General features: G+C 53.8%; 56 protein-coding genes (2 of these 56 cut by a window edge). 26 read left to right on the plus strand and 30 right to left on the minus strand.

Annotation, left to right across the window (positions count from 1 at the left end; translation table 11 throughout):
• The 8 genes from BM485_11975 to BM485_12010 all read left to right on the plus strand — a co-directional run.
• On the plus strand, positions 1–364 hold the 3' portion of the coding sequence (locus tag BM485_11975) for a polyribonucleotide nucleotidyltransferase (GenBank protein OKY74563.1). Its footprint begins 1730 nt before the window's first position; 364 of the gene's 2094 nt are visible here — the last part of the coding sequence; its start codon lies off the left edge, out of view; the stop codon is at positions 362–364.
• A 16-nt stretch (positions 365–380) separates the two neighbouring features.
• Complete coding sequence (locus tag BM485_11980) at positions 381–1661, plus strand: hypothetical protein (GenBank protein ID OKY74564.1); 1281 nt, start codon at positions 381–383, stop codon at positions 1659–1661.
• A 50-nt stretch (positions 1662–1711) separates the two neighbouring features.
• Positions 1712–2173 carry a deoxyuridine 5'-triphosphate nucleotidohydrolase gene (locus tag BM485_11985; protein ID OKY74565.1) on the plus strand — a complete coding sequence of 154 codons (462 nt, stop codon included), beginning with the start codon at positions 1712–1714 and terminating at the stop codon, positions 2171–2173.
• Between the two features lie 10 nt (positions 2174–2183).
• Entirely contained in the window at positions 2184–2984 is an 801-nt protein-coding gene (locus tag BM485_11990) for an MBL fold metallo-hydrolase (protein ID OKY74566.1), read from the plus strand.
• Positions 2971–3774, plus strand: a complete 804-nt coding sequence (locus BM485_11995; protein OKY74567.1) for a hypothetical protein — start codon at positions 2971–2973, stop codon at positions 3772–3774. Before BM485_11990 ends, BM485_11995 begins: the two co-directional genes overlap by 14 nt.
• Positions 3775–3811: 37 nt before the next feature.
• Positions 3812–4591 (plus strand): cobalamin 5'-phosphate synthase, encoded by a 780-nt coding sequence (locus tag BM485_12000; protein ID OKY74568.1) that lies wholly within the window; start codon positions 3812–3814, stop codon positions 4589–4591.
• 165 nt (positions 4592–4756) lie between these two features.
• On the plus strand, positions 4757–6433 hold the full coding sequence (locus BM485_12005) for a hypothetical protein (GenBank protein ID OKY74569.1): 1677 nt from the start codon (positions 4757–4759) through the stop codon (positions 6431–6433).
• A 170-nt stretch (positions 6434–6603) separates the two neighbouring features.
• Positions 6604–7236: a hypothetical protein gene (locus BM485_12010; GenBank protein ID OKY74570.1), complete on the plus strand. Its 633-nt coding sequence runs from the start codon at positions 6604–6606 to the stop codon at positions 7234–7236.
• 14 nt (positions 7237–7250) lie between these two features.
• Here the strand turns inward: BM485_12010 and BM485_12015 are convergent, their stop codons facing one another.
• Both BM485_12015 and BM485_12020 read right to left on the minus strand, forming a co-directional pair.
• Positions 7251–9287 carry a hypothetical protein gene (locus tag BM485_12015; protein OKY74571.1) on the minus strand — a complete coding sequence of 679 codons (2037 nt, stop codon included), beginning with the start codon at positions 9285–9287 and terminating at the stop codon, positions 7251–7253.
• A 191-nt stretch (positions 9288–9478) separates the two neighbouring features.
• Entirely contained in the window at positions 9479–10093 is a 615-nt protein-coding gene (locus BM485_12020; GenBank protein ID OKY74572.1) for a hypothetical protein, read from the minus strand.
• A gap of 369 nt (positions 10094–10462) precedes the next feature.
• Here BM485_12020 and BM485_12025 point away from each other — a divergent pair, with 369 nt between their 5' ends.
• Positions 10463–10762 carry a hypothetical protein gene (locus tag BM485_12025; GenBank protein ID OKY74573.1) on the plus strand — a complete coding sequence of 100 codons (300 nt, stop codon included), beginning with the start codon at positions 10463–10465 and terminating at the stop codon, positions 10760–10762.
• Here the strand turns inward: BM485_12025 and BM485_12030 are convergent.
• A complete protein-coding gene (locus tag BM485_12030; GenBank protein ID OKY74574.1) occupies positions 10747–10935 on the minus strand; it encodes a hypothetical protein in 189 nt (62 codons plus the stop codon). The two genes, BM485_12025 and BM485_12030, sit on opposite strands and share 16 nt — an antisense overlap.
• A 41-nt stretch (positions 10936–10976) precedes the next feature.
• Between BM485_12030 and BM485_12035 the strand changes: the two genes are divergently transcribed.
• The 3 genes from BM485_12035 to BM485_12045 all read left to right on the plus strand — a co-directional run bounded on the left by BM485_12035 (position 10977) and on the right by BM485_12045 (position 15361).
• A complete protein-coding gene (locus tag BM485_12035) occupies positions 10977–13544 on the plus strand; it encodes a hypothetical protein (protein OKY74575.1) in 2568 nt (855 codons plus the stop codon).
• Between the two features lie 44 nt (positions 13545–13588).
• The gene (locus BM485_12040) at positions 13589–14758 is read left to right on the plus strand and encodes an MFS transporter (protein OKY74576.1); all 1170 of its coding nucleotides are present in this window, start codon (positions 13589–13591) and stop codon (positions 14756–14758) included.
• A gap of 135 nt (positions 14759–14893) precedes the next feature.
• A complete protein-coding gene (locus BM485_12045) occupies positions 14894–15361 on the plus strand; it encodes a hypothetical protein (protein ID OKY74577.1) in 468 nt (155 codons plus the stop codon).
• Here BM485_12045 and BM485_12050 read toward each other — a convergent pair.
• The 19 genes from BM485_12050 to BM485_12140 form a co-directional block, all read right to left on the minus strand.
• On the minus strand, positions 15356–16195 hold the full coding sequence (locus tag BM485_12050; protein ID OKY74578.1) for an exonuclease: 840 nt from the start codon (positions 16193–16195) through the stop codon (positions 15356–15358). The two genes, BM485_12045 and BM485_12050, sit on opposite strands and share 6 nt — an antisense overlap.
• A 92-nt stretch (positions 16196–16287) precedes the next feature.
• On the minus strand, positions 16288–18426 hold the full coding sequence (locus BM485_12055; GenBank protein OKY74579.1) for a glutamine synthetase type III: 2139 nt from the start codon (positions 18424–18426) through the stop codon (positions 16288–16290).
• A gap of 180 nt (positions 18427–18606) precedes the next feature.
• On the minus strand, positions 18607–21135 hold the full coding sequence (locus tag BM485_12060; GenBank protein OKY74580.1) for a [protein-PII] uridylyltransferase: 2529 nt from the start codon (positions 21133–21135) through the stop codon (positions 18607–18609).
• Entirely contained in the window at positions 21136–21474 is a 339-nt protein-coding gene (locus tag BM485_12065) for a transcriptional regulator (GenBank protein ID OKY74581.1), read from the minus strand.
• Positions 21475–21574: 100 nt separating this feature from the next.
• Positions 21575–22801, minus strand: coding sequence for an ammonia channel protein (locus tag BM485_12070; protein OKY74582.1), 1227 nt, complete (start codon positions 22799–22801; stop codon positions 21575–21577).
• A 211-nt stretch (positions 22802–23012) separates the two neighbouring features.
• A complete protein-coding gene (locus BM485_12075) occupies positions 23013–23924 on the minus strand; it encodes a hypothetical protein (GenBank protein OKY74583.1) in 912 nt (303 codons plus the stop codon).
• Between the two features lie 170 nt (positions 23925–24094).
• Positions 24095–24475 carry a response regulator gene (locus BM485_12080; GenBank protein OKY74584.1) on the minus strand — a complete coding sequence of 127 codons (381 nt, stop codon included), beginning with the start codon at positions 24473–24475 and terminating at the stop codon, positions 24095–24097.
• Between the two features lie 128 nt (positions 24476–24603).
• Positions 24604–25386 (minus strand): RNA polymerase subunit sigma, encoded by a 783-nt coding sequence (locus BM485_12085; GenBank protein OKY74585.1) that lies wholly within the window; start codon positions 25384–25386, stop codon positions 24604–24606.
• Positions 25387–25461: 75 nt separating this feature from the next.
• Positions 25462–26316, minus strand: coding sequence for a flagellar synthesis regulator FleN (locus tag BM485_12090; GenBank protein ID OKY74786.1), 855 nt, complete (start codon positions 26314–26316; stop codon positions 25462–25464).
• Between the two features lie 45 nt (positions 26317–26361).
• The gene (locus tag BM485_12095) at positions 26362–27510 is read right to left on the minus strand and encodes a flagellar biosynthesis protein FlhF (protein ID OKY74586.1); all 1149 of its coding nucleotides are present in this window, start codon (positions 27508–27510) and stop codon (positions 26362–26364) included.
• Positions 27511–27528: 18 nt separating this feature from the next.
• Complete coding sequence (locus tag BM485_12100; GenBank protein OKY74587.1) at positions 27529–29637, minus strand: flagellar biosynthesis protein FlhA; 2109 nt, start codon at positions 29635–29637, stop codon at positions 27529–27531.
• A 100-nt stretch (positions 29638–29737) separates the two neighbouring features.
• Complete coding sequence (locus tag BM485_12105; protein ID OKY74588.1) at positions 29738–30808, minus strand: flagellar biosynthesis protein FlhB; 1071 nt, start codon at positions 30806–30808, stop codon at positions 29738–29740.
• Positions 30809–30811: 3 nt separating this feature from the next.
• Complete coding sequence (locus BM485_12110) at positions 30812–31603, minus strand: flagellar biosynthetic protein FliR (protein OKY74589.1); 792 nt, start codon at positions 31601–31603, stop codon at positions 30812–30814.
• 14 nt (positions 31604–31617) lie between these two features.
• On the minus strand, positions 31618–31887 hold the full coding sequence (locus BM485_12115; protein ID OKY74590.1) for an EscS/YscS/HrcS family type III secretion system export apparatus protein: 270 nt from the start codon (positions 31885–31887) through the stop codon (positions 31618–31620).
• Between the two features lie 2 nt (positions 31888–31889).
• Complete coding sequence (locus tag BM485_12120) at positions 31890–32636, minus strand: flagellar biosynthetic protein FliP (protein ID OKY74591.1); 747 nt, start codon at positions 32634–32636, stop codon at positions 31890–31892.
• Positions 32633–33148, minus strand: coding sequence for a hypothetical protein (locus BM485_12125; protein OKY74592.1), 516 nt, complete (start codon positions 33146–33148; stop codon positions 32633–32635). Before BM485_12125 ends, BM485_12120 begins: the two co-directional genes overlap by 4 nt.
• A gap of 46 nt (positions 33149–33194) precedes the next feature.
• Positions 33195–33647: a flagellar motor switch protein FliN gene (locus BM485_12130; protein ID OKY74593.1), complete on the minus strand. Its 453-nt coding sequence runs from the start codon at positions 33645–33647 to the stop codon at positions 33195–33197.
• A gap of 56 nt (positions 33648–33703) precedes the next feature.
• Complete coding sequence (locus tag BM485_12135) at positions 33704–34693, minus strand: flagellar motor switch protein FliM (protein OKY74594.1); 990 nt, start codon at positions 34691–34693, stop codon at positions 33704–33706.
• A gap of 53 nt (positions 34694–34746) precedes the next feature.
• A complete protein-coding gene (locus tag BM485_12140) occupies positions 34747–35247 on the minus strand; it encodes a flagellar basal body protein FliL (GenBank protein OKY74595.1) in 501 nt (166 codons plus the stop codon).
• Positions 35248–35601: 354 nt separating this feature from the next.
• On the opposite strand from BM485_12140, the gene BM485_12145 reads away from it, so the two are divergent.
• The 6 genes from BM485_12145 to BM485_12170 all read left to right on the plus strand — a co-directional run bounded on the left by BM485_12145 (position 35602) and on the right by BM485_12170 (position 42240).
• Complete coding sequence (locus tag BM485_12145) at positions 35602–37521, plus strand: aconitate hydratase (protein ID OKY74596.1); 1920 nt, start codon at positions 35602–35604, stop codon at positions 37519–37521.
• 419 nt (positions 37522–37940) lie between these two features.
• On the plus strand, positions 37941–38870 hold the full coding sequence (locus BM485_12150; protein OKY74597.1) for a hypothetical protein: 930 nt from the start codon (positions 37941–37943) through the stop codon (positions 38868–38870).
• 245 nt (positions 38871–39115) lie between these two features.
• Positions 39116–39967 (plus strand): protease HtpX, encoded by an 852-nt coding sequence (locus BM485_12155; GenBank protein ID OKY74598.1) that lies wholly within the window; start codon positions 39116–39118, stop codon positions 39965–39967.
• Between the two features lie 178 nt (positions 39968–40145).
• A complete protein-coding gene (locus BM485_12160; GenBank protein ID OKY74599.1) occupies positions 40146–40898 on the plus strand; it encodes an enoyl-[acyl-carrier-protein] reductase in 753 nt (250 codons plus the stop codon).
• A gap of 25 nt (positions 40899–40923) precedes the next feature.
• Entirely contained in the window at positions 40924–41532 is a 609-nt protein-coding gene (locus BM485_12165; GenBank protein ID OKY74600.1) for a septum formation protein Maf, read from the plus strand.
• Between the two features lie 24 nt (positions 41533–41556).
• Positions 41557–42240 carry a hypothetical protein gene (locus tag BM485_12170; protein OKY74601.1) on the plus strand — a complete coding sequence of 228 codons (684 nt, stop codon included), beginning with the start codon at positions 41557–41559 and terminating at the stop codon, positions 42238–42240.
• 618 nt (positions 42241–42858) lie between these two features.
• Here the strand turns inward: BM485_12170 and BM485_12175 are convergent.
• From BM485_12175 to BM485_12205, 7 genes are all read right to left on the minus strand, one after another.
• A complete protein-coding gene (locus BM485_12175; protein ID OKY74602.1) occupies positions 42859–44400 on the minus strand; it encodes a peptidase M48 in 1542 nt (513 codons plus the stop codon).
• 95 nt (positions 44401–44495) lie between these two features.
• Positions 44496–45164 (minus strand): hypothetical protein, encoded by a 669-nt coding sequence (locus tag BM485_12180; GenBank protein ID OKY74603.1) that lies wholly within the window; start codon positions 45162–45164, stop codon positions 44496–44498.
• Complete coding sequence (locus tag BM485_12185) at positions 45161–45583, minus strand: F420-nonreducing hydrogenase (GenBank protein ID OKY74604.1); 423 nt, start codon at positions 45581–45583, stop codon at positions 45161–45163. The genes BM485_12180 and BM485_12185 overlap by 4 nt, the downstream gene beginning before the upstream one ends.
• A gap of 18 nt (positions 45584–45601) precedes the next feature.
• Positions 45602–46162 carry a 4Fe-4S ferredoxin gene (locus tag BM485_12190; GenBank protein ID OKY74605.1) on the minus strand — a complete coding sequence of 187 codons (561 nt, stop codon included), beginning with the start codon at positions 46160–46162 and terminating at the stop codon, positions 45602–45604.
• A 192-nt stretch (positions 46163–46354) separates the two neighbouring features.
• Complete coding sequence (locus BM485_12195) at positions 46355–47332, minus strand: arabinose-5-phosphate isomerase (GenBank protein ID OKY74606.1); 978 nt, start codon at positions 47330–47332, stop codon at positions 46355–46357.
• A gap of 8 nt (positions 47333–47340) precedes the next feature.
• The gene (locus BM485_12200; GenBank protein ID OKY74607.1) at positions 47341–48762 is read right to left on the minus strand and encodes an amidophosphoribosyltransferase; all 1422 of its coding nucleotides are present in this window, start codon (positions 48760–48762) and stop codon (positions 47341–47343) included.
• A 282-nt stretch (positions 48763–49044) separates the two neighbouring features.
• Entirely contained in the window at positions 49045–50430 is a 1386-nt protein-coding gene (locus BM485_12205) for a sigma-54-dependent Fis family transcriptional regulator (GenBank protein OKY74608.1), read from the minus strand.
• A 329-nt stretch (positions 50431–50759) separates the two neighbouring features.
• On the opposite strand from BM485_12205, the gene BM485_12210 reads away from it, so the two are divergent.
• The 7 genes from BM485_12210 to BM485_12240 all read left to right on the plus strand — a co-directional run bounded on the left by BM485_12210 (position 50760) and on the right by BM485_12240 (position 56823).
• Positions 50760–52196, plus strand: a complete 1437-nt coding sequence (locus BM485_12210; protein ID OKY74609.1) for a cytochrome C — start codon at positions 50760–50762, stop codon at positions 52194–52196.
• A 110-nt stretch (positions 52197–52306) separates the two neighbouring features.
• On the plus strand, positions 52307–52588 hold the full coding sequence (locus BM485_12215; protein ID OKY74610.1) for a hypothetical protein: 282 nt from the start codon (positions 52307–52309) through the stop codon (positions 52586–52588).
• 223 nt (positions 52589–52811) lie between these two features.
• Positions 52812–53021, plus strand: coding sequence for a hypothetical protein (locus BM485_12220; protein ID OKY74611.1), 210 nt, complete (start codon positions 52812–52814; stop codon positions 53019–53021).
• Positions 53022–53245: 224 nt separating this feature from the next.
• Entirely contained in the window at positions 53246–53452 is a 207-nt protein-coding gene (locus BM485_12225; protein OKY74787.1) for a hypothetical protein, read from the plus strand.
• Positions 53453–53627: 175 nt separating this feature from the next.
• Positions 53628–54467 carry a hypothetical protein gene (locus BM485_12230; GenBank protein ID OKY74612.1) on the plus strand — a complete coding sequence of 280 codons (840 nt, stop codon included), beginning with the start codon at positions 53628–53630 and terminating at the stop codon, positions 54465–54467.
• On the plus strand, positions 54467–56275 hold the full coding sequence (locus BM485_12235; GenBank protein ID OKY74613.1) for a hypothetical protein: 1809 nt from the start codon (positions 54467–54469) through the stop codon (positions 56273–56275). The genes BM485_12230 and BM485_12235 overlap by 1 nt, the downstream gene beginning before the upstream one ends.
• Positions 56272–56823, plus strand: a complete 552-nt coding sequence (locus BM485_12240; protein ID OKY74614.1) for a cob(I)yrinic acid a,c-diamide adenosyltransferase — start codon at positions 56272–56274, stop codon at positions 56821–56823. The genes BM485_12235 and BM485_12240 overlap by 4 nt, the downstream gene beginning before the upstream one ends.
• Positions 56824–56835: 12 nt before the next feature.
• Here BM485_12240 and BM485_12245 read toward each other — a convergent pair whose 3' ends face one another.
• Positions 56836–57546, minus strand: a complete 711-nt coding sequence (locus tag BM485_12245; GenBank protein OKY74615.1) for a hypothetical protein — start codon at positions 57544–57546, stop codon at positions 56836–56838.
• 38 nt (positions 57547–57584) lie between these two features.
• Between BM485_12245 and BM485_12250 the strand changes: the two genes are divergently transcribed.
• Positions 57585–57671, plus strand: the 5' end (the start) of a protein-coding gene (locus tag BM485_12250) for a protoporphyrinogen oxidase (protein OKY74788.1). 1290 nt of this gene lie beyond the right edge of the window; only the first 87 of its 1377 coding nucleotides appear in the window; it begins with the start codon at positions 57585–57587; its stop codon lies off the right edge, out of view.

The following is a 57671-nucleotide window of genomic DNA, read 5'->3' on the forward strand; positions in this document are numbered from 1 at the left end:
AATCACCGCCGAGTACGGGGTGAAAATCGATGTGGAGGACTCCGGCAAGGTCATGATTTTCGCGCCGGACGGAATTGTCGGGCAAAAGGTATATGACCGGGTCAGCGAAATAACCGCCGAGGTTGAAGTCGGCAGGATTTATACCGGCAAGGTTCAGAAAATCGTTGATTTCGGGGCCTTTGTCGAAATTCTGCCGGGAACCGACGGGCTCATTCATATCTCTGAGCTGGATAACAAGCGGGTTGAAAAGGTCACCGATATCCTGCAGGAAGGGGATGAGGTTACGGTGAAAGTGCTGAATGTCGATCAGCGCGGCAAGATCCGCTTGAGCCGTAAGGCAGCCATTGCCGAGATGGAAGGATAAGCGGCGCAACGTGTCCATGCTGCGTAAAACGGTTTTAGACAATGGGATCCGTGTCGTCACCGAACACATATCCCACGCCCGCACAGTGAGCGTCGGCATCTGGGTAGATGTCGGCGCCCGGGATGAGCATGATCTGACCAATGGGTGTTCCCATTTTGTCGAGCACATGCTTTTTAAGGGCACGCCGACGCGCAGCGCCGGGCAGATCGCCATGGAGCTCGATGTGCTGGGCGGCACGGCGAACGCCTTTACCGGCAAGGATGCCACCTGCTACTATGCCACCGTGCTTGACACGCAACTTCCGCGTCTGCTTGATTTGTTTGCTGATTTTTTTCTCAACTCTTTTTTTGATCCGGAAGAGGTTGAACGGGAAAAACAGGTCATTCAGCAGGAAATCAGCATGGTGGAGGATACGCCGGAAGAACAGATCCATGATCTGTTCGAAGGGCTGCTCTGGGGGCATCATCCACTGGGCAATACCATTCTCGGTTCGCTTGAAGTGGTGTCCCGCATGGACAGGCAGAAGCTGCTTGACCATATGCGCAACTTTTATACCCCGGGGCAGGTCGTTTTTGCCGCGGCCGGCAATCTGGATCATGAAAATTTTTGCGGTCGGCTTAACGCTCTCTTTTCCTCGCTGCACAAGTCAGAGGCCCTTTTTCGCGGCGAGCGGAAAATGCCCCAGGAACTTCCCGTGGTGCAGAAGGTGTTTTCCAAGCCGCTTGAGCAGGCTCATGTGGCGCTGGGAACCTATGGACTTGATGTCAGTTCGCCGGACCGCTACAAGTTGATGATCCTCAATATAATTCTGGGCGGGAACATGAGTTCGCGCCTTTTTCAGGAAATCCGGGAAAAAAGAGGGCTTGCCTATTCTGTTCATTCCTATCTGGATTCCTACCAGGACAGCGGCTACCTCGGCGTTTATCTTGGCGTCAATCCCGCCAACGTCAATCATTCTCTTCAGGTGATCCGGGCTGAGCTCTGCAAGCTCTGCCATGAACCCGTTAGCGCAATCGAGCTGTCCAATGCCCGCGATTATGCCCGGGCCGGACTGTTTCTTGCGGCTGAAAACATGGAAATGCGGATGACGCGACTGGCCAGGAACGAACTTTATTTCGGCCGCGATGTCTCCTACGACGAAGTGCTGCGGGAGTTCGACCTGGTGACGGCGGAGGACGTCTGCCGCCTGGCCGGGCGGCTTTTCTCCAAGGGCATGACTACAGCCGTTCTCGCTCCCTTATCAGCGGCGGACGTCGATCTGCACTTTCCGGCAGGATTCACTTTGCAGGCGGTCTGAAGGCGGAGATCCTGTACTTTTTTTAGAACGTTCAAGTCCGGTGAATTCTCATGTCCCCCGATCCTGTTTTGCTGTCCCTGCGTTGGCTGGATCCTGAAAAAAGTAAGGACCTGGCTTTGCCCGCCTATCATTCAGATCTTGCCGCCGGCATGGATGTCGCGGCGGCAATTACTTCTCCTCTTGCCCTGGAACCCGGGGAAATCATTCTGGTCCCCACCGGTTTTGCCGTTGCCGTCCCCGCCGGTTATGAGCTGCAGGTGCGTCCGCGCAGCGGGCTTGCCGTGAAGCATGGAGTCACCGTGATTAACAGTCCGGGAACCGTTGATGCCGATTACCGCGGAGAGGTGAAAGTCGGCCTTGTCAACCTGAGCCGCGCAACGTTCACCGTCAATCGGGGCGACCGAATCGCGCAGCTGGTGCTGGCCCCGGTATGTCGGGCAAGGATTCATGTCGTCGAGGTTCTCGATGTCACGGAAAGAGGGGAAGGCGGTTTCGGCCATTCCGGCCGTTGAAGGAGGACGAATGCGGTTTTGCGTGCTTGGCAGCGGCAGCAAGGGCAATGCCACTTATGTCTCGGCCCGGGGCCGGGGGCTTCTTATCGACAGCGGCTTTTCCGGGGTGGAGATGGAGCGGCGGCTTGCCGTGATCGGGGTGGAAACGGCCTCATTATCCGCTATCCTGCTTACGCATGAGCATCATGACCATATTAAAGGCGCCGCCGTCCTGGCCCGGAAATATGGTTTTCCACTTTATGCCAATGCCCGGACCATCACCGCTGCCGCCAAAACATTGGGTGCGGTTCCCACGGTCCGGGAGTTTACCACCGGCACCGTTTTTTTTCTGCACGAACTTTCGATTCATCCCTTTGCCGTCTCCCATGACACTGCTGATCCGGTTGGTTTTGTCGTCCAAAGCGGCGGCTGTTCGCTTGGGTACTGTACCGATACCGGCATGGTTTCCCGTCTGATCAGGCATCGGCTTTCCGCTTGCAACGGCCTGATTATTGAGTGCAATCACGATCCGGAGATGCTGAAAAATGGGCCGTATCCTCTGCGGCTCAAACAGCGGGTTCGTTCTCAGCAGGGACATCTCGCCAACGAGGAGGCGGCCGGTTTTATCGCGGAACTTCTCCATGATGGCCTGCAGCATGTGGTTCTGGCCCATATCAGCGAAACAAATAATGATCCTGTCCTTGCCCTGGCAACGGTCGAGGCTGCGGTCAAATCCGACGCCGCGGTATCTCCCGTGATTTCTCTGGCATGGCAGGACAGAACGGGTGAAGTCGTTGAGCTTACGGAATGCCGGGCTGATGCGGATATTTAAAAAACGCTTTCCCTGGGAAATCGGCGCAACCTCTTTTGTCCTGCCGGCCGGCATGGTTGACAATGTGCGATTTCTCGCCGACAAGGTGGATGACATTCAGCTCCTTTTTTTTGAATCACCGGCAAATGAGGGGCTTGAAAATGGCGTCGACAAGGAGATGCTGAAAAAACTTGCCGGGGAAAATGAAACAGGTTTTACCGTGCATCTTCCGACCGATATCAGGCCGGGCAACTGCTGCCCTGAACAAAGAAAACACGAGGTCGAGGTAATTGCCGGACTGATGGCGGATCTTGATTTCCTTGAACCCCGCTGTTATGATCTGCATTTGCCCCGGCAGCATGATGTTTCCCATGCGCAGTGGTGCGATAATGTAGACACGTTTCTGTCCATGTTGAAAAAGGAAATAGGCCGACAGAGCAGGCTGGTGGCCATTGAAAATATCGATTATCCTTTCGCGCGGATCCGCTCTTTGGTTGAAAGTCATGACTTGGGCGTGTGCCTTGATGTCGGGCACGCCCTCTTTTTCGGGGATGATCTTCCCGGTTTCTTGGCCGATCTTTCCCGCACCCGTCATATTCACTACCACGGCATCAGCAACAACAAAGATCACCAGGGGCTCGGCCCTGGGGACAAATCCATTACCGAACAGTTGGGGACAGCGCTGCAGGCCGGCGGCTTTGAAGGGGTTGTCACCATTGAGGTGTATAACACATGCGACCTGCATGACTCTTTGGCGCATCTTGAAACGGTCTGGTCCGGTTACGACAGGCAACGGGGCATGCGGTCGTGAAAAAAATGCGCCGAACGAGGCGGGGAAGGAGCGGAATATGCTGCGTTCACTGATATTTGCCCTTTCTTTTTTGACCATCCTGCCATTGCGGGCAGGGGAAATTCATCCGGAACAATTGCCGCAGAGCGGGGCCTTTTTCCCGGTGGCCGGCTGGTTCATCGGTTTCTGCCTGGTCGCGGCGGGCTGGGGCATGCTCGCGCTCGGCATGTCTGCTTTTCTTGTCGCGGTGTTGCTCGTTACCTGTGAGGCCTGGCTGACCAGAGGGCTGCATCTCGACGGGGTGGCCGACCTGCTGGACGGGCTGGGAGGCAGCTTTGACCGGGAAAAAAGGCTGGCCATCATGAAGGATTCCGCCATCGGCACTTTCGGGGTGGTGGGACTTGTTCTTGTTCTGCTGCTGAAAACTTCCGCCCTCACCTCCTTGCTTTCTTCGATGCTGCAAGGAGCGGCATTTTCATTTTCTCTTCCGCTGTGTCTGGCCTTTGTGCCTGCCGCCGCTCGATTCGCCATTACCTTCCTTGCGTATAGAAGCCGTTATCCAAGGGCAAGCGGAACCGGCCATGCCTTTGTCGGTAAGACACGAGGGTGGCATGTGGCCTTGGGTTTTTTCTTTCTGACTCCGGTTTTGTTCGGCGCCGACATGAATGCATCCGGGTTGATGCCGGTTGTCTGTTGTTTTGCGGCATCCATCCTTCCCTCACTGTTGCTGCGCTTGCATGGACACAAACTGCTGGGAGGCATAACCGGTGACGTGCTCGGTGCCGGTTGTGAGTTCGGGGAGGTTGTTGGCTGGCTGACTCTTGCCCTTTTCGTCTGATGGGAATTTTCCGTTAGTTTGTGTGGCACGCAAAAAAAATACGTGAGTTCGGAATGTTAAAGCACGTCAGGGTTGTTGTTTGATCTTGACAGTGCAAAATGGGGCGTGCTACTTACATTAAGTATGACTAGTGAATGGAAAATTTTTCCGGAGGTTCGGGCTGTCTTGGAATCGGTGAAAACAGGCGTCCTGATCATTGATGCCGCGTACCGGGTGCGGTTTGTCAACCAGACAGTGCGAGACATCATAAACAAATCGTGGCCGACGGATGGTTGCGATGTCCACTGTTTTTCTTATCTTCTCGGCAGGGAGGAGCCCTGTGAGGATTGCCTTTTAAAGAGCGATCCGCTTTCTCTTCAGCAGAAATCCGCCACCATAAAAAAGAATGACGGAAGCGATGTTTTTGTAAGGTTTCAGGTTTCTCCCTATGGGGATGGTCATGTCATTACCGTGCTTGATATTACCCGGGAAGTTTCATTGCTCCGCAAAATTGATTTGAACCGGAAGGAGCAGCAGGCAAAAAACGTGCTTCTGGAAAGGCGTCGCCGGCAGGCGCTTGACGAACAGCGGCAAATCAAGGAGCTGATCGATCATCTGCCGGAGGCGCTGCTGACGGTGGATAGCGATTTTGTTATCGAGGGACAAAACCGGACAGTGGCTGAGATGCTGAGTCCGAAAACGGCGCAAAAATGTTATCAGCTGCTGGGCGGAACCGCCCCCTGCCGGGATTGTCCTGCCGTGGGTGGTTTTGCGGCTCTTGATGACGTTAAAAAAATGCATCAACTGGGAGAACGCTATGTGACGGAAAGTATCAGTCGGTCACCTCTGGGCGCAGGCGGTCTGCTTCTTTTCCGTGACACGACACGCCAGATTCAGCTTATCGAGAAAATCAGAGAACAGCGTCAGACGCTGACCAGTCTTGCCGAGCTGGGCGCCTTGATGCAGAAGGTGTCTGATCTTGAATCCGTTGTTGATCATTTTCTGGACCTTTTCCTTTCCGTGCTGAAAAAAGAAAATGCGTTGCTGGTGATTAATGATATTCGGCCAGCCACGATCTGGCTGGTTTCCCGGCGCGGGGTGTGTCCGGAAGATGCGCTGAAAAAAGTGACACGGGCCTACCTGTCCCGCAATTTTCAAGGGTCGCGGCAAAGTGAGCTGCATGTGGACATGCTTCCCTGGCCGGAAACAAGGCAATTCGTTTTGCGGGGGAGAAACGGGGCACTGGTCGGCCTGCTGCTGCTGGAAGGCGTGGTGCAGGTGCCGGAAGAAAAGGAACTGGCGGATCTTTTTGTTGAACCTTTAGGAATCTATCTTGATAACAGGCTGTTGTCCCGGAAGCTGGAGGAAAAGGCCAATACCGATCCTCTCACCGGGTTGTACAATAGGGGCTATTTTGAGCAGGCCTTATTGGAGGAAAAGGAGAAATTTTGCAGGTTCAATATGAATTTTGCGGTCATCGCGGCGGATGTCAATCGTTTGAAAAAAGCCAATGATGACTATGGCCACGAGGCCGGGGATCGACTGATTTTAAAGGTCAGCGAGCTTCTGCGCAAAAACGTGCGGGCAACCGATATCCTTGCCCGTACCGGAGGTGACGAATTCGTCATTCTGCTTACCGACTGTGACTCAGGCAAGCTTCGTCGTTTTAATGAACGTCTCAACTGTGAGACTTTTCAGGGAATTTTCATTGAAGTGGGTGAAAATGAGCAATTTCCCGTGACGGTCAGTTTCGGCGGTGCCGCAACCGATACATGCGCAATTGAAATGTTGATGCACGAAGCTGATAAAGAGATGTATGCGGCAAAAGAAAAATTTTATCAAAAGGAACTTCGGTATCGATAGCCGTTTTTGCCTGGACGGGAAATCAGGACTGGAAGGTTGAAAACGTTGATTTTGCCGGGTGGGCAAAGTATATTGTTTCGTATGTACTGATGATATTGCGATAATGGTGGTTCCGGGGCAATGGTTTCGGCTTGTGCGTCAGCAAAAAATGAAGAAAGATAAGGGGTGCCATGACGGTTTCTGATGTTGATGCGAAAATCGCATCGCTGGTGGAAATAACTGACGCCATATTGCGGGGTGATTTTGACAAACAGGCCTCGGAAGTTCTGGATGCGGAAGGGGTGCTCGCCTCTCTGGCCCAGAAGATAAATAAGATGGTTGTCAACATGAAAAGCGTCGAGGCGCCGCTTACCAGTGCGGGCAAGCATGCTCCTTCCGTGGTCAGCAGCGCCTATAACGTCATTGAGCTGATGAGCCAGTCAACCGGCGAGGTGCTGAGCAAGGCGGATAGGTTGGCGGAACTTGCGGATCAGTTCGCGCATGCCCTGGGTGATGGCGCCAACGGCGGAAACGTCGCCGCAAGCGGAATGATTACCCCCATGAAGGCCGCTATTTATGATATCATTGCATCGCAGTCCTATCAGGATGTTGCCCGCCAGAAAATGGAGGCATTGATAGGCGAGTTGAACCAGATGCGGGATTGGCTGGTGGAGGCGCTGGTGGTGTTGAATATGGGGAAAGACAGCGCGTCGGAAAATCTGGAGAAAAAGAAGGAACGCCTGAAAGAGGCAAAGAAAACTATCCCGGACGGACCGCTCAGCCAGGATCTGGTGGATGATCTGCTGGCCGAGTTCGGTTTCTGAGTTCGCAATTTCGCCTACCGAAGTATCTGATTCCCGTCAATTGTGCCATTCTCTGTTGTGAGCGGCAGGACGATGGAGAAAACACTCCCCTGCCCCGGCTGCGACTGTACGGAAAGCGTCCCGCTGTGCCTTTCTATAATGCCGAGTGAAATCGCCAGTCCTAACCCTGTCCCTGCCATTTCCTGTTTCGTTGTATAAAACGGTTTGAAAATCTTTCCGATTTCCTCCCGAGCAATACCGCAACCCGTATCAGCCACATGAATGGCGATCGTGCCGGCCTCGTCTTGGACCTCCGTGGCGATGGTGATGGCCCCTCCATTGGCGCAGGCATCACGCGCATTGGTAAGCAGGTTGAGCAAGACCTGGCAAAGTTGGTCGGGAACGAGGGTGACCCGCGGCATTGTTTTGCCGAAATCTTTTTCCACCCTGATTTTTCTATCGGAAAATTCTTTTTTGCACAAGAGCAACATACTGTCGATGGTTTGATGGATATCCGTCGGAGACATCATTCCCGTGGTGGGACGTTTGAAATCTCGCAGGTGCATTATGAGGTTTTTCATTCTGTCGCACTCCTGAATAGCCAGTTGCAGCATTTTTTCATTTTCCGCAGAAAGTGATTCCTGTTGTTGGATGGTGATCAGGATGTTGGTGATGGCAAAAAGAGGGTTGTTGAATTCATGGGCAATGGAGGCCGAGAGTTTGCCGATGGCGCTCAGCTTTTCAGCATGAAGCAGCTGGTGCTGGGTCTGGATCAATGCCTCTTCAGCCTTGATGCGCCCCGTTATTTCGGTCTGCAGTTCGGCAATGAATTTTTTTAGTTCCTGTGTTCTGGCCTCGACTTTCTGTTCAAGCTCCTCATTGGCTTTCTGCATGGAGGATTCCGCTGCTTTCTGGACACTGATGTCTCTGGCAATGTGAACTGAACCGAAAAGTTCTCCATCCCTGTTAAAGAGCGGTGAGACGGTGACTTCAAAAAAGGCGTTGAAGTTTCCCAGATACTGGACGGTTTTATGCTCGTGATGATCGCCAAGAAGCAGGGCGTGGGGACAATAAGCGGGAGGAATGTCGGATTGGTGCATCAGTTCATAGCAGAACATGCCGATGCATTGTTCAACCGGTTTGTTGACAAGAACGGCCATGGAGCGATTCAGACGGATGACGCGGTGGTGCTGGTCCAGCAGCACGATGGGATCGGGGACTGCGTCAAAGGTGCGTTCCCATTCCTGCTTCGCTCGACTTATTTTGTCTTCCGCCGCTTTTTTTTCCTGGATTTCCACCTGCAATTGATTGGTGATAATCACTATTTTGCGGGCCAGGATGAAAAAGAGGGAAAAAGTTGTCAGGAGAATGGCGAAAAATGCGGAAAATTCAAGAATTTTGTATCGGCGCAAGAGCTTTTCCCCCTCCGCCTCGATTGCCGCGAGTTCAGCAGAGCTGCTGACATGAATGGCATTCCCCTCTTCGGTCAGGGAGTCGAAAAAAGGTTCGGTCGTCTTCAGAAAATGAAGGATTTCCTTTTTGTCGCCCGCCGGTTTTAATTGCTGATCGATTGACAGATCCGCACCGCGGCCGAGCATCTCTTCCAGGGCCGCGATTTTTTTTTCAAATTCAAGCAGAAGAGGGTTGATCCCCAGGATTTCCAGGTTGTATTTTTCCGAAGTCAAGGGGGTGTAGGCAATCGGGTCCTGTAATTCTTCGTGGCCCAAGGTGTTGAAGTGGACTTTCTTGTGAAAAACACCGCCCTGTTCCAGAACGGTAAATGCTGACCGGATGCTGGTGAGCTCGCGGGTGATGAGGTTTTGGGTGAGAAGCCGCTTTTCCCGGCGTGTTTCGGGAATAAGTTGATAAAAGTAGGATTTGAGATTGTAAAGTTTACTGGAAATCTCTTCGTTGATGACTCTTTTCGCCTGATGCGCGGCGGTTTTTTTCCTGAGTTCTCCTTCCAGGTGGTGGAAGTAGGCATGGGTCGAGATGAGAAAGAGGGAGCCGACAAGCAGGACGCCGACAATGGCAAAGAGCAGGGTGAGCGGATAGGTGCGGGATATTTTCACTGTTTGGAATCCCTTAATGGCCGGCAGGAGATTGCCTCAAGTTGCACAACGAAATTCATGTTACAATTTACATTACATATTCGCACGAAAAACCGCAAGAGGAGCTGGAACAAAGTCGGCGGAAAGGCTGAGCGTGCCGTGTGGGGCCGTTACGGGCGCTGACACGGCACGCTTGTTCATCGGCGGGAAGGTTACTGCTGTTCTCTGACGATTTTGATTACTTCGGAAACAGACTGGCCGTTGGGAGCCTTTGCATCGGGATGAAGCTTGATCAATTCTTCCCAGGTTTTCAGTGCGCCTTCCTTGTCTTTCAGGTCGTATAGCTGGACGATGCCACGATTAAATTTTGCCGTCGGATGGTCGGGGTTGACGGCAAGAGCGCGGTCAAAGGTGGCGATTGCCTCATTCGGCTTGCCGATGCGGCGGTACATGACGCCGAGATCCGTTATCACGTTGGCGTCATTGGGGTTTAACGCCAGGGACTTATTGTAGGCGTCGATGGCTTTCGGAAAATTTTCCGTGTCAAAGTAGTAATTCCCCAGCTGAGTCCAGGCCTCAAGGTTGTCCGGGTTGACCACAACCTCTTTTTCCAGGGCAAGAATTGCCGATGTGATCTGCGCATCCGGAGGTTGTGCCTGATTCTGTTGTTGTTGCGGGGGCGATTGTGCTGTCATCGGCAGCGGCGCCGCCTTGTAAACGCTGAAAACGATTCCGGCCAGAAAACCGAAAGCAAGCGCAGACAATGCAATGAACCAAGTTGTTTCTTTTTTGACATATCCTTCCGGAGCACTTTGTTTCTCAGTCAATTTTTTTTCCTCGAGTTAAGTTGGAGAATGGATGCGGGTGAGGGATACAAAAAACATGGGAACTACCGGAAAACATAGTATTAAAGGGGCTTTCGGTCAAGCTGAAAAGCCGAACAGGCCCGGTTCGACGTGAATTTTGTCAAGGTTTAAAAAATTGAATTGTGCCACAGCGTTGTCGTATAAAAAATGAGTTTCCCGTGTCAAGGGCAAGGAGAATCAAAAAAAACTTATGGGGTAAAATCGACCCGTTGGCTTCCGGATCAAGAAAAGACGCCCACCTGGCATGTAACTTGTAGAATTAGAGGAAGGCATGTTGCATTGGCGCACATGCCGGAGCAAGTGGGGGTGTATTTTTACCGGAGGACGAGAATGCGTATCGCAGTTATTTCCAATGACCGGATTAAGGTGAACGGCCGTTTTGGGAAGGCGGACCGTTTTTTGATTTATGAAAAGAAATGCGAGGGGCTGTATTTTGTTGGTGAGCGCGCTTCCGAGCCTTTGCCGTCAGGATATTTTGACAGGGATATGTGCGACTGGGTTGCCGACATCATTGCGGATTGCCAGGAAGTTTATACGGCCAGAATCTGCAAGGAGGAAGAAATGGCGGTGACCAGCCGCGGCATTGTCCCAGTTGTCTATCAGGGGCGTATTGATCAGATTGCCGTTTGAGTCGTTTTTTTGTCGGCCATTGGTCGGGCCTTTTTCGTCACCAGCTTGAAGTCAGGCTGGTGGGCTGCCGATTTTTCGAAGAGAATCATGAAGGTGTCAGGAATTGAACGACAGCGCGCGGCTTTGGGAAAAGCCGGCAAAAGTCGATTTACATCATACCATATTGCTGCCATACTTAAAAAAAGATCAATGATGTTCCCTTCGGAAGATAAGTATGAACAGCTACATATGCATTCATTGCCATCTCTATCAGCCGCCCCGTGAAAATCCCTGGCTGGAAAGAATTGAAATCCAGGATTCCGCCTTCCCGTATCATGACTGGAACATGCGTATCAATGCGGAATGTTACGGTCCCAATGCGTGTGCCCGCATCCTTGACGCCGATGGGCGAATAACCCGGATCGTCAATAATTATGAGAAGGTCAGTTTCAATTTCGGTCCGACTCTGCTGGACTGGCTCGAAAAATATGCCGCCGACGTGTATGAAAAAATAATAGCCGCCGATCGCATCAGTGCCGGGAAAAGGTCGGGGCATGGCAATGCCGTTGCCCAGGCGTATAACCACATGATAATGCCATTGGCGAACCGCAGGGACAAAAAGACCCAGGTCATCTGGGGCATCAAGTCGTTCCGCAGGCATTTCGCCCGGGATCCGGAAGGGATGTGGTTGCCCGAAACAGCCGTTGATATTGAGACCCTGGAGATCCTTGCTGATCAGGGAATCAAGTTCACCATCCTGGCCCCGGGCCAGGCCGGTCGGGTTCGTTCCCTCGGCCGGCGCAAATGGGAAAATGTCTCCGGAGGCAGCATTGATACCAGGCGTCCCTATCTTGCCCGGCTGCCCGGCGGCCAGTCCATTGCTCTTTTTTTCTATAACGGCCGGATTGCCCATGACGTCGCTTTCGGCGATCTGCTCGCCAGCGGAGAAAATCTGGCGCGCAGCATTCTTGCGGACATCCCTGCTGACGCAAATCAGCCCCTGTTGACCCATATTGCCACGGACGGTGAAACATTCGGTCATCACCACCAATTCGGTGATATGGCCCTGGCCTATGCCAACGTTCTGCTCGAAAATCATGAGCAGGTCATCGTGACAAATTACGCGCAATATCTTGCCCGGCATCCTCCTGTCCATGAAGTTCAAATTTTTGAAAAAAGCTCCTGGAGTTGCATGCACGGTGTTGAACGCTGGCGCAGTCACTGCGGCTGCAATACGGGCTGTAACGCCGGCTGGACGCAATCCTGGCGCACCCCCTTGCGGGAATGCCTTGATTGGCTGCGCTACAAGCTGATCGCCGTTTATCGCCAAGAAGCCGAGGACTTGTTTGTTGATCCATGGGCCGCCCGTGATCAGTATCTTGATGTTGTCGTGGATCGGTCGTTGGAAAGTAAAAAAGCATTTTTGCGGAAATACGGCAAAAAGACGTTTAGTCCGGAAGAGGAAAGCAAGGCATGGCTGCTGCTGGAGATGCAACGTAATGCCATGCTGATGTATACAAGCTGCGGCTGGTTCTTTGATGAGATTTCCGGAATTGAGCCGGTTCAGATTCTTTGTTACGCAGCCCGGGCGATTGAGCTGGCCGGTTCATTTGGCGCAGAGATGCTTGAGGAAAATTTTCTGGAGCAGCTTGCCGAGGCAAGGAGCAATATTGACACCATGGGCAATGGGGCCGACATCTACCGGAAATTTGTGCTGCCTTCCAGGGTAAATTTACGGAAAGTGGCCGCCCATGCCGCCATCAGTTCATTTTTCGCGGAAACAGAATCACGGACGAAGGTGGGGTGCTTCCATATTGCCCGTCAGGATTATGTCAGAATTACCGGCAGCCAGGCGGCCGTTGCCGTCGGTCGCCTGGAGATATCCTCCATTGTTACCGGTTCGGTCAAAATCTATCATTATGCCGCTTTGCAGCAGAATATACATGATTTCCAGTGCGCGGTGCAATCTCCCGCTGAAATTTCCAGCCGTTGCCCGGAGTCTTCATTTGCCGGCAGGGATGACATGCTGCATGAAAAAACAGCCAGGGAGATTGGGGACTGTTTCCAGCTGAGAGGCGTATCGGAAGCCGTCAAGGCCATTGAAAAACATTTTGGTGCCACTCTTTATTCAATTAAGGATATCTTTCGAGACGAACAGCAGCAGCTGCTGAAGATGATCATTCAGGATGGTATCTCCGCCATTGAAATGACATTTGAAGAGGCGTACAAAAAAACATCCTTTCTCATGGGGCTGCTGGAAAGTCTTGGCCACCGTCTCCCCGCCACCTTCAGATCTGCGGCGGAAATAGCCTTGAAGCGCGAGATTGTCAAGATTTTGGATAGTAAAATCATTGACGTGGGTCAGATCGATTTTCTTATCCGGGAAATGGGGCGGTGGGATATTAAATTGGAGTCGGAATGGCTTGATAATGTTCTGGTGAGCAGACTTGCCAGGGAAGCCGAGCAGTTGCAGCTGGATGCAGGCAGTGCCGCATTGCGGCGGATGAATACCTTTCTTTCCGTGCTTTTTCTTTTCCCTGCCGAAATAAATCTCTGGGAGGTGCAGAATATCTATTATGAAATCATGGCCGCCAAGTATCAGCCGGCTCGAAAAGGAGCAGATGCGGGCGATGAAACAGCCCGTAGCTGGCTGGAGGAATTCCTTCATCTCGGACACAAGTTGCTTATCAATGTGGAGGAGTTGGGCCGGGATCTGTTGACAATGAGTGATGTGAAAAGTAACGACGATGATGAAGAGAAAACCGTCGAGGGACATGGGGTTGGTGAAAAGGAAGCCGGCTGATGCGGTGCCGCCGGCGCGCCTTCTGAAATAAATACGGTCAAACCATGCAACGCCACATTCTGGCCACTCTTCTCCTGGCGGTATTTATTGCCCTGCTCGGAATCGGCATCATTGTCCCCATAATGCCGGTTTTTGCTGTCAGCCTCGGCGCCAATGGCCTGACGCTCGGGATGATTATCGCCGCCTTTTCCATCAGCCGGGCAATTTGTCAACCCGTTGTCGGCAATCTCTCCGACCGGTTGGGCAGAAAGAGCTTCCTGCTCTGCGGACTGCTGATTTATGCCGTGGTGGGTCTGCTGATCCCGCATGCCGACTCGATTTTTAATCTTATCCTCATCCGTTGTTTCCATGGGGTGGGATCGGCAATGATTGTCCCTGTCGCCATGGCCTATGTCAGCGCCATGTCGCCGCTTGGCATGGAGGGTCGCTCCATGGGACTGCTCAATATTGCCATTTTTACCGGAATCGGCAGCGGACCGCTGATCGGTGGATTTTTTGCCGACACCTTTGGAATGGCTTCCGCCTTTTATGTCATGGCGGGCTTGAGCTGCCTGGCCATGCTGTTGATTTTTTTTCAGATGCCGTCGCTGCCGTGTGGAGAAAGAAATCCCCGGCCCATGGGGATCGTCGAGGCGATGAAATCCATGCTTTCCAAGCGGGAAACCGGCGGGATTCTGCTGGCAAGGATGGCAACCATGCTCATCATGGTGCCGACCATGGCTTTTTTGCCCTTGCTCATGCACCAGTGGTTTCAGGCAAGCGCCATGGAGATCGGCCTGGTTATTGCCGTCAGGACCCTGGTAAATGCCATCCTTCAGGGGCCCTGCGGCAGGATGGCCGACCGGCTGGACAAGGTGGTCTTTCTCCGGATCGGCTGTCTGGTCATCAGTATTGTCATGTGTCTGGTACCCCTGGCCGGCAGTGTCGGGTCTTTGCTGGGATTGTTTGTTGTCCTCGGAATAGGCGAGGCGATTATCTGGCCGACCCTTGGAGCTCTCGCCACCCAGGAGGGAAGGCGGTACGGGCAGGGGACCATGATGGGGGTCTTCACCCTGGCAATGAGCTGCGGAGTTTTTCTCGGATCCCTGAGCGCCGGGATCATCTCTGACTGGTTCGGCCTTCACTGGGTTTTTTTTATCATCGGCTTCATTGTCCTGATCCTGTCCATGATCGCTACGGCTCTTATTGCCCCCCGTAAAATGATTGCGGTTTGAGATATGCTTAAAGGTGAAAAGGAAATCCACGCATTTGCTTGCCGTCCTGGTTCATTGTCAATATATTGACTGAAACGGGCCGGGCAAAAAAGGGGACATGGGAGTTATGGTGGACGATCAGGATGAAACAGGAAAATGACTAAGAGGGCAAAGCGGGGTCGAGCCGCGCTTCCGAAGCTGACGGATGATGATTTTTCTTTTGCCGGTCTGGCCGATGCCAAAAGGGAAAGATCCTTTGTCGAAATGCTGGATTTTGACATCTTTGACAGGGTGAGCGCGGAGCGTGCCCTGCAAAAAGAAACAAAGGAAGAAGGACCGCCGAAACCCCTCCATCCGCCGATCCAGGAAGAACTTGATTTGCATGGCTGCACCAGTGCGGAGGCAAAAATAAAGGTGGAAAATTTTCTGCTTACCGCACGGTTAAAGAGGCTTGAGTCGTTACGTGTTATTACCGGCAAGGGACTTCATTCCCAAGGGGCGCCCGTGCTGCCTGATTTTGTCGAGTTGTTGTTCCGGCAGATGAAGCTTGACGGCGGTATCGCAAGTTATGCCTGGGAAAACGGCAGCAAGGAAAAAAGCGGCGCCATCATCGTTCTTTTATAGAAAAGGTCGGGCCTGTTTCTTCAGGCGAGCCACGATCTCCCGGTCGGGTTGAAAGGGGCTTTGCGGCGGATCGGGAACCGGGATGTAATTGGAGAGACTGAAGGGCGTTGCCGCTATATTGAGATTGTAGGCGTGGACCAGCAGGCGTTCAAGGTTGACGGCGTCCGCGATATTGTAGGCAAGAAGGGTTTGAAGCGTTTTTTCCTCCCCTTTTCGACAAAATTCCCTCCAGAGCAGCACCGCAAAATATCCGTCCACTCCCTCCAGGCCCATTCTGTCAATGCCGAGTTGTTTTTCGCATCCTTTCAGTCCACCTCGGTAACCGAGCCGTGCCAGGACATGGCGCAGGTCAATGTGCACCTGATTGAGACGGGTGTGGAGACATGATTCGATAACCGGGACATCAAAACTTTTGCCGTTGTAAGTAACAATGACATCAAAGGCGGCAATGTCATCAACGAAATTTTGCAGGTTCCGCCCCTGTGCATAGCTGCGGATTGTCCGTCCGTCATACAGGGCAATGGCGGTGATTTCGCAGTCTTCCCCGACCATGCCGTTTGTTTCAATGTCCAGGTACGCGGTTTTGCTCCGGAAATGGGGGAAGAGCCGCCAGTGCTGATTGGAAGAAAGAAGTTTTGCATAAAATACGGGGGTGCCGTCGTTACGTTGTTGAAATTGTTGCAGATGGTAGGTGATGAGCTTGATCTTGCTTTCAGATAAAGAAGGTGGATAAGGCGGCTGCCAGTGGTCCCAGGTGTGAACGCCTGATTGCCAGATTTCGCGCTCTGTTTTTTCGCCGACGCCGGGAATATGGATGAAGGTGTTGTGGAGCAATGTTGTGTGGCGGCAGCGGCAAGGGATGTTGAAATAGCTCAGGGGGGCACTTCGCCCCCCTGTCTGCTTCTGACAATGGCAATCAGTGTATTTTACAGCTTGAACAGCATGTCGCTGTAAACGGGAACAGGCCAGAGGTCACTCGGCATAAGCCTCTCCAGTGCGTCAATGTCTGTTCGCAGGTCAAACAGGGTGGTGCGGACCTTATCGCGAAAGGCAATGGCCTGTTTGTCGACTTTGTCGATGGCGCCGGCCTTGACGGTTTCCTCCTCAAGTTTTTTGAGTTTTTTGTTGGCCGAGGTCAGCAGGTCGCTGATTTCGGCGAGCAGCTCTTTTTGCACGGTTGCGGATTTGCCCGCCGCGGCTGCCGAGTTGCCCAGTTCGGTGCAGTAACGAATGGCAGCCGGCATATACTGGCGGCGCACCATCTGAATAGCGGTCTGCGCCTCAATATTGATGTGCTTGGAGAACTGCTCGACGTAAATTTCGTAGCGGGAGTGCAGCTCCTCCTTGCTGAGAACATTGTATTTGCCCCACAGCTTGATGGCCTTCGGAGTAATGAAGGATTTCAGGGCGTCGATCGTGGTGCGGATATTGGGCAATCCCCTTTTCTCCGCTTCCTTTTCCCATTCCATGCTGTAGTTGTTGCCGTTGAAGATAATCCGACCGTGGTTTTTGACCGTATCCTTGATGATGGAGAGAATTTCGGCGTTAACATCCTTGGCCTTTTCCAGGCGGGTGGCGACTTCGTCCAGGGCTTCGGCGGCAATGCTGTTTAAGGCGACGTTCGGGCCGGAGATGGACTGGGATGAGCCGACCATGCGGAACTCGAATTTGTTGCCGGTGAAAGCAAAGGGCGAGGTTCGGTTGCGATCGGTATTGTCCTTGGGCAGCTCGGGCAGGGAGTCAACACCGATTTTCAGGAACTGACAGCCGCTGGAAGAACAGATCTTTTCCCCTTTGGCCAGACCGTTCAGGATGTTGCTCAGGTCGTCGCCGAGGAAGACGGAGATGATGGCCGGAGGGGCCTCGTTGGCGCCCAAGCGGTGGTCATTACCGGAGCTGCCGCAGGTGCCGCGCATGATGTCGGCATGGGTGTCAACCGCTTTGAGCAGGGCGCAGAGGAAAACAAGGAACTGAGCGTTGTCCTCCGGAGTGCTGCCCGGTTCGAGCAGATTGATACCGTCATCGGTGGAAAGGGACCAGTTGTTGTGCTTGCCCGAGCCGTTGACGCCGGCATAGGGTTTTTCGTGCAGCAGGCAGACCATGCCGTGGCGCAGCGCCACTTTCTGCATGGTTTCCATGACCAGCTGGTTCTGGTCGGCGGCAATGTTGGTGGTGACGAAAACAGGCGCCATCTCGTACTGGGCCGGAGCAACCTCGTTATGTTTTGTTTTGGAGGTGATGCCCATTTTCCAGAGTTCAATGTCCAGATCCTTCATGTAGGCGGAAACACGATCCTTGATGGCGCCGAAGTACTGGTCTTCCAGCTCCTGGCCTTTGGGGGCGGGCGCGCCGAACAGGGTTCTGCCGCAGGTGAGCAGGTCGAGACGTTTCAGATAGTAGTCTTTTTCCACCAGGAAATATTCCTGCTCCGCTCCCACCGTCGAAGTGACGCTGGTGGAGGTGGTGTTGCCGAGAGCCTTCAGGAGACGAAGCGCCTGTTTGGAAACAGCCGCCATGGAGCGCAGCAGCGGAGTCTTTTTGTCCAGCGCTTCTCCCTTGTAGGAGCAAAAGGCGGTGGGGATGCACAGGGTAACATTGCCCGCCGCGTCTTCCTTGAGGAAGGCGGGGGAGGTGCAGTCCCAGGCGGTGTAGCCGCGGGCCTCAAAGGTGACCCGCAGGCCGCCGCTGGGAAAGGAGGAAGCGTCCGGTTCGCCTTGGATGAGCTGCTTGCCGGAAAATTCCATAATGACGCCGCCGTCCGGTGTCGGGGCGATGAAGGAATCGTGTTTTTCCGCGGTGGAGCCGGTAAGGGGCTGAAACCAGTGGGTGTAGTGGGTGGCCCCTTTTTCGATGGCCCAATCCTTCATGGCATTTGCCACCACGGCGGCGGTTTCCGGGGCCAGGGAGGTGCCGCGGTCGATGGTTTGCCGTAATGATTTGTATGTTTCCTTGGGCAGTCGCGCCTTCATGACTTTGTCGCTGAAAACATTGGAGCCGAAAAGGGTCGGCAGATTGACGGGGGGCTGTTCGGAGTAATCACATCCAAAGCTGCAGTCGGTATTCATTTTGTTTCTCCTTGCGTAAGTTTTATTGGTAATAGAATGTACATGGAATTTATCTGGTTTGCGCCTGGTAAGACTGTTTTGTTTCGTTGCGTGGTTTTGCCTCATTGCGCCATATTCGGCACGATTTTTTTAAATAATTACAAAAATGTAATTATATTCTTTTTGTATCCCGCAAGGGGGTCAGGCAGCGGCATGGAGCAGGCCGTTTCTGATTTCCTGTTGAAAAATCTCATCTTCAATTTTTATTCCCCGATGATCCAGCACATAAAAAACGTCGACAATCTGGTCTCCTTTGGTGCCGATCTTGGCGCGGAATGTGTTGATGCCGAAATCAGACAGGGTGCGGGTGATGTCGTAAAGAAGCCCTGTCCTGTTTTCTGCATAAACCTCGATGACGGTATAATTGTCCGATGCCTTGGTGTCGATGATCACCTTGGCGGCGGGCCGCTTGGCCGGTTGCGGCGCACCGGATCGCATGGATTGCAGCTTGCTGTGCAGGCGATGGGAAAGTCCGAGTCGAAAATGGATCGCCTTGGCGAGATCCTCTTCGAGCTTTTGCCAGTTGTGGTCGCCAAAAAGGTTGTCGATGGTCGACGCGACATGGAGAATGTCGACAACGGTACCGTCAAGCCAGGTGTAAATCTGGGCGGCGAGCACCTGCAGGTTGTGCAGGGCCAGGATGCCGCAGATTTTGTACAACAGGCCGGGCCGGTCGTGGGTCATGATGAGCAGTGACCAGTGGCCCTCTTCCGCGCGGGCCTGGAGGATTACCTCTCGATGACGCAGCTCGCCATGCAGGGTGAGGTGACGAACGACCTCTTCCGGGCTGTTGCCCTGCAGGTAGTCGTCTGGAAGGATCGTGTCCGATACCGGACAATTGTTGCCCTGCAGCGCCTTGATCTGGTCTCTCATCCATGTCAGCTCCTTTGCGGGGTCCGGCATGGAGAGGTCGTCCCGGCTGAGGATATTGGCGATTTTCAGGTAAAGCTGCAGTAGAAGCGCCGCCTTCCATTCCGACCAGGCCGAGGGACCGGTCGCTTTGGCGTCGGCCACGGTCAGCAGATAGAGCATGGTCAATCTGTCGGGATCCTGGATGTGTCGCGCGCAGCGGATAATCAGCGCCTCGTCTTCAAGATCGCGTCGTTGGGCGATTTCGGCCAGAAAAAGATGTTCCCGCACGAGAAATGCAAGGCATTTTATGTCTGCTTCCGGCAAGGCGAGTCGCGCGCCGATTTCAGCCGAAAGCTCGGCGCCGTATTCGCAGTGGTTTTTTCCCTGGCCTTTGCCGATGTCGTGCAGCAGGGCGGCAAGAAAAAGGAGATGGGGCGAGGCCAGGGTGATAAAAATCGCATGTTCGGAAACACGCAGCCTGTTTATCTCCTCGACTGTTTGCAGTAAATGGCGATCCACCGTGTAAACGTGGTAGATATCGTGCTGGGCCAGGGATTTCAGGTGGAGGAATTCGGGAAGATAGGAATCGAGAAGCCCGGTTTCGAGCATTTCCGTCAGGGCCGGCAAAGGCGCTTTCGGGCATTGCAGGGTTTCGAGAAAGGCCCGGCTGGTTAATTTGGAATTTCTGGCCTTGCCATCAAGTGTATGAAGCATGGCGGTGATCATTTTTTTTGAGCGGTAGTGCAGGGGGCAACCATATTTCGCCGCATGGTAGAAGGCCCGCATGATCAGGTGGGGGCGTTTCCTGATAAATTCCTGATCCGTTATGTGGATGCGGCCCTGACGCAGTTGCAGTCCTTTTTCAAGATTTTTGTTGCGGGGAAGGTTGTCGGAGTTGGCTATGCCCAGCACCTCAATGGCGTGTTCGAAAAAAAGATCGGTGGTGACGGCGATGGTTTGCAGGTGTCCGTGGACATCGCGCATGAACCGTTCGACTCCGAGCATGCCCTGTTCGTCTTTGTAGCCGAAGGCGTGGGCCATTTCTTCCTGGTGTTCAAAGAAAAGTTGATCGTTTTTGCGGCCGCTGATGTAATGGAGCCTGTTTCGTATTTTAATCAGGGTGTTGCGGGCGCCGGCAAAACGGGCAAGTTCATCGGCGGTCAGCATTCCGGCCCGCTCCAGATCCTCTGCCGTTTTCAGGCTGAAGATCACCTGGCTTGACCAGAGCATGGCCTGGATATCCCTGAAACCGCCTCGGCTTTCCTTGATGTGCGGCTCCAGGAGATAACTGTGATTGCCGAAACGCTGGTGTCGTTTTTGGCGATGAAAAAGCATGTCTTGCAAAAAAGTATTGCGTCGCCCTTCAATGAATTTTTTACGAAACTCTTCAAGCAGCGAGCTCAAAAGCGTTTCGTCTCCGGCAATGAGCCGTGCGTCGAGCAGCGAAACCTGCAGGAAAAAATCCTTGTCCGCCTCGTCAAGGCACGACTGAACCGTTCTCACGCCATGACCAACTTCAAGGCCCGCGTCCCATAAGGGATAAAAAACGGCTTCCGCCACCTTGCCTACCAGTTCGTCTGATGAGTGGTCGTGCAGGAGCATCAGGTCGATATCGGAATAGGGGAACAGTTCCTCTCTGCCGTATCCGCCCAGGGCTACCAGAGACATATTTTGTGCGTCATGCAGGCACTGCTCGAAGTAGCCGGCCAAGGCCGAATCCATGAGGCTGGTATGCCTTTCAAGCAGTGCGTGGCCGCTTAACCCTTGTCGCCAGAGCGATTCCAGGGCGTCGCGTTTTGCGCGCAGGACTTGGTTCATTTAAATGGCTTCCTCGCCGGTTTCGCCTGTTCGCACTCGAATGACCTGTTCAACTGGAAGGACAAATATTTTGCCGTCACCGATTTTTCCGGTCAGGGCGGCATTGCGGATAACCTCAATGACTTCGTTTGCCTGTTCGGCTTTGACGATGAGCTCAAGTTTGATTTTTGGTATGAAATCAACAACATATTCGGCACCACGATAAATTTCCTTGTGCCCTTTCTGGCGGCCGTAACCTTTTACCTCGGTTAAGGTCATTCCCCTGATGCCCAGCTGATTGAGCGCTTCCTTGACGTCGTCAAGTTTGAAAGGCTTGATGATTGCCTCTATTTTTTTCATGAAGGTCTCCTTTGTTTAATTTTTTGCATTGTGCCGCGAGTTGAATTGTTACCATCTTACCGCAAAGCATGTCCGGGTTTCATGTTTTTTTGTTTTTCGGCTACATGTTGTAAGCGGTTTCACTGTGGGCGCTCTGGTCGAGACCGATGACTTCTTCGTCCTTGCTGATGCGGAGTCCGCCGCAAAGGATATCCATAATTTTCAGTAACATGATGCTGACGGCAAAGGCATAGGCGCCAACCACGGCAACGCCGAATATCTGGGTGGCGAGAAAGGGTGCGTTGCCGGCAAAAAGGCCGTCCGCTCCCGCCGGATTGACGGTTTTTGTGGCGAAAAAGCCGAGGCAGATAGTGCCGATAACACCCCCCATGCCGTGGATGCCCACGACGTCGAGACTGTCGTCAAAGCCGATCCTGTTTTTGAAGGTAACCGCGGCATAGCAGCAAAGTCCGGCGATAAGTCCGATGATGACGGCGGAGTTGGGAGAGATGAAGCCCGCCGCCGGTGTTACCGTGGCGAGGCCGGCGATGGCGCCTGATGCGGCGCCGAGGGTTGTTGGTTTCTTGCGGTGAACCCATTCCACCAGAAGCCACATGCCCATGCCGGACATGCCGGCAAGATGGGTGGAGATGAACGCCGTTGCCGCTATGCCGTTGGCCGCCAGAGCGCTTCCGCCGTTGAAGCCGAACCAGCCGAACCAGAGAAGTCCGGTGCCGAGAAGTGTCATGGGGAGGCTGTGGGGGATGAAGCTTTCCCGGCCAAAGCCCTTGCGCGGTCCCAGGATGATAACCGCGGCAAGCGCCGCCATGCCGGAAGTGAGATGAACCACAAGGCCACCGGCAAAATCAAGAACACCCCTGGCTCCCAGCCAGCCGCCGTTACCCCATACCCAGTGGCACACGGGATTGTAAACTAAAATGGTCCAGCACAGGCTGAAAATGAGAAACGGTCCGAATCGCATCCGCTCGGCAAAAGCGCCGGTAATGAGCGCCGGAGTGATAACGGCGAACATGCATTGGTAGATCATGAAAACGGATTGTGGAATGGTGGTGGCGTAATGGGGACTGGGTGCGCTTGTGACGCCGCTGAGGCCAAAAGATGACAAGTCGCCGATAAAGCCGCCGACATCGGGGCCGAAGGCCATGCTGTACCCGATGTAGACCCATTCGATGCTGACGATTGAAATCATGACAAAGGATTGCAGTATGGTGCCGAGGGTGTTTTTTCCTCGGACCATTCCTGCGTAAAACAACGCCAGTCCCGGTGTCATCAACAGGACAAGTGCGGCTGAAACGAGAATAAATGCTGTGTCGGCTCCTGAGATCATTGGCTGGTTTTCCTTTTTATCGCAAGGTGGCGGTTTATGGGAAAAACGGAATTTGCAATGAAATAGCAAACAATGTGCCAATGTAACTGAGTCGCTTATCTTGTTGATTTGTCAGGCTATTCGTTTGGGGGAAAGTCGGCGTGAAGTGGAAATGTGTTACAATAATGTAAGTTTCTGTTGATTTGTTTGCAAAAATGTAATCTTTTTGGGGTCAGCGGACCACGCGATACTTGTCAAAGATGATGGAGGCGACAGGGCCGTCCGGCCAGGCTTTTTTGAGCCATGACTCGAGGTTGCGAATCATTTCACCCCGTGCCAGAGAATAACGGCGCAATTCGTCAACAGGCCGATTGCTGTAAAATTGATATATGGTATCACGGACATACGCCTTTTTCTGTTCCGGCAGGGGCTGCCCGGGATCCAGCAGGAGAATCAGGGTCAGATCAACATTGATAATGACGGTTTCATGGCTCTGGTCGTGTTGCACGGTGATGAAAAAACCGGGCATCGACCATTTTTTCCGGGTTTTTGCCGGCAGGCCGGTTTGGCTGGTGCTGTCCGCCTCGGTTTGAGGGACAAGAGGAACTGGCGTCGGGATGTTTTTTTGCGCCTCTGCCGGTTGAGCAGGGGATTGACCGGCCGGCACCGTTTCTCTGGCGGGATGCTGCTGCCGGGCCAGCTGATCACTGGTGGTACGGAAGAAAAGAATGGAAGAAAAAATGATCAAGAAGACCAGGGCCGCGGCAGGGAAAAGAATTTTTTGATAGGGAGGGCGGGATTTATACCATGAAAGGAATTGGGCGGGAAGAAGGGGGACAGCGGCAAGAAAGGAAAGGGGGCGAGCCGCTGCCTGGAGAGGTGTTGTGCCGGGTTCCTCTTGGATTTCTCCTGCGACACCGGCAAGTGTTTTTCCGCTCTTGCTTTCGTCGCTTTCCTGGAGAAGGGCTGCCAGGTTGACGTCATCGCCGGTTTCCTGGCCGGGGGAAGCATCGCCTTCGGCATCAGGAGAAAGCATGAAGTCTTCAGCCTGAAAGGCGGATTCCCAATCACCCCCAAGGTCGTCATCCAGACCTTCGGGCAGGTCAAAATCAAACAGGTCTTTGGGTTTTTCGTCTGAGGCCATTGAGATTCTTAAGCTTTTCGCCTGAGATGGTATCACTCCTTCATCTGAGTGAAATTGTGTAAATGCTTATTCTAAGAATCTTGTTCAGCTCTGCAGGGGGAAATTCTCTGAACGTCGGCCGCAAAACATCCTCGGAGGGGGTCACGCGGGCGTTCACTGCCAAGCGGAAATCAGCTGCCGAAGACTTTGTTGATCTTTTCCCCGAGGGTTTCCGCGGTGAACGGTTTGACGATATACTGGCTGACTTTGGCCTTCACGGCCAGAATGATATTATCCTGTTGTGCCTCGGCCGTGACCATGATGAAAGGAATGGCGCTCAGTTTGGGGTCGGCTCGAACATGCTTGAGCAGGTCGAGTCCTGTCATTTTCGGCATGTTCCAGTCGGAGATGATCATATCGATTTTTTCTGACTTGAGAATATCCACCGCCGTGGTGCCGTCGTCGGCCTCAACAATATTTTTGTAGCCCAGCTGCACCAGAATGTTTTTGACAATTCGTCTCATGGTTGCAAAATCATCAACAACAAGCACTTTCATGTTGGTATCAGGCATGTCATCCTCTCTGCGTAAAAGGCTTTATCTCGTCTTTATAAATTTTGCCGGAAATGGGCCGCAACACAACGGATAGTGAAGCAACTCCTTAAAAATATATGATTTTGTCGCTTACGTAAAGATTTGAATCAGCCACTCAGCGCTTTTTTTAATTTTGTGCGCAGACGCAGCATGGCTTTACTGTGCATCTGCGAGATGCGGGACTCGGTATAGCCGAGGACATGTCCGATTTCTTTCATGGTCAGTTCATTGAAATAATAAAGGGAAACGGTCAATCTTTCCTTTTCCGGCAATTGATCGATGGCCTGGGCAACGAGATCTCTGATCTGGGCAAGATTGATTGCCGCAAAAGGGTCTGTGTCGATGCCGAGGAAAGGTTCGGGGATGGCGTCGGTCAGGGGATCGGGTGTGCGCTGTCTGAGCAGTTCGATGTCGAGAAAGGTGACTGATTTCGTTTCGTCAAGCAGCTTGTGGAATTCCTCCAGGGGCATATTCAGTTGCGCGGCAACCTCCTCATCGGTGGCCGGACGTCCCATTTTTTTTTCCAGCACGGCGTAAGTTTGTTCCAGTTCGGTGATTTTACGCCGGATCGAGCGCGGGACCCAATCAAGGGCCCGCAGTTCGTCCAGCATTGCCCCCTTGATGCGGAATTCGGCATAGGTTTTGAACTGCACGTTTTTGTTGACGTCGAATTTGTCGATGGCGTCGATCAGCCCGATGATGCCGCAGCTGATTAAATCGTCCAGCGAGACATGGCCGGGGAGGCGGCTGGCAAGCCGGGAAGCGATGTACTTGATGAGCGGGGTGTAGGTAAGAATCAGCTCATTGCGCTTGTCTTGCGTCAGCTCGGTCGCGGGGCTGAAGTACGCCTTGGTGTAATCCTTGAATTTGGGTGACGGCTGTTTATTCATGTGTTGCGAGGGCTGCTCCCGTATATCTGGTCATCACTGTCAAGCGCGCAAGAAAAATTTACTTTTTTGATTATATTACAATTCAAACAGGCCTTGCCAGAAAAATTTGATGTTTCCGTCATGCTGCGATGTTATCTCTTCGTCGGCAAGAGCGGCGGCCAGTTTGACGAATTTTTTGGCACAGGGCGAGTCCGGGGCTGTTTCAACGACTAAACGCTGGCTGCGCACGGCCTGGGGCAGTTTCGTATCCAGGGGGATGTAGCCGAGATAGTCAAGGGAAATGGTGTCAAGAAAACGGTCGGCCACGGCGGTCAGCTGACGAAAGACGGCCAGTGCCTCTTTCTCGGATTGGGCGGAGTTGATCAGGATGCGAAATTTTTTAACATCGTGGCGGGTGGAAAGCACCTTGATCATGGCGTAGGCATCGGTGAGCGATGTGGGTTCAGGGTTCAGGACAATGATTCGTTCCTGGGCGGCCAGGGTGAAATATATGACATTTTTGTTGATGCCGGCGGCGGTGTCTATCAGGAGGATATCCGTCTGTTCCCCGAGTTCGGCCATTTCCGCGAGGAAATAGAGTTTTTGCTCTTCCGTCAGTTCCGACAGTTCGAGAATGCCGGAACTGGCAGGCAGAATGGATATGCCGCCCGGTCCTTTCACCAGGATGTCCTGCAGGCTCTTTTCGCCTAGAAAAACGTGATGCAGGTTGTAGCGGGGAGTGAGGCCGAGAAGCACATCAACATTGGCGAGGTTCAGGTCCGCATCCAGGATCAGCACTTTTTTGCCCTTTCCGGCAAGGCAGTAAGCCAGATTGACGACTATGTTTGTTTTGCCGACTCCGCCTTTGCCGCTTGTGACACAGATGACCCTGGGGGACTTGTCGGGGGATGGGAAGGTGTGGCGGAGCGGCGATCTGCGTATCGGCTGCATGATTTTTTCCAAGGTATCTGCCTGATGCATTTTTGTTGTCCTCAATTATATACCGTTGCCGGAGTATGAGTTTTCCGCTTCCATAACCGCCGACCAACCTTTCTTGAAAAGTCTTTCCAGAAAAGGAACCGAGGCCACGAAAAAATCTTCCGGCACCTTCTGGCCCGTGGTGAGAAAGGAGATGGGGATTTCCGCCCCCGCAATCTGCTGGCATAATGCGGCATAGGCTCTCGTTTCATCGAGTTTGGTCAGAATCAACCCGGCGGGCGCCAGCGGGGAATAGGCCGTGATGATCTGTTCCAGATCTTCTTTTTTGGTGGGAGCGCTCAAGACAAGCTGCAAATCAACCTGATCCAGGGGGGCGAACCAGTCGGCAAGTTCGCTGATGTGCTTTGCGTCATAGGGGCTTTTGCCGGCGGTGTCGATAATGATCAGGTCGCAGTCCCGATGCCTTTCCACCGACCGGAGCAGGTCCCTGCGCCGCAGGACGATTTCACAGGGAAGCTGCATTATTCTGGCGTACGTTCTCATCTGATCGGTTGCGCCGATGCGGTAACAGTCCATGGAGATCAGGGCCACTCTGCGTTTTTCCCGGATCTTATACCAGGCGGCGATTTTTGCCGAAGTGGTCGTTTTGCCGACACCGGTCGGCCCGGTCAGGGCCAGGATAATCGGTTTTTTCCGCCGGCTGAAGTCCGGAGGAGCCACCTGCAGCCGGCTGATTAACTGGTCGCGCCAGCGGCTCACCTCCTGGGGATCAGGTCGGCTGGGAGGGGTGGGGGCCGAGGGAGCCGCCGTTGATTTGGTTTTCATTGGCGCTTGAACGCCTTTCTGGCGTAAAATTCCTGCAAAACGCATGCGCAGATCGTGTGATTCCAGGCTGATTTCCTGCTCGGACCTTTTGGGGATCCGATTCGTTGCGGCAGCATTTGTTTCCCGCTGCTTGGGGCGGAATGTGTCATAGCCGTATATCGCCCCCGTTGTCTTTTCTTCTGCCGGGCTGGCGGAAGCGGCAAGGGGCACGGTAATTTCTTCAAGATCATAGTCCATTGCCGCCAGGACCTCATAGCGCTGATCGGCGGTACCGGCATTCAAGGTTTTGTTGGCCAGGATGACGGCACTGTCGCCCAGCTCTTTCTTGACCAGGGCAAAGGCGGTTTTGCTGTCCGGTGCTTCAAATCTTCGTATGCGCATGGGAGCAATTTTTTGAGTCTATTTTTTTCGGTTTATATCAACAGTTCCCAGTGACTGTATCTTCGACTGGCTGGTCAATTCATTATGCGACAATACCACCACTTGGGGGAGAAATCTCTCGATAAGTTTGCGCAGATGACGGCGCAGCACCGGGGCGCAGATGATAACCGGCTGATAGCCCTGCTGGGTTACCTTGTCCGCTGCGCTCTGCAGTGATTCAATGATTTTCTGCCCCAGGCTCGGGTCAAGGGCAAGAAATGATCCCTGCTCCGAGCTTTGCACCGATTCCCGGATGAGATCCTCCACCTGGGTGCTCAGGGTCAGAACGGACAAGGTTCCCCCGTCGTCGGCCAGGGTGCTGGTAATGGAGCGCGCCAATTTTTGCCGTACGTATTCGGTCAGGATATCCATATCTTTACTCATGGGGGCATAGTCGGCCAGGGTTTCGCAGATGGTCAGCAGGTCCCGGATGGAGACGCGTTCGCGCAGCAGGTTTTGCAACACTTTCTGCAGTTTGCCGAGGGGAAGCAGGCCGGGAACCAGTTCCTCCACCACCTTGGGATGGGTTTTGGCAAGATTGTCGAGCAGTTTCTGGGTATCCTGGCGTCCCAACAGCTCATCGGCATGGGTGCGGAGCACCTCGGTCAAGTGAGTCGCCACCACTGTTGACGGATCAACAACCGTGTAACCCGCCAGTTGGGCCTCGTCTTTTTTCTCCTTGCTGATCCAGCGGGCAGGAAGCTTAAAGGCCGGCTCCACGGTGGGGATGCCGTCAATCTCCCGTTTCGCCGCCCCGGAATCCATGGCCAGGAAGTACCCCATCATCAGCTCGCCCCGGGCGATCTCCACGCCTTTAAGCAGCAGGATGTATTCGTCCGGCTTGATCTGCAGGTTGTCGCGCACATGGAGCGGCGGAATGATAAGGCCCATATCCATGGCAAACTGGCGACGGATGCCGCGAATTCGCTCCAGCAGATCCCCCTCCTGGGATTCGTCCACCAGGGGTATCAGTCCGTAGCCCACTTCCAGTTCCAGGGCGTCCAGGGGAAGCAGGGCCTCCACCGTTTCCGGTGATCCGGGTCGCGGCGCGGTTTCCTTTCTTCGTTCTTCCGCCGTTTCTTCTTCGCTTTTTTCCAGGGCCTGTCGTTGAAAAGCAAACCAGGAAATCAGCCCCATGCCGGCGCCGAGCATCAGGAAGGGGAGATGCGGCAGGCCTGGAATCAGGCCGAAAAGCATAATGATGCCGGATGAAACCCCCAAGGCCTGGGGCTGTCGGCTGAACTGCGCGGCGAGTTCCTTGCCCATGCTGGTATCCGACGCGGCCCGGCTGACGATGATACCGGCGGAGGTGGAGATGATAAGCGCGGGAATCTGTGAAACCAGGCCGTCACCGATGGTCAGCAGGGTATAGGTTTCCGCTGCCTGGCCGATAGCCATATTCTGGAGCAGGACGCCGATAAACAGGCCGCCCATGACGTTGACCATCATGATGACGATGCTGGCAATGGCCTCGCCCCGGACAAATTTGCTGGCACCGTCCATGGCGCCGTAGAATTCTGATTGCCGGCTTATTTCAGACCGTCTTTTTTTGGCCGCTTCTTCGTTGATCAGCCCGGCATTAAGATCTGCATCAATGGCCATCTGCTTGCCCGGCATGGCGTCAAGGGTGAAGCGGGCGGCGACCTCGGCGATGCGGCCCGAGCCTTTGGTGATGACGATAAAATTAATGAGGACCATGATGAGGAAGATAATGAGTCCCACCGCAAAGTTGCCGCCCACGACAAAATTGCCGAAGGACTGAATGACCTTGCCCACCGCGCCCGGCCCTTCGTGTCCATGCAGCAGAATGAGGCGGGTGGAGGCGATGTTGAGCGACAGCCGGAACAGGGTGGTCAGCAGCAGCAGTGAAGGGAAAGCGGAGAACTCAAGCGGATCCGTGTTGTACATGGACACAAGAAGGATCACCAGGCTCATGGTGATACCGAGCGACAGCAGCAGATCGAGGATGAGGGTGGGCAAAGGCAGGATCATGATTATCAGGATGGATACCACTCCCGCCGCCACGATAAGGCTTGATGGTTCCATGCTGATCGCCTTGAGGCCCATTCTGTCTGTTTTTTCCGCCATTTTTTCCGTTTGTTTTCCGTTTGGTTTTAAAGGTGCCCGGTTCCGGGGTGGTACGTTTTTCTGCCGAAAAACGTGAACTCACAACCCGCTCTTGCTTGAGTTACGCACTCTTTTTCTTCAGACCATACACATAGGCAAGGACTTCGGCAACCGCCTGGAAGAGATTTTCCGGTATCTGCTCGTTGATTTCAACATTTTTGTACAAAGCCTGGGCAAGAGGTTTGTCCTCGACAATGGGTATGTTGTGTTCGCGGGCGATTTCCTTGATCCGTTTGGCGATGACACCCGCCCCCTTGGCTATTATCGTCGGCGCGCTCATGACGGAGCTGTCGTAAGTCAGGGCGATTGCCAGGCGGGTGGGGTTGGTGATAATGACATCGGCTTTCGGGACCTCGGTCATCATCCGTTTGCGGGCCATCTGCATCTGGATGGAGCGGATGCGACCCTTGACATGGGGGTCGCCTTCCGTCATTTTTGCTTCTTCTTTTACCTCCTGCTTGGTCATCATCATTTTTTTCATGAATTGCCAGCGTTGGAAGGCGTAATCAAGCGCGGCAAGGACCGCGATAATGATCGCCGCCTTGAGAAATATCCAGAAGGAAACCTTGGCGTAAAAGGCAAGGATGGGAAGCGGTTCCTGGTCCATCAGGGGGAGGAAATCATCCAGGTTTTTCATGATTTCCCTGTAGGCCACATAGGTGACAATGACCAGCTTGGCAATGGATTTGACCGTGTTGGCCATCGTCTGCAGGGAAAACATTCGTCCCATGCCTTTGATCGGGTCTATTTTCTCCAGTTTCGGCGACATTTTTTCCGTGGTGAAAAGAAATCCGATCTGGGCGTAATTTGCCGCAAGGGCGGTGATGAAAAGGACGGCCATCAGCGGCACGGTGAGCAGGGCAACATGCTGCATGGACTCCATGGTGAGAAAGGTCATGTTGTCCGGGATGATCGTGATGCTGTGCAGTTGCGAGAGATAATGCCGCAGCAGGGTCAGCATCTTTTCCAGCATGTAGCCGCTGGACATGTAGATGGTCAGCAGGCCGACCAGCAGCACGGCGGCGGAAGGTATTTCCATGCTTTTCGCCACGTCGCCTTTTTTTCTGGAGTCCTGCAGCCGGCGTCCGGTGGGTTGTTCGGTTTTTTCCTGACCGCTTTGTTCTTCCGCCATGGCTTATCCTCCCATGCCGCGGGCAAGTTGCGGCAGCACGCGACCCAGCATTTCAAACTGACTAATCATCAGGGGCAGAAAAAAGGTCAGGGACAGGCCGACAAAAATCAGGCCGACCCCGATATTAAGCGGCATGCCGACAATGAGGATAGGGATCTGCGGCACGGTTTTGGCGATGATGCCCATGGCCACATGGGTGAAAAAGACGGCGGCCGAGGCAGGCGCCATGATTTTGACGGACATGACAAACATATGTGCCCCTCCCTGTGTCAACCCTTCAAACGTCGGCCGGCCGACATGCAGGGTGCCGGGCGCAACCCAGGAAAAACTGTCAAGCAGGGTCTGGATGTAAAGATGGTGACCGTTGACGCTCAGGAAAATAAGAATGGCGATGATGTTCCAGAACTGGCCCACCAGGGAGGTTTGGATGCCGTACTGCGGATCCATGACCCCGGCCATGCCCATGCCCATCTGGATGCCCACCATCTGGCCCGCGATCTGGATGGCGTCAAAGATAAAGCGGGTGAAAACGGCGAGTATCGCGGCAAAGCAGACCTCGCTGACGATAAAAATAAGAAAGCCGAGTACCGACCCGGGCAGTTGTTCGGCCGTCACCGGCACCACCGGGGCAAGAACCAGTGCCGTGGCAAAGGTCAGCAGGATTTTCACCTGCGACGGCACGTTGTTGGAACCGGTAACGGGCATGAGAAACAGCAGCGGACCCACCCGTATCATGATAATGATCAGGATGAGAAACTGATTGAGACTCCAGGAAAGAAGAGATGGGTCAACCATGATTTTCCTGTTGGTCAGCGGATGATATCCGGGATGCTGAGAAAAAGATTGCTGGTGTAATCACTTAATTTAATCAGCATCCAGGATGAGAAAAAAAGAAGGGCCAGCATGACCGCGACAATTTTGGGGACAAAGGTCAGGGTCATCTCCTGAATCTGGGTGGTGGCCTGAAACAAAGCGACGAGCAGGCCTACCACCATGCCGACCAGCAGCAGCGGCGCGGACAGCAGCAGGGTGATGGAAATGGCATTCTGGCCCAATGTGACTGCTTCCATGGGGATCATGGCTATACTCCGAAACTTTTCACCAGCGAGCCGACGATGAGATACCACCCGTCGACCAGGACAAAAAGCAGTAATTTGAAGGGCAGGGAAACCATGACCGGCGGCAGCATCATCATGCCCATGGAGAGCAGGACGCTGGCCACCACCATGTCGATAACCAGAAAGGGCAGAAAGAGGATAAAACCGATCTGGAAGGCGGTTTTCAACTCACTGATAATAAATGACGGGATGAGGATGGAAGTGGGTACCTCATCCTTGTTGGCCGGTTTTTCCATTTTGGCAATGCCGAGAAAAAGGGCCAGATCCTTTTCCCTGGTCTGTTTGAACATGAAGGAGCGCAGGGGGGTGATGCCCGCGTCATAGGCCTGCTGCAGACTGATTTTTTCGTCCATGTATGGTTTGACCGCGGTTTCATTCATTTCTTTCAGCACCGGACTCATGATGAACAGGGTCAGAAAGAGGGCAAGCCCGATGAGCAGCTGGGTCGGCGGCATCTGCTGGGTACCCAGGGCGCTGCGCAGAAAGGAAAAGGCGATAACCAGCCGGGTGAAACAGGTGGTCATCAGGACGATGGCCGGAGCGATGGAGAGGACGGTGAAGAGGAGCAGGATCTCGATGAGCACCGCGACCTTTTTGGGATCCTCGGTTTCCGCAAGGCCGACCTGCACGGTGGGCAAAGTGACGGCCAGTGCCTCTGTCGCAATAAAGAGAAGGATAAAAGGGATCAACAGCGGGAAAAGCTTTTTCATTTGCCGCCTCTTTTTAACGCCTTGTCGAGCAGGGTGGAAAAGGACTTCGCCGCTTGCCGGCCATTTGCTTTGCCGCCGGAGAGAGGGAGGTCGGCGCAGTCCAGCTCCAATCGGCTCAGCAGGGTAATCTGCTGATCCGTCACCCCGAGTGCCAGGGTTTTGTCCGCCACCTGGACCACGGCGATGAATTTTTTCGGGGCGATCATTTTCGTGTCGAGAATCTTGATGAGCGCCCCCTGGCCGATTCCGGAACGGGCAAGCCCCAGTTTCCGGAGCCAGGCGGAGAGAAGCAGCATCAGTCCGACCGTGAGGATCAGGGCGCCGAAAACCTTCAGCAGGGTGAGCCCAAGGGATGCGGCCTGTGCCATATCCACCGCCGGAGTGACCGGGCTTGCGCCGGGCTGCTCCGCACCACCGGCCGCAGCCGCCAAAAGCGGCACGGTCGCTCCTATGAGCAGCGACCAGCGAAGAGATCGGGCAGCAAAGTTCTGGGTGTGTCGGGTCATGGCCATATGGTTCCGGTATCTCCGCTATTCCTTTGGGCAGGGCATGAATGGATTATGCCATATTTTTAATACGGTCGGCCTGGCTGATGATTTCTGTTATTCTGACCCCGAAGCGTTCATTGACGACAATAACCTCGCCTTTGCCGAGCAGCTTTCTGTTGATGTAGATTTCCACCGGCTCTCCGGCCGCCTTTTCCAGTTCCACCACCGATCCTTGAGTCAGTTGCAGCATTTTGTCGATTATCATGCTGGTTCTGCCCAGTTCCACCGAGACATCAAGGGGGATGTCGAGCAGGAAATCAAGGTTGTGGGATCCGGACGGGGCAGGGGTGCTGCCGTTTAATTCGTCGAAGCCGGCAGGATGGGCGTCGCCGCCTCCGTTCTTGGCGGCCAGGGAATCCCAGTCGTCTCCTCCCGCCGCTTCGGCGCCGTTACTTGCGCCTTTTTTGGGATTTGCCTCTTCCAGCGCGCTTGCCCAGGCATCGTCCAAAGATTCGTCAGCCATTTTCAGTCTCCATAGTCGGTCACGTGGTATTGCTCGTAACAGCTGTTTTTCCGCTGTCAGTCTCTTTCCTGGTCAAACACTTTTCGCTTGATGAGAAAAGCCTTGTTGCCGCGATGGATGCCCGGGGAACCCATGTATTTGCGGATGCCCGAGACAAAGGCCGGCATCATTTCGTCTTTTCTCTTGTCAAGCTGGATAATATCGCCGATCTCAAGGCTCAGGACATCGCCGGCCGGCAGTTGTGTCCGGCCAAGTTCCACTTTCATATCCACGGACACATGCTTGATGTTTTCCGTCAGAATGCGTTTCAGGCTGATGTCCTCATCGCTTTGTTCCCTTTGGAAGGTGGTCATCAGTTTTTGTTTGACCGATTCGAGATTGGACAGTGGGATGCATGCGGTGATGCTGCCCACGGCGCGATCCATGTCCACCTCGTAGCGGTTGATGATGACGACGTCCTCCGGTTGGCAGATTTTGGCAAACTGGGGGTTGATTTCGCTGCGGATGTGCTGCACCTTGATCGGCTGCAGCGAGTACCATGCCTTTTCCAGATCGCTCAGGAGAAGATTGACGATGCGCTGGATCAGCCGCTGTTCGATGCCGGTAAAGTCGCGCCCCTCGATGCGGACATTGCGGGTGCCGCTGCCGCCCAGAAAACTTTCGACCAAGGCAAAAACCAGCTTGGGTTCTATGACAAAAAGGGCGTGACCCCGAAACGGATCCATCTTGAAGATCTGCAGACTGCTGGGAACCGGCAGGGTTCGGACAAAGGCGCCGAATCGTTCAAGTTCCATGGGGACGGCGGTAATGTCGAGAATGCGTCTGAGCGCCGCCGAGATGGAGGTTCTGATGGAGCGTAAAAACACATCGTTGATGGCCTCCATGGCCGGCATCTTGACCTGAACGATGCGTTCCTGGCGGCTGAAGTCGTACGCGGTGTATTCGAGCGACTCCTCGTCAAGCTGCTCTTCGGGCTCTTCAATATCGCCGCCGGCAATCCCTTTTAAGAGGGCATCAACTTCGTCTTGGCTGAGGATCTGTTCCATGGAGCTTTCGTTGTCTCATAAAAAAAATAATTAAAGATCCGCTGCGTTTGAATTCACTGCACAACAAATTCGGAAAAATAGATGTTTTTGATTTTGTCCGGTTTGGTGACGCGGGAAAATCGTTCGAGCAGCTCATCCCTGATGCGCAGTTTGCCTTCCGGTGTCATGACTTCTTCAAATGAGAGGCTGGTCAGCATCATAATAACAATGTCCCGCAGTTTTGGCGCGAGCTTTTGCGTTCGTTCCGATGCTTCAAGCGATTCAAGCTCCATGCTGATGGTCATTTTCAGGTAACGGTTTCCTTTCGGATCAGCGAGATTGACGACAAATGGATCCAGGGTGACAATTTCCCCAACCGTCGGGGGCAATTCGGTTTTCTGGTCAATAAGCTCTTCCACCGGAGTGGGAGGGGGGGCGAGAAATTTGGTGTAGGCGAAAAAACCGCCGCCGCCCAACAGGAGAATTGCGGATCCCAAAATGATGAAGAGCATGGTTTTTGATTTTTTTTTCGGTTGCTCGGTGCCGTCTGCTGCCTTGGCGTCAACGTCTGCCATGGTGGTTTCCCCCCCCCTGAAAAAGATGTACAGCCGATAATTTTGTCTGCTTATGGTTCCTGGCAAGTATTATGCCATAGTTGTTTTGATTAGTAAATCATTGCTTAACGGTTTGTATTGCTTGAAAGAGTTACCGGCCGCCGGCGTTGCCTGCGGGGAAAAAGAAAGAAGGGGAAAAGATCAAGGGTCATTTTTCTGACTTCGAGTGGATGAAAAGTCAAGAAATGCAACACGAATGACCGGGCAAGGGCGTCCGGCGGCGTGAACAGCGGTGACAAACAGCGCTCTTTGTGGTAAATGAATCTCTCATTTTAAATCGAAAATATAAATCAGCAGAGGATAAGGAGCGTTGCAATGGGAAAGACAGTAACCGAAAAGATTCTGGCCGCCCATCTGGTTGAAGGGGAAATGGCCAAGGGAAAAGAGATCGGCATCCGTATTGATCAGACACTGACCCAGGATGCCACCGGCACCATGGCCTATCTTGAATTTGAATCCATAGGCATCCCGCGGGTGCAGACGGAATGTTCCGTTTGTTATGTGGATCATAATCTGGTGCAGTCTGATTTCAAGAATGCCGATGACCACCGTTTTCTCCAGTCCATTGCCCGTAAATACGGGCTGTTTTTCTCTCCGCCGGGCAACGGCATTTCCCATCAGATCAATCTTGAAAGGTTCGGCAAACCCGGCAAGACCCTGCTCGGGTCTGACAGCCACACCCCGACCGGCGGCGGACTCGGCATGCTGGCCATCGGCGCCGGCGGCCTTGACGTGGCCATGGCCATGGCGGGCAAGCCTTTTTATCTGGTGATGCCGAAAGTTTTCGGCATCAAGCTGAGCGGCAAGCTCTCCCCCTGGGTATCGGCGCGGGATGTGCTGCTGGAGCTCCTCCGGCAGTTAACCGTCAAGGGCGGGGTGGGGTACATCATGGAGTATTTCGGGCCGGGAGTCAAAGAGCTGTCGGTGACGGACCGGGCATCGGTCACCAATTTCGGCGCCGAACTCGGGGCCACCACCTCGGTTTTCCCCTCGGATGAAAATACCTTGAAGTTTCTCCGGAGTCAGGGACGTGAAGAAAGCTGGGTGGAGATTGTTGCTGATGATGATGCCTGCTATGACGAGGTGCTGGAAATCGATATGTCGTCCCTGGAGCCGCTGATTGCCTGTCCTTCTTCACCGGATAATGTCGTCACGGTGAAAGAAGCCGCGGGCAAGCCGGTTTCCCAGGTGCTGGTCGGCTCCTGCTCCAATTCGTCCCTGCGTGATTTGGTGGTGGTGGCTAAAACCCTGACCGGCCGGCAGGTCAGTCATGAGGTGAGTTTTGAGATTAATCCCGGCAGTCGTCAGGTTCTGGAGAATCTGACCGCCATGGGGGAAATGCTGCCGTTGATCCATGCCGGGGCCCGCATTCATCAGGCGGGTTGTCTCGGCTGTATCGGCATGGGGCAGGCGCCGGCCACCGGCACCATCTCCCTGCGGACCTTTCCCCGTAATTTTCCGGGCCGCAGCGGCACCGTAAACGATCAGGTTTATCTGTGCAGTCCGGAAGTGGCCGTTGCCGCGGCAATCACCGGAAAAATCACCGATCCCCGGGAGCTTGGCGAATATCCCTCCTTCTCCCTGCCGGAAAAATATCTTCCCGGTGACTCCCGCATCGAGCCGCCGCTGGCCGACGGCAGCGGGGTTGCGATCGTGCGTGGACCCAATATCGCGCCTTTTCCGACTTTTCCCCCCATTCCCGAGACCTGGCAGGGGACAGTTCTGCTCAAGGCGGGAGATAATATCACCACCGATCATATCATGCCCGCCGGCGCCCAGGTTCTTCCCCTGCGGAGCAATATTCCGGCCATCAGTGAATTTGTCTTCAAGGCCCTTGACGAGAATTTCAGCAGGCACGCCGGAGAAGCGGGACACGGCATGATTGTCGGCGGCGAAAACTACGGCCAGGGTTCTTCCCGGGAGCATGCGGCACTGGCGCCGAGGTATCTCGGGGTTGAGGTCAAGATCGTCAAGAGCTTTGCCCGCATTCACAAAGCGAATCTGATCAACTTTGGCATCCTGCCGCTGACCTTTGCCGATCCTGCCGATTACGAACTGATCCAACCGGGAGCAAAAGTGGTTATTGCTGATTTGCGGAAATCCCTGGAAAACGGCGCTGAGCGGCTTGCTGTCGAGGTTGACGGCCGCAGGATTGCGGCATCACTTGATGTTTCCGCCCGGCATCGGGCAATACTGCTGGCCGGCGGGCTGTTGAACTGGGCCAGGGGAAATTAAAAAAATTGTACTTTTTCCGGCGCACTGTCGTTTTGCGCCGACCCGCATCCCCTTCTGTCGCTTGGTACAGACATCTGGGATGCGGGTTTAAAAAATTGAACAATTCATAACTTGTTGAAATTCCATTGATTTCTTTTGATGGACCGTTTTTCGGGGGGCGAGTTTAAAAAATTGTATTCTTTTTAAAATGATACTGCAGGGAAGGAGAGGCGCTTGTCCCTTGCTGGGTAAGGGATAAGAGGGTCGGAAGAATTTTTTTCTTGTATGGCACGCCTGTTGCTTTATGGATTAGTCAAGATAACAACTCTTATCTCCTTTCTCCAGAAAAAGGCCGATCCTGTCCCCCCAGGGTTGGCCTTTTTTCGTTTTGTGGTAAAAATCCCCTTATCCAAAATTTTTCTTCAGCATTCGAAGCGGAAATGAAAACAGTCTCAACCCGTGTTGCAATTCTCAGGTGTCCTGCTTACGACAGGAAGGCGATCAAGGAGAATCTTGCCGTAATTTTCCAGGCCCTGTCTTTTACGGTTGCCGCGGGCTCATCGATTCTGCTGAAGCCCAACCTCGTGTCCGGCATCGGCCATCGGGGCCTGGCCTGCAGCCACCCGGAATTTGTCGCCGCAGCGGCGGAATGGTTTGTCGATCACGGCGTCCGGGTGGCTGTTGGGGATTCCCCGGCCTTTGGGCGGGCACCGGCGGTAATGGACGCCTGCGGCATTTCGGCAAGCCTGAAGGGGCTGCCGGTCCGCGCCCTGCATTTCCACCAGGCCAGGAAGGTGAATCTGGCATGCGGGCTTTCGCTCAAGGTTGCCGCAGCGGCATTGGATTGTGACTATCTTGTTAATCTGCCCAGGGTGAAAGCCCATTCGCAGACCCTGGTAAGCCTGGCGGTCAAAAATTATTTCGGCACGGTCAAGGGATTTTCCAAGGCCCTGCTCCATCAGCGACTGGGCGCCAATGAGGACTTTTTTGCCCGGATGATTGTTGACCTGCAGGCCGTGCTGCCGGACGGTATCAGTCTCATCGACGGTATCGAGGCCATGCATTGCAGCGGTCCGATGGATGGACTTCCTTTTCATCTGGGGGTGGTGGCCGGCTCGAAAAATCCTGTTGCCCTGGATACCGCAATGCTGGCAATATTAGGGATCAATCCGGAAAAAAGCCTGGTGTGGCGAGAGACGAAACGGCGAAATTGTCCGGGATGGCGGGAAAAGGATCTGCTTTACCCTCTTCTGGGTCCGGCCGATGTCGCGGTGCAGGGGTTTGTCGTGCCGGAGAGATTGAAACCGATTCCTTTCCGGCCGCTTCAGGTCGTCGGAAGCATCATAAGGCGAATTCGCGCCCAGTTGTGAGATGTTGGTCAATTGAGAACTTTTTGTCGGATTGTTGACTCTTTTTCGGCAATGTTTAAGATAAATGAGAGAGACATGTTGAAAAAGGCGTGCCGTTTCCGCGTTGGCGAAAAAAACAGCGAAAACATCGTGAAATCTCCGATGGTGATCGGCAGGAAGGGCGAGGACGAGACTGCGCGGCCGTCGTGACCCAACATGCCTGGCGGCGCGTTAGCGGGATTTCCAGTTTTAAAATGAGGTTTGCTATGACAAGTATGATGAAAACAGCAGCTCTTATGGCCGCTTTGACCGCGCTTTTTCTGGTGGGCGGACAGGCGCTGGGTGGGCGCAGTGGAATGACTTTTGCCCTGCTGATGGCCTTGGGGATGAATTTTTTTGCCTACTGGTTCAGTGATAAAATGGCGCTGGCCATGAGCCGTGCCCGGGAGGTGAGCGAACAGGAGGCGCCGGACCTGCATCAGATGGTCGGTTTTCTGGCCGGTCGGGCCGAGCTGCCCAAGCCTCGGGTTTATATCATTGATGATCATACTCCCAATGCCTTTGCCACGGGGCGTAATCCGCAACACGCGGCGGTTGCCGTCACCCGCGGGCTCATGGAGCTGCTCAGCCGCGATGAATTGGAAGGTGTGCTGGCGCATGAGCTGGCGCACATCAAGAATCGCGATATCCTGATCAGTTCCGTCGCCGCTGTCATGGCCGGGGCCATCAGCTCCCTGGCGAGTATGGCACAGTGGGCCATGCTTTTCGGCGGATTTCGCGGCCGGGATAATGAAGGCGGAGGAGGGGGCGGCATGCTCGGCGGGCTGGTGATGATGATTGTCGCCCCTCTTGCCGCAACCATTATTCAGTTGGCTATTTCCCGCAGCCGTGAGTTTCAGGCGGATGCCACCGGCGCTGGAATCTGCGGCAGGCCCCATTCCCTGGCCAGCGCCCTGGCAAAACTTGAACAGGGCAATCGCCGTCAGCCGATGGATGTCAACCCGGCCACCGCCCAGATGTATGTTGTCAACCCGCTTTCCGGCGGGGGGGTTGCCGGTCTTTTTGCCACCCATCCCCCTATTCGGGAAAGAATAAACAGGCTGCTTTCCGTTGCCTGATTCGTGGGATTCGGTTAATTCCGCTGCACCCATGGTGCGCGAGCAAACAAGATATCTTTACATTTTTATTGGAAAATTTTATCATCTGCAGGTGGATGGCCATGGTGTGCTTTCACCTGGTTCCGGGGGGGGAAACCTAGACCCGTTTCGGTGCGATCAAATTTGGAAGGAGTTTTTAATGTATAATCTGCGAGGAAAAGTTGCGTTGGTGACCGGAAGTTCACGAGGAATCGGCAGGGCGATTGCCATGCGTTTTGCGGACAGCGGCATTAATCTGGTGGTCAATTATGTCCGTCACAGGCGGGATGCGGAGGATACGGCGCGGGACATTGAAAAGGCGGGAGTGAAATGCCTTGTGGTCAAGGCCAATGTCGCCAATGATGAGGATGTTCTTGCCATGTTCGAGCAGGTCAAGCAGGAGTTCGGTCGCCTGGATATTCTGGTGAGCAATGCCGCCTCCGGTGTGCTGAAGCCGGTGATGGAGCTCAGCACCAGGCATTGGAACTGGGCCATGGATATTAATGCCAGGGCCTTGCTTGTGCTCGCGCAGCAGGCGGTTCCCTTGATGAAGGAGGGTGGTCGTATTCTGGCGGTTTCCAGCCTGGGTGCGGTGCGGGCGGTGGAAAATTATACCGCGGTGGGCGCTTCGAAGGCCGCCCTGGAATCCCTGGTGCGGCATCTGGCGGTGGAGCTCGGTCCCAAGGACATCACCGTCAATACCATCAGCGCCGGAGCTGTGGATACCGAGGCCTTGAAGAAATTTCCCAATCGTATTCAAATACTTGAAACCGCATTGGAGCGCACCCCCCTTGGTCGTCTGACGACACCGGAAGACGTGGCTGATCTTGCCCTTTTTCTCTGCAGTGACTACGCCAAGATGATTCACGGCCAGACACTGGTGGTGGACGGCGGTTACGCCGTCCGCGCCTGATTTTCCACTGGTCTGTTCCGCGGTCATGGAGGGAGGATTTCACACAAACTGCCCGTTGGTCCTGGCGTCGGCGTCGCCGCGGCGAAGCCGTTTCCTGAAAGAGCTTGGTCTTGCATTTACTGTCCAGCCTGCCATGATTGACGAAAAAAACACTCATGGGGAAAGTCCTGAAAATTTTGTCCTGCGCCTTGCCGGAGAAAAAGCGCAGAGTGTCGCTCAAAATAATCCCAGGGCCTGCATTCTGGCGGCGGATACCATCGTGGTTCTCGATGGGCGGATTCTGGGCAAACCGGTTGACCGGGCCGATGCGGAAAAAATGCTGACAAAAATGGCCGGCAGATGGCATGATGTCGTAACCGGCTATTGTCTGTGCCGCATTGCGGACCGGTTGCTGGTGCAACGTGTTGTGACGACCAAAGTGCTGTTTCGAGATTTCGGCGCGGATTTGTGCCGGGCCTATGTTCTCACCGGCGAACCGCTTGATAAGGCGGGCAGTTACGGCTTGCAGGGTCGGGGCGGTTTTCTGGTGGAAAGAATTGACGGTTCTTACAGCAATGTCATCGGCTTGCCGGTGGCTGAGGTAGTGGCGGATCTGCTCAAGTTTGGCATTATCGGGGCCAATATCGGCGACTGAAAGGGAAAAGGCGGGCAAAGCGAGATGAATGATAAAATGTATGATCAAGGCGTGCGACTGGCCTTGGAACTGGGTCTTCGCGTGAAAATCGAGCTTGACGGTGTGGACATCCCCCTGGAGAGCTCTTTTTGCGGGTTTGTTGATAATTATATCATCATCACCCCCCCATCACCGTACCATCAGGTGCAGCACAAGCTCTTTGATGGGGCTGAACTGGTGGTACGCTATTTTTATCAGGGCACCATATACGCTTTTCAGACAAAGCTTTTCGCCCAGACCGATAAGCCGGTCAGGCTCCTTTTCATTTACTACCCAAAGCTCATCCAGAAAAGCGAACTGCGCAGCGAGAAAAGGTCCTGCTGCTATATCCCCGCCGTTATCGAGGTCGGAGAAAAGGAAAACAACGGCATCATTGTCGATATCGCCAAATCAGGCTGCCATTGCCTGATCCGGGCAAAAAACAATAAGAGGATGATCCCTTTTAAAATCGACGATACGGTCAAGCTGACCTGCAAATTTCCCGGGGTGAAAGTTCCCTTGGAGATCATCGGGGTGGTGAAGAATCTGCGCAACAGCAGATATGAGATAAACGTCGGACTGCAGTTTCATGAAAATACCGCCGAGGTGACCCAGAAAATTATCGGCTGGTATCTCTCCACCATAGAGAAATTTGTCTCCGCCCAGGAGATCAAGCTCGACATTCCCTGAAGATTTTCTTTATTTACCGCCGTAGTGCCCGGCAAGCAAAGGCTCGGCAGTTTCGCTTGTCGGAATGCGAGTTGTATTCCGAGGTATTGCGATTGTCACCGGTCGTACGCACGAGTTTTTGACATTTTCAACCTCGATGGAAAACGTCGTTCCGCATGTGTGGTTGAAAAGGAATAATCCTTCGACGCCTTCTTCGTAAAAGTGCTGGTGGCCGATAAAGGAAACCGCTGGGTCGGCTAGGAAATCGGCCTGGTTGGGCCAGATCTCTCCACAACAAGAGCATGTTTTAAAGATTGGTTTGGTATCCATTGTCGGCGGAAAGGTTGAATTTTTGCAAAATTGCGTGTTTGTTGGTGTCTGTCGAGGCAATTTGCAAAAGTTGAACCAATGACGAGTTGTATTTTTGTTGGCGCTGCTAACCTCTTGGAATAAAAAAAATTTTTATTTATTTCGGCGTGTGCGTTTTTGGCGGCATTGGTCATTTGACGGGAACGGTCAAAAATCGCTGGGGCAAATGGCATATGCCGAGAGGGGATATGGCGGGAAAAACCCTCTGCGGACGATTTTTTTTGAAGTGCTGGGCGAAAGAGTCTTTTTCAGCCGATAGTGACCGGCCGACTATTGGGCGATCTGTGCCGCGACAATTTTCGCCTGCAGGGTATGTTGCTGTTTTGCCGCTATTTTCTGCCCGTCCAGGGGGATAATGACACTTTTTCCAGGTCGCACCGGACCCGGGTGAGCGAGGTCGATTTGCTGGGTTGTGCCTCGCGCATCAAGGAAGCGTGCCACGCATTTTATGTGGTGCACCGGCAAGGGGGTCGGGTTGGAAAGGCGGAGCCGCGCGGTACCGTCTTTTGTCTGCTCAAGAGTCAGGCGGAGGTATTTGGAGGGATTCTCGGGCAGGTCAAGACACAGAAATGAGATGGCCGCGTCTTTGCCTGCCAGGGATTGGGAAGAGGCTGCCTTCTGGAAGAATGCTTTGGCATCGGCGGTGCTGCCCGAAACCAAAGACATGTCGCCCAATTTTTTGAAGGCGTTTGCGTTTGGCAGCAGTTTGGTACTGTGCTCCAGATCCTGGCGAGCCCCCGCAAGATCGCCCATTTTTTCCCGAATGAGGCCGCGTTGCAGGTAGAATTGGAAAAAGCGGTTGTTGAGGTCGAGTGCCCGGTTGCTGCTGGCAAGGGCCTTGCCGTAATCCCCCTGCTGGAAGTAAGCCTCTCCTTGCAGGCCGAGGAACAGCGCCTCCCTCGGCTCAATTTGCATGGCTTCGGAAGCAAGGGCAAGGGCCTTGGTGATGTCCCCTTTTTTCAAGGCAAGAACGCCGTTGTCATATGCCTTGTAGGCCGGGGCGTTTTCATGGATGTATTTTATTTTTTCCCGGTAGCGCTTTTCGCCGATCTCACCTCCCGGTTTGAGGCTTTGGGCGGTACGACGGTTGGCCTCGACCCGTTCCTGTGAAGGGGGATGACTGGCAAAAAGTCCGTTAAGCCAGTTGATTTTCTTTTCTCCGGACAATCTGACAAAGGTCTGTTGCAGGCTGACCGCGCTTTGTGGATCATATCCCGCCCGGGACATATAGTGCATGCCGTAATAGTCAGCCTCAAGTTCCGCTTCACGGCTGTATTTCTGGGTGATGACATTTGCGGCGAGCTGGGCGCCGCCCACGGCGATCCCGCTGTAACTGCTGTCGGCCACGGCCACGGCGGTGGCCAGTAATGCGCCCTGCATGAGCATGCCCTTTTCCATCCGCTGCGCACCGTGCCGTGCTGCGGAATGGACGATCTCGTGACTGAGCACAGCGGCCAATTCCGCCTCATTATTGAGTTCAAGCAGCAGGCCCCGGTTGATGGATATTTTCCCTCCAGGCAAGGCCCAGGCATTGGGGACGGAGTTGTTGAGCACCTTGAATTCATAAGGGAGCGGGCGATCGCTCACCCGTGCAAGTTTTTGTCCTATTTCGTCGACATATGCGGTAAGCTGCTGGTCGAGAAGGTAATCTCCCCCCTCCATCTGGCGTCCTGGTTCATACTGCTCTTTGCCGATGGCGATTTCCTGTTGCTCACCGATGAACCCGAGTTCCCTTTCGCCGGTGACCGGGTTGATGGCACAACCCGCGACACATGCCAAAAAAAGAGAAAGAAAAAGAGGGAGATATTTCATTGTATTCACCCAGGTGTTTCGGCAATAAAAAAAAGGCCGTTTCCGAAAAGGCGGCCTTTGTCACATGCTTCACTTCTCATGCTGTTCGGTGAAAATCAGACAGTGAGATCATCTCGCAGGGTTTTCCTCGGGCCGCCATGGCCGGCACTGCTCCAGTCGCGAATCGGGGCGATGACGTTCATGGCCTCCGGAGTGCCGATGCGGCCCAGCCGGTCATGAATGGACTGCCAGATGCATTCAACATCCTTGTGGATCTCGCAGCGGCCATTGACCGAACCGCCGCAGGGGCCGTTCATTAAATTTTTGGCGCAACGGGCCACCGGACAAAGACCGCCGGTCAGATGGAGCACGCAGTTGCCGCAGCCGGCGCATTGTTCGCTCCAGACGCCCTGTTCGGCGGAACCACCGAAGAAGCTGGTGTTGACCCCGGGATACACTCTGTCGGAGGGACGCAGGTTGGCGATGAAATTGACCCCGACGCCGCAGGCCATGGAAACTATGGCGTCATACTTGCCTTTCCAGTGGTCGATGGTTTCAATATATTCGCGGTCACACTGACGGACAAGAGTGCCCTCGAGGACTTCAACTTTTTTCCCCTGTTTCTGCATGCCCAAGCGAAGAAGCGAGGCCAGGATTTCCACCTCGCGCTCTCCGCCGGCGGAACAGACGGTGACGCATCCCCGGCAACCGAGGACCAGGATTTTTTCGGCATCAGCAACCATGCTGAGGATTTCATTGATCGGTTTACGTTCGGCGATAATCATTTTTTCTCCCCCTTCAGCGGGCAAGGGCCTAATTCGGTAATTCTCTTGTTCATCAGCAGGGCGCTTTCGATAAATTCAGGATGAAAGCCCCTTTCAAGATGAAACATCTCGATTCTTTCCGGTTCGATATCAAGTTCAGCCAGGGCCTTTTTGATGGCTCCGACTCTCTTTGCCGCCCGCTGGCTGCCCTTGATGTTGTGGCACTTGTCGGCCGGGCAGCCGACCACGTACACGCCGTCGGCGCCTTCCTCAAAAGCCTTGAGCAGGGTGCTTACCTGGAGTTTGCCGGTGCAGACCAGGCGGTTGATGGTGATATTGTCCGGCATGCCGTCTTGTTTCAGGCCTTCCCTGCCTTCGGCAATGGTCTGCTGGGATGTGTAATGGCAACAAAATGCCTGTATGTCAGGAGTAAAACTCATGTGCTTCTCCAATGCCTTTTAGATGCCGCAGGCGGCGATTAGTTTTTCGTCCTCGGATTCATGAAGTTTGATGGCCTGGGCGGGGCATTCGGCAACGCAGATGCCGCAGGCCCGGCAATCCCTGACGCTGATTGCGGCCACGCCCTGTCCGTCAATTTTCGGGATCTCCCAGGGGCAGACGCGGACGCAGGTCAGGCAGGAGACGCAGAGATCGCGTTCCACCCAGGCGGCCTTGCCTTTGTCGAGAAGATCCTGTTCGCTGATGATCCCTTGCTGCAGGGCCAGTTCCCGCAGGGCGTTCATGATATCGGCAAAGCGAACGTCCTGAGGGCAGACAAATACGCAGCTTCGGCAGCGTGAGCAGAACCAAAGCAGGTTGGAGTGAAGCAGTCTGTCTTTCAGTCCCATGCGGATCATGTGGATAATCTTTCTCGGGTCAAAGTCAGGTATTGCCTGGCTTACCGGGCAGATTCCGCTGCAGGCTCCACAGGAAAAACATCGGTTCAGATATTCACCACCCGGGAGGTCAGTCACTTCAGCGCTGAAGGCGGGATTGATTTCTTTACTGGCGATTCCCATTATTTTCCTCTAGTTGAAATGAAATAAATATAAAAATAGTGAAATTGCATGTGCTGCAACAGGGTACATCCCAAAAAAGCAACAGAAATGCTACTCAAAAGAAGATGGTTTGTCAACCTCAGCTGCTGTGGAAAAACAAATAACCAGTCGGGATCATAGGTATTTCTACGAGTGGGCGAGGTGCCGGCCGCTCTAGACCAGCAGGCGGAATTCGCCCTTGCCGAGCAGGTCATGCAGGTGGAGCATGCCGACCAGGCGGCCGGACTTGTCCTGTACCGGCAGGATGGTCACCTCGTAACGCTGCATAATGGACAAGGCGTCGGCGGCGAGCAGATCGTCTTCGATCGTCTTCGGCGAAGGGGTCATGACGTCGCGGGCCGTCATTGTCGTGGTGTCCACCGGTTGCGGTTTGCTGATCAACCGACGCAGGTCGCCGTCGGTGATGATGCCGCAGAGTTCCATGTCGTTGTCGGCAACAAGGACCGCGCCCAGGCTTTTTTGGTTGAGGGCTTCAATTGCCTCGCGTAATGTGGCCCCGCTGTTGACGAGGGGGATGAGGGAGCCGGTCAGCATCACCTCGCGGACTTTCACTTTCAGCCGTTCGCCAAGGCTGCCGCCGGGATGATTGCGGCGGAAATCGCTGGCGGCAAACTGTTTTTTTTCAATAAGCACCACGGCCAGTGCGTCGCCCATGGCAAGCGCCGCCGTAGTGCTGGCCGTGGGGGCGAGTCCAAGTGGGCAGGCCTCCCGGGGAACCTGGGCGGAAAGAACCACATCGGCGAATCTGGCCAGGGTCGAGTGTTTGTTGCCTGTCAGGGCGATGGTTTTCACCCCTCTTTTTTTCAGGGTGGGCAGCAGCAGTGACAATTCACTGGTTTCGCCGCTGTAGGATATGGCCAGCACCACATCGTTATGATCGACAATGCCCAGGTCGCCGTGCATTGCCTCCACCGGGTGGAGAAAAAACGAGGGGGTGCCGGTGCTGTTGAAGGTGGCGGATATTTTCTGGGCGATAATGCCTGATTTGCCGATGCCGGTAATGATGATACGGCTCGGGCAGTTCATGATCAGTGCAATGGCCCGGTTGAATTCATCGTCAAGCTGATCAAGGAGCGCGACAATGCCGTCCGCTTCAATCTGCAGCACCTCTCTGGCAAGGGGAAGAGACATGGTCTGTGCTACGCTCCGCATCCCGAGCAGAGGGAAAGTTTGTGAAAGTCTGTGTCCGGCTCCACCGGATAGCGGTTGTTGAAGCAGGCCAGGCAGAAGTTTTCCGCCGGCATGCCGGTTGACTCAACCAGCCCTTCGAGGCTCAGGTAATGGAGGGAGTCGAGTTCCAGGTACTGACGGATTTCGTCAATTGATTTGTTGGCGGCAATGAGCTGGACCTGGGAGGGGAAGTCGATGCCGTAGTAGCAGGGATAACGGGTCGGGGGGCAGCTGACCATCATGTGCACCTCCTTGACCCCTGATTTGCGCAGTGAGCGGATACGGCTGCGGCCGGTGGTGCCCCGGATAATGGAGTCTTCAATGATGATCACCCGTTTTCCCCGCAGGAAAGAACGCACCGGATTGAGTTTGACCCGGACGGAGAAGTCGCGCATGGATTGGGAGGGTTGAATAAAGGTGCGTCCCACATAATGGTTGCGGATCACTCCCATTTCCATGGGGATGCCGGACTCCTGGGAATAACCGATGGCCGCATAATTCCCGGAGTCGGGAAAGGGCATGACGAAATCGGCGTCCACTTTGCATTCCCGTGCAAGAATCTGGCCCATTTTTTTGCGGCAGCTGTAAACATTGAGGCCGAAAATATCACTGTCCGGGCGGGCAAAATATACTTGTTCGAAAATACAGTAACTCGGGGTGCATTTTTCCTGGAGAAAGAAAGATTCAATGCCGTTTTGATCAATGATAAGCACTTCGCCCGGTTCAACATCCCGCATGTAGTTCGCCTCGATGAGATCAAGGGCGCAGGTTTCGGAGGCGACCACATAGGCGCCGTTGGACTTCTTGCCGAGGCAGAGAGGCCGAAAACCGTTGGGGTCGCGAACAGCGACCATTTTGTCTCGGGTCATGAGCAGAATGGAATAGGCCCCTTTGATGCGACGGAAGGTTTCGCCGATCGCTTCGGGAAAGGGGAGATGGCTCATTGAGGCAAGGAGGTGCACAACCACTTCGCTGTCCATGGTGGATTGAAAGATCGAGCCGTTCTGTTCCAGTTCATCCTTGAGTTTGCGGATATTGACCAGGTTGCCGTTGTGGGCCACGGCGAAAAAGCGATCGCGGTGCCGGGCGGTAAATGGTTGGGCGTTGACAATGGTCGACGAGCCGGTTGTTGAATACCGGACATGGCCCACAGCCATGTGGCCGTGCAGTCGTTGCAGGTTCTTTTCGGTGAAAACCTCGGAGACAAGCCCCATGGCTTTGTGTTCGAAGATCTGATTGCCGTCGCTGGTAACAATGCCGGCACTTTCCTGGCCGCGATGCTGCAGGGCGTAAAGTCCGAAATAGGCGAGTTTGGCGGAGTCGGGGTGCCCGAAAATGCCGCAGATGCCGCATTCTTCCTTGGGGCGCGATGAGGCTGCGTGAAGAGCCATGTTTTTCCCTCTTTTGTTCAAAGCGGTTCGTAATCGTATGCTATTTAATGTTCCGCGTATCAATTCGCGTTCGGAAAATAATGGACGAGGTTATGAAGTAAACAATATATGCTCAAAAAAAAATTGTTACTTTACCCCCATTATTGCGAAAAAGAAATGATTTTTTGGTGCGGGAGCGGGCCGGTGGAATTTTTCGCGTCTCTTTCGGCGCAGGTCTTCGTGGGAGAGTTGAAGGCCTGCGCGCCTCTTTTCAGCCGGTCAAATCCGGAAAGCCCGTGATTTCTATACGTCAATAGTGTGGTTGATTTCGATCTGATGTTTTTTTAACCTTTTCCAGAGAGTGACCCGGCTGATGCCGAGGATGCGGGCGGCTTCGGATTTGTTGCCGTCCGCGGCCTTCAGTGCCTGGAGCAGCCGCTGGCGCTCGTTTTCCGCCTTGTTGATTCTGGATTTGACCTGCGGGATATTTAATATTTTCGGGTGGCCGGCAAAATGTGAAGGAAGGTGGTCGGGAAGAATGAGGCCGCCGGGGCAAAGGACATAGGCATATTCAATGACGTTGATAAGTTCTCTGACGTTGCCGGGCCAGTTGTACCGGACGAGGAGCTCCATTGTTTCCCGCGAGACGCCGTGTATCTCTTTGCCGGTCTTCAGGGAGGTCCGCTCGATGAAAGTTTCTACCAGCAGGGGAATATCCTCTTTTCTTTCCCGCAGGGAGGGGGTGCAGATGGGAATGACGCCGATGCGGTAATAGAGGTCTTCCCGAAAAAGTCCTTCCTTGATCAATTTCTGTAGATTTTTGTTTGTTGCGGAGATGATTCGGACATTGATGGGGATGGGTTGATGGTCGCCGACCCGCTCTATTTCCTGTTCCTGGAGAACGCGCAACAGTTTGGTTTGCAGGGGAGGGGGCATGTCGCCGATTTCGTCGAGAAAAATGACCCCGCCGTCGGCAGCCTCAAAACGGCCGACGCGATCGGACTGGGCGCCGGTAAAAGCCCCCCTGGCATGCCCAAAAAGTTCACTTTCAAGCAGGTTCTCGTTCAGCGCCGCGCAGTTGACCTTGATATAGGGCTTGTCTCTTCTGCTGCTTAATCTGTGCAGCGCCGAGGCGATGAGTTCCTTGCCCGTGCCGCTTTCGCCGTAAATGATGGCTGGTGAATCCGATTGCGCCGCGCTTCTGGTGAGGTCGAAGAGCTTGCGCATCATGGGGGTATTGCCTATCAGTCCCTGGAATCCCTCTTCGTGATGCAGATGCCGTTTGAGAAAACTGATGACCCTGTCCTTTTCCTCAATCGCGCTCATGTCGGTAAGGTTTTCCACTCCGGCCAGGATGTTGCCGGCATCGTCTCTTAATATGGCGGCATTTTTGAAGACCGAGACCAGGGAGCCGTCCTTGCGGCGAAATGCGCATTTCAGGGCCCGCACCTCGCCGCTCTGGAAAAGGCCGCAAAATTTCCCCTTCCCCTTTTGTTTTGCACCGAAACAGGAATCGCATTCCAGTATATCGCATTTTTTGCCGATCAATTCCTCTTTTGTATACTGCAGCATCTCTTCCAGTGCCTTGTTAATATAAAGAATCCTGCCCGATGAATTAATCAGCATGAGGCCTTCGCTCATTGTTTCGATGATTTTATAGCTGTTTTCCTTTGAAAAAAGGTCGATCATGGCTTCCTCCGGGGGGGTAATGTTTCCGGGATGTTACCAGATGTTAATTGTTAATGCACGTGTTAATCATGTGTTAATCGTGTTAACCTGTGAACGTTGTGTTTTTGCGGGGAGAAGAATCAGAGGTCGGGATGGCCCTGGTAACATATGAGAAATAAAGGATAAAAAAAATATTTAAACAACTTACTGGGTTTTGGGTTAAAAATTGCTTTAATGGGCGGCATCACTGGAAGGGGTGATTTTTTTGAGAGTGTACAATGTGTAATACAGTCGCGTCGTGCCGGTTAAGCGGCAGGACAAATCAAGAAAATTAGGAGGGAATTCAAAGAATGAAAAAGTACAACAGGTTGTTTTCACTGTGTCTGGTTGCTGCATTTGCCGTCCCGGTTGCGGCCAATGCCAATGAAAACCATAAGGAAATCAGCGGGCCTTTTGCCACACCCATGGATGTGACCAAAAAATGCCTTGAGTGTCACGAGGATGCAGCCAGGGATGTGATGGCCACATCCCACTGGACCTGGAGCCTGGAGCAGGATGTGCCGGGACAGGGCAAGGTGCAACGGGGGAAAAAAGACGTTATTAATAATTTCTGCATTTCCATCAACTCGAACTGGCCGCGCTGTACGAGCTGCCATGTCGGCTATGGCTGGAAGGATGCGAATTTTGATTTCAGCGATGAAAGCCGGGTGGACTGCCTCATCTGCCATGATACGACCGGAACCTACGTCAAGCCGCCGGCCGGAGCAGGCATGCCGGCGGGATTTACCGGCAAGCCCGGTATGGACAAACAGCCCGTTGACCTGGTGAAGGTCGCCCGGAATGTCGGTAAGCCGGAGCGGGAGGATTGTCTCGGCTGCCATGCCAATGGCGGCGGCGGCAATAACGTCAAGCACGGGGATATCGATCAGTCGCTGATCATGCCGACGAAAGAGATCGATTTTCATATGGGCACCGACAGTCTGAATTTCACCTGTCAGGAGTGCCATTCCGGCTCAGGCCATCATCTTCGCGGCAACGCGTTGCTTGTTTCCCCGGCCGGCAATAATCCGGTCACCTGTACTCAATGCCATGAGGAAAAACCCCATGCCGAGTCCCTGTTGAATAATCATGTGGACACGGTTTCCTGTCAGGCCTGCCATATCCCGGTCTTTGCCAAGAAGGATGCCACCAAGATGAGCTGGGATTGGTCGCAGGCCAAGAAGATGCCGAAGGAACAGGCCGAGGAAAAAGATGCCCATGGCCATGCGGTTTTTCTGGCGAACAAAGGTCGTTTCGTCTATGAGGAAAAGGTCGTGCCGACCTATGCCTGGTACAACGGCAGCGCCGGTGCGTACAAGCTGGGGGACAAAATTGATCCGGCCGAGGTGACCAGGTTGAATTACCCGCTGGGCGATATCCATGACGCCGGAGCCAAGATTCACCCATTCAAGGTGCATACGGGCAAGCAGATTTATGATGTCAAAAATAAATATTTCATTACGCCGAAGGTTTTCGGGTTTCCGGGTGACGAGGACGCCTTCTGGGTGGGCTTTGACTGGAACAAGGCTTCCGCCGCCGGCATGAAGGAAAGCGGCCTTGATTACAGCGGAGAGTACGGCTTTGCCCCGACAGTGACTTACTGGCCGATTAATCATATGGTTTCCGCCAAAAACGAGGCGGTTGGGTGTCTCGACTGTCACGGCGACAAGGGCCGCATGGATTGGAAAGCCCTGGGGTATGCCGGAGATCCCATGGTGACCAAAGGCGCGGGCCGGGCAAAAAAATAATTTTCACATTGCCCTTTGCGGTTTGACTGCTATGATAAAGCCGGGTCCCTTTTGCTGGGGCTCGGTTTTTTTTTGTTGTTCCGGCGCTTGAACGTGAAGGAGGAGGATACATGGCAGAAAATGTAGATGATATTACCATTGATTATGAAGAGGACGGCGTTTTGATCGTTAAGGAGATTGATAAGGTCGTTCTCTCCAAAGGCGCATGGTCGACGATAATTTTCCGTTACCAGCAGTGGGATCGTAAAAAAGAGGAATACAGCGACGACCGCTATACCATCCGTCGCTATCGAAAAATCAGCGGCTCCTATCAGGCACAGGGCAAGTTTAATATTTCCAGCAAAGAGCAGGCGCAGAAGATTGTCGCTGCCTTGCAGGGCTGGATTTCTTGATCAGGTCGGCTGTTGTAACGGATTGGTTCGGCGGAACCGGATGCTGCTTGAGCTGGAAACGTTTTGGAAATAGCGGTCCGCCCCTGGAAAATATTTGCGATAAAGATTATAGTAATGAAGAGCATGGGAGCGGGGAGCATGTCCATTTCGCCGCCATCCGGCTCTCCGTGAAGTTCTGATCCCCGGCGGAGCCCGGTGTGTCCGGGGAAGCGAGGAGGAGAAAGTGAAGACCGATTTCAGGATAGATTGTATCAGTCTGACCGCGGCCCATTTCATGACCTTTCCCCAGACGCCGCAGAGCGAGAAGATTCTGCAGCAGAATTACAATGATCAAAGTGACCGGGCGCAGGCCGTAAAGTCCGCTATCGGCAACGAAGCCAGGGAAAAGGCCATGTCGAGGGTGACAGGCGGCGGGTTCAGTGCTTATATTTGAGCCATGAGCGCAGATTGTCGCAGCGTGGGCGATTCTCGCGCAGGTGGGTTGCGAAGGGTCTGTTTTCTCTTGACAGCGGGCAATGAGGGAATTACAAAAAAAATCACAAATGCCTTAGGGTGAGGTTTTTTATGAAGTTCTGGTGGTCGAAAAAAAAATGTTCCCGGCAAGGAGGCAAATGCCCTCAGGGTAACTGCGGCAAGAAATGTCAGGCGTTAAGCGACATTTCCCCGGGGAAATGCGTGTGCGTGAAAAGGCATCACTCCTGTGGCGCGGTTCGGCAGCGGCTTCTTGACCTCGGCATCATCCCGTCGGTAAAAATCAATGTTGTCAATCGTGCTCCTCTTGGCGGTCCTCTTCAGTTGCGCATCGGCGAGTCCAATCTTGTTCTCAGCATGTCCGAGGCTGCCCTGATCGAAGTTGAAGTCTGATTTTCCTTTCTTTTTCGTTGTCTTTCTTTTCTTTCCCTCTTTGAAAAAACGTTCAGATAGGCTAGTTTATATGGTATGTTGAAAAAAATCTCGGGTGTTTTTTTGTTGTTCCATGCCAATCAACGGGAAGACGCTTCAGATGAGCGGAATCTGCGTAAACGGAGATGAGTAGGTTATGACGGGTGTTGCTGCTGAGCAGGAGCTGTATCAGGCCTGCCGGATCATATTCGGGCCGAATCTTGCCGTATCACGAGAATTTCTTGAATATATTCAGCTTTCCGGCGTGAAAAGCGCTTTCCGGAAAAAGGCGATGGAGACACATCCCGACCGGTTGACGGGACAGGATGAGTTGGCCAGGCGACAAGGCGCCCGTCTTTTTCATGCCGTCAAAATCGCCTATGAGCAGTTGACCCGCTATGTCGATGCCCGGGACAAGGGTTTCCGCTTTCCCGGCCTCAGTCCTGCCTGTGCCCCGCACTTCTCCGGTGTCACAAGAAATTGCGGTCGCCAAACCGCGTCCCATTGGTCAGGCGCTTCATCGGCGAAACCTGGTTTTGCTGCCGGGAAAGCCTCACGGCAAGCTTTTTACGGCAGGAACCTTTATCAGGGGCGTATCCCTGAACGGCGGCTTCTTTTCGGACAATACCTCTATTACGCGGGCCAGGTGTCCTGGCAGGATCTGAATCAGGCTCTTCTGTGGCAACGGGCGCAGCGTCCCCGCCTGGGAGAGATTGCCCGGGAGCGCGGCTGGTTGCGCCGTGAAGATATCCTGACCGTGTTGCGGTCCGCTGTTCAAGCCTCGCGACCGTTTGGTGAGCGGGCATTGGGCCTGGGACTGTTGACCCATTCCCAGCTTCAGCTTCTCCTTTTTGAGCAAAAACGGCGCCATCAAAGGGTTGGCGAGTACTTCGTCCTGCACCGCATCATGAGCCGGCCCCAGCTTCAGCTTCTTCTCTCCCGCTTTAACCGGCACAATGCAATGCATGCCCGGTCCCGTCGTTTCTCCGTGAAATAGTGATATATAACAATCTTATATATCTCATTGTCGTTATTTTTGTCCTTTCCACCAATGGTGTACCGGAAGTTCCCCAGTTCGGTCCGCTGTCGTTTCTTTTGCTTTTCTGTCTGAAAGCTCTGGGTTTTGTGCTGGTGGTCCGGATTTTGTTGCAGGGCAAAAGGATCACCCAGGCGGCTGATTATTTTGCCGCTGAACAGAAGCTGTCAATTATGGCCATTATCTGGCTGGCGGTTGATGTCTATTTTCTTGACTGCCAGTATTACTTTGCCCTGATACCGGGCAGTGCGCGACTGCCCATCCTGGTCAGCATCTGCGGCATCATGCTCTTTTTTTTCTATCTCAGCATCTTGTGGCTGGGGGCGCGACGGCAATATGGGCGCATTTTCGGTCGCAACTATGCAGCCGGTGCCTTTGTCACAATCAATCTGAAGAACAATATCCCCATTATTCTTCCCTGGCTGCTCCTTTCCCTGTTGGCCGATCTGTTGCTGTTGCTGCCTTTTCCAGGAATAAAAAGGTTTTTTCATTCCTCCTGGGGCGAGCCGCTTTTTTTTCTGGTCTTTTTTATCTTGCTCGCCGTTGTCCTGCCCGGCATTATCACCCGCTTGTGGGGATGCCGGCCCATGGAACCCGGGCCGGTCCGCAACCATGTTGAGGCGTTCTGCCGCAGGCTGCGGCTGCAATATGCCGATATCCTCATCTGGCCCCTGTTTGAAGGGCAGGTGCTCACCGCCGGGGTCATGGGCATGACCAAACGCTTCCGTTATCTGCTGTTTACCCCGGCGCTGCTTGACAGCATGACCGTTGACGAGGTGGACGGGGTGATGGCCCATGAGATCGGCCATGTGAAACGATATCATCTCCAGCTTTATATGGTGCTCCTCCTCGGATTCAGCCTCATCGCCCAGCTCGGCACCTATGTCTTTATGTATCTGTTGTTGCAATCAAGCTATTTTTATCAGCTGACCGCCTTTTTGGGCAAGAAAACCGACGTGGTGCTGATTTTTTTCAGCTCCTTCGGGTTGCTTGTGCTGCTGATTCTGTATTTTCGCTATGTGTTCGGATTTTTCATGCGGAACTTTGAACGCCAGGCTGATCTCTATGCCATGGAGAGTCTCGGCGCCAGCCGGGGAATAATCAATGCCCTGGAAAAAGTGGCCTGGCTCTCCGGCAACATCCGGGACCTGCCCAGCTGGCACCACTTCGGCATCGGTGAACGGGTTGATTTTCTGCAGCGTTGCGAAAAAGAGCCGAGGCATATTTATCGTCATCATCGCAAGGTGTATGGGGCCTTGCTGGCCTATCTCGCCGTTCTTGTGCTGACCGGTTTTACCCTGTGGAAAATGCCCAGTGATCTGCTGGAGCGAGCGCCCCTTGATCATCTTGCCAAGCTGTATCAGGAAAAGACGGTGGAAGAACCGCAAAACCCGCTGTGGTTCCACCTTTTAGGTGATCTGCAACAGGGACGGCATCATTACCGGGAGGCGGTGGCCGCCTACGAAAAGGCACTGGCTCTGGCCCCGGAACATCCTGAGGTGCTTAATAACTTCGCCTGGGTGCTTCTGACTGCAACCGATGCCGGCGTGCGTGATCCGGCCAAGGCTTTGATGCTGGCGCGAATTGCGGCGGCCCAACGGCCGGCCGGCTATATTCTTGATACCCTGGCCACGGCTTACTGGCAGAACGGTTTTCCGGAAATGGCGCAGCAGATGGAGCAGGAGGCCATTCGGGTCGATCCGGAGCATCGGAATTATTATGAAAAGCAGTTGCAGCGGTTTTCCGGGGGAACTGAGGAAACACGATGAGTGAAGTCAAAACGGGCAAGGCCCACCCAGGCGGCGGCCTTGTCCTGCTTTATACCGGCGACGGCAAAGGGAAGTCAACCGCTGCTTTTGGTCAGGCGATGCGTGCCGCCGGCCATGGCATGAAGGTTTGCATTATCCAGTTCATCAAGGGAAAATGGCAGACCGGCGAGGCAATGAGCTTTGCCCGGCTGGCCGACAGGGTGGAGTTTCATGTCAAGGGCAGCGGCTTTACCTGGTTGAGCGATGATAAGTCGGCAGCGATCCGGGCGGCTGAAGAGGCCTTTGCTTTTGCCGCGGAAAAAATTATGAGTAACCGTTTCGACATGGTTGTGCTTGATGAACTGACCTATCTCATCACCTACGGCATGGTGGCGGAAAACGAGGTGCTTGAGCTGATCAAACGGCGGCCGGCCGCGCTGCATCTGGTGATCACCGGGCGGGGGGCAAGCGAAAATTTGATGAATGCCGCGGATCTTGTTTCCGAAATCAGGATGATCAAGCATCCCTATGAAAAGGGGATTGAAGCAAGGAAAGGAATCGAATTTTGACCGCCATGGCGGTCAAGGGATTTCTTTGTCGGTTTTTCCTGCCGGGGCGGGTGGGGTGGCAAAGTCGAGCAGCCTCAGGTCGTGACCGCTGACTAAGGCCCGGCCAAGGATTGCACCGATACAACGTGCTTGCTCGAGTTGCCCTTTGTCGTGCCCGTAGCGTGGATAATATTTGCCGATGAGCCGTGACTTTTCCGGCGATTTACCGGCAAGTTTCAGGAAAACTCCCAGGGTGCGCCACGGCTCCTTGCTGGGGTGGGTGAAAATGATCCGGTTCACCACCCTTGCCCCTTTTTTTCGCAGCAACCGCCGCAGGCCGAACCAGTGCAGGCGCCAATACCCTCGGCAGGAGATGAGGGGAATCACCTTGCGGCCGGTAAAGAGCTGTTCCCCGTCCCGGTCAAGCAGCGAAAGAACCGGCCCGCTGGGGTGATATGACCAGGTGGGACCGGCAAGGAGGACCAGGTCGTACGGCGACCAGCATTTCTCCGCCAGGGGTGCAATGGGAACGCGCATTCTGAAGAAGGTGAGCAGCATCATTGCCACGGTGGCCCGTACTGATCCCAAGGGAAAACGGATGGGCTTGATCGGTCTCAGCCGTTCAATGGTGACGGATACGCCGGTGGTTTCAAGACCGCTTGCCAGTCGGGCGAGCAGATTGCTTGTCTGACCGCTCAGGGAAAAACAGATGATCAGGATTTTTTTTGCAGCTGATTTTTCCATGGCCTGAGATATTACCCTATGAAAAGGAATTTTTCATTATGGAAAAAATGTATGATGTCGTCATCGTCGGCGCCGGGATTTCCGGGCTGGCCACTGCCCATTTTCTCAAAAAACAGGCTCCTGGT

This window comes from Desulfobulbaceae bacterium DB1 (assembly GCA_001914235.1).
Taxonomy (GTDB): Bacteria; Desulfobacterota; Desulfobulbia; order Desulfobulbales; family SURF-16; genus DB1.

Bases quoted from the DNA above. Each gene is read 5' to 3' on its own strand.
- BM485_12080 (OKY74584.1), bottom strand. From the start codon at position 24,475: ATGCCTGATACCAACATGAAAGTGCTTGTTGTTGATGATTTTGCAACC.
- BM485_12190 (OKY74605.1), bottom strand. From the start codon at position 46,162: ATGGGAATCGCCAGTAAAGAAATCAATCCCGCCTTCAGCGCTGAAGTG.
- BM485_12240 (OKY74614.1), top strand. From the start codon at position 56,272: ATGAGTGAAGTCAAAACGGGCAAGGCCCACCCAGGCGGCGGCCTTGTC.
- BM485_12085 (OKY74585.1), bottom strand. From the start codon at position 25,386: ATGAATAAACAGCCGTCACCCAAATTCAAGGATTACACCAAGGCGTAC.
- BM485_12230 (OKY74612.1), top strand. From the start codon at position 53,628: ATGACGGGTGTTGCTGCTGAGCAGGAGCTGTATCAGGCCTGCCGGATC.
- BM485_12160 (OKY74599.1), top strand. From the start codon at position 40,146: ATGTATAATCTGCGAGGAAAAGTTGCGTTGGTGACCGGAAGTTCACGA.
- BM485_12105 (OKY74588.1), bottom strand. From the start codon at position 30,808: ATGGCGGAAGAACAAAGCGGTCAGGAAAAAACCGAACAACCCACCGGA.
- BM485_12045 (OKY74577.1), top strand. From the start codon at position 14,894: ATGACTAAGAGGGCAAAGCGGGGTCGAGCCGCGCTTCCGAAGCTGACG.
- BM485_12185 (OKY74604.1), bottom strand. From the start codon at position 45,583: ATGAGTTTTACTCCTGACATACAGGCATTTTGTTGCCATTACACATCC.
- BM485_12010 (OKY74570.1), top strand. From the start codon at position 6,604: ATGACGGTTTCTGATGTTGATGCGAAAATCGCATCGCTGGTGGAAATA.
- BM485_11995 (OKY74567.1), top strand. From the start codon at position 2,971: ATGCGGATATTTAAAAAACGCTTTCCCTGGGAAATCGGCGCAACCTCT.
- BM485_12245 (OKY74615.1), bottom strand. From the start codon at position 57,546: ATGGAAAAATCAGCTGCAAAAAAAATCCTGATCATCTGTTTTTCCCTG.
- BM485_12200 (OKY74607.1), bottom strand. From the start codon at position 48,762: ATGGCTCTTCACGCAGCCTCATCGCGCCCCAAGGAAGAATGCGGCATC.
- BM485_12155 (OKY74598.1), top strand. From the start codon at position 39,116: ATGACAAGTATGATGAAAACAGCAGCTCTTATGGCCGCTTTGACCGCG.
- BM485_12090 (OKY74786.1), bottom strand. From the start codon at position 26,316: ATGCAGCCGATACGCAGATCGCCGCTCCGCCACACCTTCCCATCCCCC.
- BM485_12035 (OKY74575.1), top strand. From the start codon at position 10,977: ATGAACAGCTACATATGCATTCATTGCCATCTCTATCAGCCGCCCCGT.
- BM485_12125 (OKY74592.1), bottom strand. From the start codon at position 33,148: ATGGCCATGACCCGACACACCCAGAACTTTGCTGCCCGATCTCTTCGC.
- BM485_12130 (OKY74593.1), bottom strand. From the start codon at position 33,647: ATGGCTGACGAATCTTTGGACGATGCCTGGGCAAGCGCGCTGGAAGAG.
- BM485_12110 (OKY74589.1), bottom strand. From the start codon at position 31,603: ATGGTTGACCCATCTCTTCTTTCCTGGAGTCTCAATCAGTTTCTCATC.
- BM485_12040 (OKY74576.1), top strand. From the start codon at position 13,589: ATGCAACGCCACATTCTGGCCACTCTTCTCCTGGCGGTATTTATTGCC.
- BM485_12210 (OKY74609.1), top strand. From the start codon at position 50,760: ATGAAAAAGTACAACAGGTTGTTTTCACTGTGTCTGGTTGCTGCATTT.
- BM485_12150 (OKY74597.1), top strand. From the start codon at position 37,941: ATGAAAACAGTCTCAACCCGTGTTGCAATTCTCAGGTGTCCTGCTTAC.
- BM485_12165 (OKY74600.1), top strand. From the start codon at position 40,924: ATGGAGGGAGGATTTCACACAAACTGCCCGTTGGTCCTGGCGTCGGCG.
- BM485_12145 (OKY74596.1), top strand. From the start codon at position 35,602: ATGGGAAAGACAGTAACCGAAAAGATTCTGGCCGCCCATCTGGTTGAA.
- BM485_11980 (OKY74564.1), top strand. From the start codon at position 381: ATGCTGCGTAAAACGGTTTTAGACAATGGGATCCGTGTCGTCACCGAA.
- BM485_12195 (OKY74606.1), bottom strand. From the start codon at position 47,332: ATGTCTCTTCCCCTTGCCAGAGAGGTGCTGCAGATTGAAGCGGACGGC.
- BM485_11990 (OKY74566.1), top strand. From the start codon at position 2,184: ATGCGGTTTTGCGTGCTTGGCAGCGGCAGCAAGGGCAATGCCACTTAT.
- BM485_12070 (OKY74582.1), bottom strand. From the start codon at position 22,801: ATGATCTCAGGAGCCGACACAGCATTTATTCTCGTTTCAGCCGCACTT.
- BM485_11985 (OKY74565.1), top strand. From the start codon at position 1,712: ATGTCCCCCGATCCTGTTTTGCTGTCCCTGCGTTGGCTGGATCCTGAA.
- BM485_12175 (OKY74602.1), bottom strand. From the start codon at position 44,400: ATGAAATATCTCCCTCTTTTTCTTTCTCTTTTTTTGGCATGTGTCGCG.
- BM485_12115 (OKY74590.1), bottom strand. From the start codon at position 31,887: ATGATCCCCATGGAAGCAGTCACATTGGGCCAGAATGCCATTTCCATC.
- BM485_12170 (OKY74601.1), top strand. From the start codon at position 41,557: ATGAATGATAAAATGTATGATCAAGGCGTGCGACTGGCCTTGGAACTG.
- BM485_12180 (OKY74603.1), bottom strand. From the start codon at position 45,164: ATGATTATCGCCGAACGTAAACCGATCAATGAAATCCTCAGCATGGTT.
- BM485_12100 (OKY74587.1), bottom strand. From the start codon at position 29,637: ATGGCGGAAAAAACAGACAGAATGGGCCTCAAGGCGATCAGCATGGAA.
- BM485_12060 (OKY74580.1), bottom strand. From the start codon at position 21,135: ATGAACCAAGTCCTGCGCGCAAAACGCGACGCCCTGGAATCGCTCTGG.
- BM485_12095 (OKY74586.1), bottom strand. From the start codon at position 27,510: ATGCGCATACGAAGATTTGAAGCACCGGACAGCAAAACCGCCTTTGCC.
- BM485_12025 (OKY74573.1), top strand. From the start codon at position 10,463: ATGCGTATCGCAGTTATTTCCAATGACCGGATTAAGGTGAACGGCCGT.
- BM485_12075 (OKY74583.1), bottom strand. From the start codon at position 23,924: ATGGCCTCAGACGAAAAACCCAAAGACCTGTTTGATTTTGACCTGCCC.
- BM485_12205 (OKY74608.1), bottom strand. From the start codon at position 50,430: ATGATCGACCTTTTTTCAAAGGAAAACAGCTATAAAATCATCGAAACA.
- BM485_12000 (OKY74568.1), top strand. From the start codon at position 3,812: ATGCTGCGTTCACTGATATTTGCCCTTTCTTTTTTGACCATCCTGCCA.
- BM485_12135 (OKY74594.1), bottom strand. From the start codon at position 34,693: ATGGAACAGATCCTCAGCCAAGACGAAGTTGATGCCCTCTTAAAAGGG.
- BM485_12030 (OKY74574.1), bottom strand. From the start codon at position 10,935: ATGGCAGCAATATGGTATGATGTAAATCGACTTTTGCCGGCTTTTCCC.
- BM485_12120 (OKY74591.1), bottom strand. From the start codon at position 32,636: ATGAAAAAGCTTTTCCCGCTGTTGATCCCTTTTATCCTTCTCTTTATT.
- BM485_12215 (OKY74610.1), top strand. From the start codon at position 52,307: ATGGCAGAAAATGTAGATGATATTACCATTGATTATGAAGAGGACGGC.
- BM485_12055 (OKY74579.1), bottom strand. From the start codon at position 18,426: ATGAATACCGACTGCAGCTTTGGATGTGATTACTCCGAACAGCCCCCC.
- BM485_12140 (OKY74595.1), bottom strand. From the start codon at position 35,247: ATGGCAGACGTTGACGCCAAGGCAGCAGACGGCACCGAGCAACCGAAA.
- BM485_12065 (OKY74581.1), bottom strand. From the start codon at position 21,474: ATGAAAAAAATAGAGGCAATCATCAAGCCTTTCAAACTTGACGACGTC.